We start from the raw sequence: 56,376 nt of genomic DNA, 5'->3' as shown, positions 1-56,376 counted from the left end.
ATCGGAAGCGCCGTTGCCAGACGAGCAAAGGCATCGGGGATGAACATCGTTTACCACAACCGAAGCCGCAAGCATGAAGCAGAAAAAGAGCTTGATGCCGTATACCTTTCGTTTGAAGAACTGCTTCACACAGCTGACTGTATCGTATGCCTAGTGCCGCTTTCAAATGAAAGCAAAGGCATGTTCGGAGAAGAGGAATTTAAAGCAATGAAAAGCAGCGCGTATTTTGTAAACGCAGCGCGCGGAGGATTAGTGAACACTGAAGCACTTTACGAAGCGCTGAAAAATGAAGAAATTGCATATGCTGCACTGGACGTAACAGACCCAGAGCCGCTTCCGGCAGATCATAAGCTGCTGCAGCTTTCAAACGTGCTAGTGACACCGCATATTGGAAGTGCTACGTACGAAACGCGCAATCGCATGGCAGATTTAGCCGTCCAGAACCTGCTTTTAGGTCTTGAAAAAAAGCCTTTAGTGACGTGTGTGAATGAAGAAGTGAATTACAAGTAAGGAGAGATTTTTTGTTAAAAGCATTACAGCTTATTCTTTCAATTATTACTGTTGGACTGGCTCTTTATATCATGCTCACTCACAGTTACCAGTTCCTTTCGTTTTTAAATATACTGCTCGGGTTTACCATGCTAGTTTTAGGAGCAATCGAGTGGCAAAAAAGAAAGAAAACCAGCGCGTGGCTGTTGCTGTTAGTTGCGCTGTTTAGCTGGTTTGTCGGTATTTACCGCATGACCATTTAAAAACGCTTGGCAAATGCCAAGCGTTTTTTTTAATGTGCTTTCAGCTGTGCTTCTAACACTTTTTCAATAACGGAAGCTACTCCGTTTTCATCGTTGGTTAATGTAACATCATCAGCTAAAGCTTTAATTTCCGCGTGCGCATTTGCCATAGCGATTCCTTTTCCAGCCGTTTGCAGCATCGATACGTCGTTAAAGCTGTCTCCAATGGCAATGGTATCATGAAGAGAGCCGCCAAGCTCTTTTACCACGTATGTTAATGCGTTTCCTTTTGACGCGTCTTTATGTTCCAGTTCAAAGTTATGATCAGCGGAAGAGACAAGTGTCATATTATGCTGCTTGCTAAAGTAATCCCAGCCTTTTTTTCGCTTTTCATCATCAAATGAAAAAGCTAACACGTTATAAAGCTCAGCGTTTGTATTTAAAATATCTTCATAGGATGCAACAAAGGCAAATCCCGTTTGGCTGTACTGCTTAGCAGCAGCGTGATGAAGTCTTTCTTCGTCCACGTTTTTATTGGCGCTTTTTACCCGGTCAATTTCAATGGCCAGCAGCTCACGACCCGAGTTTGGTGTATAAATCGCATGTTCGGCAAACACTTCATAATAAAATTCGTTTGCATCCAGCCACTGAAGCGCTTCTTTTACGTGATGTGCATCAATCGGAACCGAATGTCTTAGCTGTCCGTTCGGGTCATGAATAGTCGCTCCGTTTGCGGCAATCACCCAAAGGTTTGAAAGCTCAGCTTTTTTTAAAATTTCCTGCACGTCGAAATAAGCGCGCCCTGTAGCAACCACGACTTCAACTCCGTGTGTTTGCGCTTTTTTAATTGTTTCTGCATTAATTGTGCTAATTTCACTGCTGCTATTTAAAAGAGTTCCATCTAAGTCTGTAAAAATCATCTTCATAAACTATCTCTCCCTTTGACTATTATTACTTGTTTTTGCGTGTTTTATCTTGTTTATCCTACAATAAACGAAAAAACACTGATAATCAAGCGTTTTTACATTGTTTTTACAAAAGAAACAAGTATAATAAAGTAAAAAGCAGAAAGAAAACAGGTGAACAAGCGATGTTAAAACAAGAAAGACGCAAACAAATTATGAATTTGCTTGAAAAAGAAGGGCGAATTGTGGCCACCACGCTTAGTCAAACGCTGAATGTTTCAGAAGATACAATCCGCAGAGACCTGCGGGAAATGGACGCGCTTGGTCTGCTGCAGCGTGTACACGGAGGAGCGCTTCCGCGTTCCACGTCTGCCGTTGATTACAAAGAGCGAAAACGTGAATTGATGGATGTTAAGCATTCACTTGCAGTTGCGGCGCTTCCGTTAATTAAAGACGGGCAGGTGCTCTTGATGGACGGAAGTACAACAAATATTCAGCTCGTCAAAGCTTTTCCAAAGAATTTAAACGTTACGGTTATTACAAACAGTCCGTTAATTACCGTTGCACTAGCGGAACATGAATTTGTAGAAGTTGTTTCTCTTGGAGGAACGTTTCGAAAAGAATCGATGGTCACGGTAGGACAAAGCGTGGTTGATACGCTTAAGCAAATTCGAGCGGATCTTTGTTTTTTAGGCGTATACGCAATCGATCCTAAAATCGGTATGAGCATTCCTTTGCTTGAAGAAATGCACATTAAAAGCCAAATGATTAAAAGTGCGAGTGAAGTAGCGGCTATTGTAACAGCTAAAAAACTCAATACATCGTCAACGTACACGTTCAGCTCAGCCAACTCGCTAGATTGGCTCATTACAGAAGAGCATGTGAACGAAAACGTGTTAAATGCTTACCGCGAAATCGGCATTGAAGTAATCACAAATAAATAGTAGTTTTAGTAAGGAAGTATATGGTAATGTAGAGTAAAAAGGAGCTTGAGCGATGAGCGAACAAATAGATGTTACGCAGGAATTAGCGAAGCTTCAGCAAAGAGTCGAACACCTAGAGGAAAGAATGGAAAAAGCAGAGTCTAAGCAAAGTCCTTTGCGGTCATTATGGGAAGCCATACGATCGATTTTAATTGGACTATTCATTGTAGGACCTGCAGCGGCAATCATTCTTGGCGTTTTAGCGGCACTAGCGGGAAAATGAAAAAGGTTGAGACATAACTAACTAAATCAATATAACCTAAAGGCGAACAAATTGGATAAATGATCTAGTATGTTCGCTTGTTACAGCGCTGTTGATTTCGGTGCAAGACTTCGCTTTCCGCAGGAGTCTTCGTCTTGCCCTCCAATCAACAGCTAGAAGCCGCTACATATATGAACGTTCACTATACTAATGAAAATCCGAACAAATTTGATTCTCAATCAAGAATCAAACTCGTTCGGATTTTCCTTTGACTAAAATACTTTTGTCCCAGCCTTGTTTATTATTTTTCTGAATCAGAACGAAACTTCGTGCTGACAAAAATAATGATGGCTAACAAAATAACAATGGGCAGCCAAATAATTTCAAATTTATAAGCAGGCTCTGCAAGTGCGGCGATAACAGCGCCAAAGCAGTAAAGTACAAGAGACAGCGCGCGAAGAATGGCATCGGTTGTAAACGTTTTGCGGTAGCGAGGGCTGCGCAAACGTGCCGTTACGTCTTCAAAGAAATTAGCAAGCGTTCCCGTTAATACGGTTGTTGAAATTCCGGCTACGCCAAGCTTTCGAGCAGCCGTTGTTTGAAGTCCCATTGCTGAGCTTAGTAAGAAAATAAACAAGTAAGTTAAGTGTAAAGAAGGAGAAAACGAAGATAAAAGTGCAAAAACAAGTAAAATTAATCCTTCTATTCCAAGCGCGATCGTTACGGCTTTAGGCCAAAACGTTTTTTCTTTGTTTCCAACAAGGATTGCAGCGCCTACAACTCCTACAATAAAACCTCCTAAAGCTGTCAGGGAGTGAAAAACAGTTGTTTCAAGAGAGTTTCCGATTGCTAGCCCAAGCAGCACGATGTTTCCGGTCATGTTTGCCGTAAAGATATGGCCAAGGCTTAAGTAGCCAATCACATCGACGATACCCGCTGTGACACAAAGAACCAGCAAAATAATGTTTCGATAAGTAGAATTCGTCACGGTAAGTCATCCTTTCTTTTTATACCAACTAAACAGTTTACCGTGAAGAAAAAAATCTGTCCAGATAGTTGTCTTACAAATTTTTAAGCGTGTCCCACCAAAAAGCCACTTCAGATAGAGATGTACCCTCAATAACAACCTCAGCACGATCGATTCTTTTTCCGCCAAGCGCTTCGTAAAATTGACAGGCGCCGTTTTGTTCAAAAGCCCATGTGAGCATCGTATGTATATGTTGGTTTACCAGCTCTTGCGCTATTTTATGCATAAGCGCTTTTCCAATCCCTTTTCGCTGATGCTCTGCGAGTAAATACATTGCATATAGTTCTCCGGTATAGGAAGGGTGCTTATTGGTTCTTTCTTTGCCATAAGAAGCGAAGCCGACGATTTGACCGTTTTCTTCTGCAACAAAAACAGAATTTGACTCCAGCTGCTTTTTCCAAAGAGGTTTTCGCTTTTCAGCGCTCAAAGAATCTAAAAAAGAATCGGGAACAAGTCCTTTATAAGTTGATTTCCAGCTTTCTACATGTACATTTGCGATGCCCGCTTCATCGCCAATTCTGCCTTGACGTATCATATGCTCACCTCATTTTTTCTATATTTTAACATAATTTTAAAGCGGGCATCCCCGTTTTTCCGTTTTCTTTGTATATATATAGTAGCTATTTTACATAACAAAGGAGATGATATAATGAGTAAATTATTATTAAAAGATCAGCCGTTAATTGTACTGCCGGCGCTTGCAGTTAAAGTAGGAGTGAACGGAGCGCTGTTTCTTCAGCAGCTTCACTACTGGCTTGAAAAAAGCGTAAATGTACAGGACGGATATACGTGGGTATATAATACAAATCAGCAGTGGCTGCAGCAGTTTCCGTTTTGGTCGCTTTCAACGATTCAACGCATCATTTCAAAGCTTGAAAAAGAAGGACTGATTATAAAAGGAAAGTACAACCGCTCTAAATTTAACAACACGGTCTGGTACCGGATTGATTATAAGAAACTAGAAGAGCTTATGCCAAGCGATGAATTTGAAGAGCTCGAAGATGTCAATTTGACAGAAGGGGAAAGTCAAATTGAAGCAGCGGAGCCGGTCACAGTGAAGGCGTCATTAACAGAGACTACAGCAGAAAATACAAATCAAATAAAAAGAGAAGAAGACGCGCATGACGCTTACGTACAAACGTTAGAAGCCGCTTTTATTGCTAGAAGAAACCGAGGAGTGTATCCTTCAGCCAGCGATTTAAAGCATATGTACGAAGTCGCAAAAAGCGAAATACCCGTAGAAGAAGCGCTATCTGGACTGCAGGAAGCATTTGATCACTACGTGCCTAAATACAGCGGCGATACCATTCGAGCATTTGCCTATATTAAACAGCATCTTTTTCATAAGCATTATGTAACGTCACAGCGTACGCTAGCAAGTCAACAGACTGAAAAGCGGCTTTCCTACGCTAATAAAAAGCGCGTCATTCGCAAGGAAATGACGCCGGATTGGCTAAAAGAAAATGAAGAGCTAGAACCTCCAGCTCCTGCTTTTAAAGACGATGCTCACTTTGAAGAAGAAAAGAAAAAGCTTGCTGAAAGTCTTCGTGAGCTGGAGCAGGAATTAAAAAATAATTGAAAATACCACTGGACTTTTATAAGATAAAAGATAGTAAACCTTTTGAATACGAAAGGTTTACTAGGTAAAAGAAAAGCGGCTCTTAAAGAAGGTGCGCCATAAACGTGATAAAATTTTTGTTTTTGCTGTTCATGCCTACAATCTTTGTTTTTTTCGGTTTGTGGCTTATCCAAAATGTGTTGGTAACATTTGTGTGCTTTTACGGCTGGATGTTTATGATTTTATATGCGAATAATAAAATTAACTTGAAGGTAGCGCTTACAAAAAAATCTCTGTATGTGGGAACTCTGAGCGGAGTTCTATGTGCCGCTGTGATAATTGGAAGCAGCCTGCTTTTTTCTGGTAAAATCTTTCATATAGAAGATATGCAAGCGGTTTTGCAAATATGGGGATTTAGCGGATGGAAAGTTATCATTTTAGCCGTCGTTTTGATTTTTATTAACCCTTATTTAGAAGAAATGTATTGGCGAGTCTATATACAGAATAAAGTGGAGAAGCATCTGTCCTTACCTGCTTCAACCATTGTTACATCAAGCTTTTATACGCTTTATCACCTGTTTATTATTCTGCCCGTTTTTGCGTTTCCTTTTAATTGGATCTCGGCTGCAGGCATTTTTTTAGCAGGTATAATGTGGGCGTGTATAAGGGAGCGATACGGTGCCGAAGCGGCAATTATTAGTCATGCGTTAGCGGACGCGGCGATCATGATCGTATACGGATTATATGTAAGATAGTGGTATTATGTCAAAAAACCATGAATCGTTATTCATTTATAACTTGTTTTCATGGTATAATAACAATAATAGTAAAATTTTATCAACACATTTGAATTGAAATAATGTATACTTGTAATACAAAGATTGAAGCGTTTACATAAATCGGAATACACATAGTTAATCTGGGTCCGATGAAAACTAAAAAAAAGAGAGAGATAATTACTTGGAGGAGGAATAGAAGTATGTTTGTACCTATTGAGCGTAAAAAAGTATCTAGTCAAGTGCTTGATCAATTAAAAAAGATGATTAAAGAGAAAACGTTCCCACCAGAGTCTCGTTTGCCGTCGGAACATGAGTTATCCAAAATGTTTGGAGTGAGCCGTGCACCAATTCGTGAAGCGCTAAGCGTTCTTTCTGCCAGCGGCTTGATTGAATCAAGACAAGGCGGAGGAAGCTACGTAAAGCGTGTAAACTTAGTGGGCATGCTTGATCCAATGACGTTTGAAATGGTTGAAGCAGATCAAGTTCTTGAATTAATTGAAATGCGTATTATCATCGAGTCGCAAGCAGCAAGCTTAGCCGCGCTGCGCCGTACGGATGAAGAACTGATTGAAATTAAAGAATCGTTAGAAGCGTTTAAAAAGACGGTTCATAACAGTGAAGAAATTGGACATGAAGCGGACTATCGTTTCCATCATGATATTGTAAAAGCTGCTCATAACTCATTCCTTCTTCATGCTGTAGAAGATTTAGGTCATTTGTATCGAAAAGCGCTTGCTTATTCGTTAAATAAAAGCCAAAAAGAAAATCGTAAGCAAACGGATGCCGACCATGAGCGTATTTTTGAAGCAATTAAAAATGGAGAGCCAGAAGAAGCAGCAGAAGCGGTTCGTGATCACTTAGAGCACGTTCGCCAAAAAGTAATGGTATCTCAATGATAAAAAAAACGACAACCCAAGGGGTTGTCGTTTTTTTTATTAGTAAGACCATTCATTCATGTGAGGAAATAACACACGTTGAAAACGAAAATTCATGCTTAGACCGGTGCGGATGTGCCGGCTTTTTTTGTTTGCATAAGGGGAAAGTATCTAATTATACTCTTTAATAATCAGAAAATACAGTATTGTTAATAATTTTACGGCGTGGTATTTTATTAACAAATGTTACTTTTATTTACATATTAATGTCAGTAAATCTAACATTAAGAGGAAGAGGAGGGATAAGATGCTTTCATCAAGCGTCGGGTATTTGATTTTACTGATTTTTGGAGGAGGCTTTACGGCCGTTACAATTATGATGCAGCGCCGTCAAGGAAAGGAAATGACGGCTGAGCAGTTTAGTACAGCCGGAAGAAATGTAGGCGTTGGGCTGGCGAGTGCATCCATTATTGCTGCATGGACATGGGCCGCTACGTTAATGATGTCTTCTTCCACAGGCTATCAGTACGGCATTAGCGGACCGTATTGGTACGCAGCGGGAGCAAGCATTCAAATTTTGCTGTTTGCCATTGTCGCGATTAACCTGAAGAAAAAAGCGCCGAACGCTCATACGTTTTTAGAATTTATTGCACAGCGTTTCGACGTGAAAAATCATCGTTTAATGCTTGGCTTTGCTCTTATGACAAATATTATTGTGACCGCCATGGTTATTTTAGGAGGAGCCATTGCTTTAAACTCTCTTACCGGGATGAATATTTTTGTTGCCGCTTTTTTAATTCCTCTTACGTTTACCATCTACACCATGATTGGCGGTTTAAAAGCCTCATTTGTTGCTGATTATTTTAACACCGTTTTTATTTTCATTATTTTATTTATTTTTGCTGCTGCCGTCTATTATAAGTTCGGCGTAACAAGCGTGTACGAAGGGCTGAAAAATCTGCCTTCGTCACAGCATATGCTTACGATGGCATCGGTGCCGGGCCTTTTGTTTGGGATGATTAATATTATCGGGAACTTCGGTACGGTCTTTGTAGATCAAGCTTACTGGCAGCGTGCCATTGCAAGTAAAAACAGCGCTGCTTCAAAAGCGTATATTTACGGCGGAATTGCCTGGTTTTCGATTCCGTTTGCCGTTGCCACTTTCCTAGGTGTAAGTGCGGCTGGGCTTGGAATTGCTGTAGATTCACCGGATTCTATCGCGCCCGTTATGGCGTCACACGTGCTTGGAAATCTAGGTTCTATTTTGTTTTTAACGATGCTGTTTATGGCGGTAATGTCGACAGGAGCGGCTGAATTAACGGCGATCACAAATATTATCGTAACGGACATTTACTTGCGATCTATCAATCCAAAAGCAAGCAGTAAAAAAATCTTAAGCACGTCGCGAAAAGTGACGCTTGGCTTTGGGCTGGTGATGGGTGTGTTTTCCATTTTACTGTTTTACTTAGGAATTAGTCTTGGGTTTGTATATATGGCCATGGGTATTTTCGTCAGCGGAGCCGTTATTCCCGTTACGCTTGGACTGATGTGGAAAAAAGCGACGAATACAGGTGCATTTTACGGCGCGCTTTTAGGGATGATTGGCGGCGTTGTCGCATGGAACACATCTGCTTACTTAATTAACGGTCACATTGATGTAGAAGCCCTTGGCGGACTGTATCCAATGCTTATTGGAAATTCTACCGTTTTTATTATCAGCGGAGTTATATCAATCGGACACGGTCTGCTTGCCAAAAAAGAATTTGACTTTGATGAACTAAAAGACAAATTCAAAAGCTTTGATGAACATGGAGATGAACCATTAAGGGAGGAAGTGGCGTATGGATCCACAACAACAGTTAAATAAAGATGCAAAGCTTTGTACGCGCTGGGCGCTGGGACTTACATTTTTGTTTGTCCTCTTGTTTCCAGGCGTGATGTTTTTAACGGGCTATCAATACACGCTGTCCTTTTTTAAAGGCTGGACGTATCTTGCGTTTGGCTGGCTGATTATCGCAGGGATTTGTATTATTGTGGGGCCTGTGGTTGAGTTTGTGAGGGAGAAGAAGGAGAGAGATACAGTTTAATTTGTCAAAACAATATGAATTTCAAATGTGTTAGTTATAAAAAAAATCACAAATCATATTCTAGTGAATATGGTTTGTGATTTTTTTGTGAAGATATTTAAAATTATGTTAATTTTTGGTAAAATAGACTTAGTTCCATAAAACTACATTATGGTTTTAAATGGATTTTACTATTTTATCTGATTGTCTTTTGACATAAATGAAAGGGGGTGAAGTGATTGCACATCGTCTCTTTAGAAAAAGCATGTTATGCAGAACTTCAAGCAGTAGGTTCAAAAGCTTACAATCTCTCAAAAATGATTCAGCACGTTTCTCATATCCCTACAGGATTTGTTTTAACATCTCACGCGTTACATTCCTTTTTAACGTTTAACCAAATAGAAATAAAAGCAGAAGATAGCAGCGTCATAGAAAAGAAGATTCAAAGCGGCACGTTTCCTTTAGGTCTGCAAAAAGAAATTGTTTCTTCGTATGCCAATATTCAAGGTGCTGGTGTGAAAGCCGTAGCCGTAAGATCTTCTTCCGCACTTGAAGATTTGGAGAATGCGTCTTTTGCCGGACAGTATGAAACGATATTAAACGTAAGAAACAGAGAAGAACTTTTGACAAGTATAAAAAAATGCTGGGCTTCTTATTTTTCATCCGTGGTTCAAGCGTACGCCGAAGATAAAGAAATTTCGCTTTCTAATCCCCAGATGGGTGTCCTTGTACAAGGAATGGTTGAAGCCGATGTATCCGGAGTGATTTTTAGCGTAAATCCTATTACAGAAAGTGAAGATGAAGTAGTCATTAACGTGGCGTACGGCTTAGGAGAGGGAATCGTATCAGGTGGTGTTACGCCGGATTTATTTATTATTCATAAACAGACAAAAAGTATAATGAAAGAACTAGGATTAAAAGAGTATAAGCTAGTGTCAGGTTTTACAGGAATAACAAAAGCTGTGACAACGGATAAAGAAAAAAATGAATTTTCTATATCAGATGAAACAGCACTACAGCTGCTTCGTTTAACGAATCAAGTAGAGCAGTATTGTCAGTACGCTGTAGACATTGAATTTGCCATAAAAAATAAACATATTTATTTGCTTCAAGTGAGACCTGTTACTACATAATGAAAAGGAAAGGGGAAATCAAATGAACGTATTATCTGCATTTCAAAACGACCTATTTTTAAGTGAGGAAGAAAAACAAACGGGATTTTGGGTACAAGACAACCTACATATCGCACATGCGCTAAGTCCTTTATACGCTTCCTTTCAGCTTCCGGCAATGACTTATGGGACAAAGCAAGGTTTTGAAACGTTAAAACTGCCTATCTATCAATTTGTAGTGAAATTAGCTGATGGAAAAATGTATCAGCAAAATATCCCGTTTCCCGGTGACGCAAATGATCGCTTAAAGGAGCACCAAGAAGCAGTGAAGCCGCTGTTACCTCGACTTAAACCTAGATTATACGAGTACGTTAATAAGGTGTTTTTACCTTTTTATACGGAAGTTAAAAGAAATGCAGAACGTCCTTTATCTTTAAAAGAAGCAGAAGAAAAAGTAAAAGAACTGCATGATTTTTATAAAAAAGCTTGGCAGCTTCACTTTGAAATTGTCATGCCAAGAAGTGATTTAGGAATGATGTTAGAAGAGCTATATGGAGCCTTGACCGGAGATGAGAATACCGCTTACGTATATGATCTGCTGGAAGGCGTAATGAACAAGTCACTTGAAACGGATCAAGCACTGTGGGAACTAACTGACAAAGTCAAAGATTCTAATCAATTAAAACAAGCTTTTACGGAGCAGAAGTCAGAAGACATAGAAGCAAATCTATTAGGCACAGCTGAAGGCAGAGAATTTTTAAAGAATCTGCAAAGCTTTTTGAATGAGTATGGCTATCGTTCTGCAAATTCGCATGAGTTTATTGATGAGACGTGGGTAGAGAATCCTTTACATGCGCTATCGATTATTGCTGGCTATGTGCGTAAAGATTACGACTTCAAGAAAAATTATGAAGATGTCGTAAAAAAGAGAGAAGAAAGCTATCGTGATGTACTCGCAAAAATGCCGGAGTGCGAAGAAAAAGAGCAGTTTAAGCTGTTTTATGGCTGGGCTTTGGACGCATGGGGGTTGGATGAAGACCATCATTTTTATATCGATGCGATGCTGCCTGCTACGGCAAGACTGTTTTTGCTGAATGTAGGAACTCTTTTAGCTGATCACCAAGTGATTCATCAGCCTCAAGATATTTTTCATTTTTATTACGATGAATTGCTGGAAGTATTAAAAACGCCCGTGGCGTCTCATGAACTGATCATCAATAGAAAGCAGGAGTTTGAAGAAAATCGTCATAAAAAAACGCCGCCTGCTTATGGAACGCCTCCTCAAACAGGAGAAGATCCTTTATTGGAGCGGGTATTCGGAAAAATGGGGCCTCCAGAAGTAGATGAAACGCAAAAAATCTTTAAAGGAAGTGCCGCTTCAAGAGGTGTTTATACGGGAGTGGTAAAAATCATTTCAGACCCAAGTCAATTTTCTAAACTTAAACAAGGAGATATTCTTGTGTGTGAAACAACAGCACCGGCTTGGACCACGTTATTTTCGCTTGCTGGCGCAATTGTAACCAATGCAGGAGGAATTTTATCTCATGCAGGAACAGTGGCCCGTGAATATAAACTTCCAGCGGTTCTTGGCACAAAAGTAGCCGTGGATCTACTAAAAGACGGAGATGTTGTTACCGTAGACGGAACTAACGGAGTGGTGACGATTGAACAGCAGTAAGCCGTCTTTGATTATCTTTTCTATTTTAACAGGAACTTTTTTAATTCCCGTTAATTCCACTATGATTGCGGTAGGCTTACCGTCTATTGCCAAAGCGCTTCATCTTTCCATCGTACATGTATCAGTAGTGGTAACGATCTATTTAATTGTGATGGCAGTTGCTCAGCCTATTGCGGGGAAACTTGGGGATCTATATGGAAATAAAACGATGTTTGTAGCTGGAATGAGTATTTTTCTAGTGGGGTCTGCCGCCTGTGTGTTTTCATATAACTTACTTTCACTCACGGTCTTTCGAACGCTGCAAGCATTAGGAGGCGCACTAGCTACGCCTAACGCAACAGCCATTATGAGACACAGTTTGCCAAAAGAAAAGCTTGGAAGAACGCTTGGGTTATTTGGATTATCAATGGGGCTAGGAGCAGCTGTAGGGCCTGTATTAGGTGCCTTTTTAATTAAGTATCTTGGGTGGACGTCGATTTTTTGGTTTAACGTTCCTTTTGCTGTTCTGTCGTTGATTTGTTCATTTATATACGTGCCGTCTAACGTAAAACAAAAAGCAAAAATGCTGGATATAGGGGGCGCTTTTTTACTTGGAGTAAGCATGACGAGCTTTACGCTAATGCTGACGCACCGTGATTTGTTTAATGCTTGGACTATTTTCATATGCATAGCGTCTATCGTTCTTTTCATTGTGCAAGAACGCAAGGTCCAAGAGCCGCTGATTGATTTTAAGCTTTTTAAGGTTCGGCCCTTTTTTTCTTCAAATCTTTCCATTCTATGCAGTAATTTTATGATGTATAGTACCATTTTGTTTGTTCCGCTTTTGCTAGAGAAGCAGTATGATATTCGTTTAATTGGTTTGCTTCTTTTCTTTTTTTCATTAGCCATGTCTATTTCTTCTTGGCTGGGAGGATTGTTAGCAGAAAAGGTAGGGAAAGAACATCCGATACGATTATCGTTTCTTATTTCACTGCTTGCGGCGATGCTTTATTTTCACTTAGCGAATGCCTCCATTTCTTATACAATTGTATCTTTATTAGTAGGAGGAGTGGGAGCAGGGATCGGTGTTTCATCTATGCAGGCTATGAATATTCAATCTGTCAAAAAAGAGCAATCAGGCACTGCATCGGGCATTTATTCCACTTTTCGTTATGTTGGAGGAATGTTAGCTTCAGCTGCGGTGAGCTTGTTAGTAGGTACTACTGGTCTATTGGTGGTTCTATGTATAGCTGGAATAGCAGGATTCCTTGTGTCGTTAGTTGGAAAAGAAAAAGAAAAGCAAGTTTCCTTGTCCAAAGACGTTTTTAAATAAAAAAGAATAGCCAGCCGAGAAGCAGACATTCATTTTATTGCAGGTCCTGAAAATGATGATGTGCTGGTCCAAAGGCTATTCTATTTTTTAGTTATCGCTCTTTTTTCAATTTTACACACCCACCGGTAATACTGCACCACCATCCAAAACAACAGCGGGTTTAAGAAAAGCGAATACCACCACGTCCACCATCCATAGTGAAAATACCCCCAAGGAGCAGGGAGAAGGGCCACTACTTCATAAAGTAAAACAGCAACCGACCAAAGTAAAATATAAGCGGCTTTTTTTGTGAGCTTCCCGGCAAAAGGATAGTAAGTAAGAAAAAGCATGTTTACAGGCGGAATGAGAACGGTATAGGCAAAAATACCTTGCCAGTCTGTCTCTTGTGTAAAATACCAGTAGCCGTGAAATTTGAAATTAATGAAGACGTCAAAGATATGCTGAGCAGCAATGGTGAACATCCAAATGTGAACAATTTGATTTGCCGTTAAGCGCTTATTTGTTTTGAAGGCAAGAATGTTAAATATTAAAACAGAAAGAATTAATCCAATCATAGTACTTCTCCTTTTGGCTTCTTGACTACATTGTATAATTTTAGGAGATTAAAACCAATAGAGAAATGAAAATATTATGAATTTTATGCAGTATTTTCCGCGTTGATAGATTGTACATTTTTTCAATTTCTTAAAAAGGCAATCACAAGCAAAAGAGCCGGTATGACGATTTGAAACGAAAGATGTAAAGTAAATGGACCGATTTTTAATCCTTGATGGACATGTTTAAAATAGTTTTGAGCAAGAGACAATGAATAAAACAAAACGACTAAGCCGATTGGAGATACAAGCGGTGACGGGTTTTTAAGCTTAAACACATGAGAAAGGCCCAGCACAGTAGCATAGAACAATAGACCGATTTTAAAGAACGTTCCAGTGATTAAAGTGAAAGCGTTTGTAAATAAACAGGGATATTTTGTTAAAAATTAAGTATGTTAGCCGAAGATATAAGAGAGAAGTACGTAAAAGGAGAGAACGCGTTGGATTTATTTGAAGTTATATTAAGTATACATATTGGACTCGGTATAATTTGTTTGCTTTCAGGAATGGTGTCTATGCTAGCGGCTAAGAAAAAAGGACGGCATACCAAATGGGGAGAAGTGTATCACGGTTCTTATGCAGCACTAGCTGCCACAGCTATCATTTTAGCGATTTGGAAATGGAATGAAATTGCTTATTTATTTTATATTGCCGTGTTTTCATACGGATTAGCGATCTACGGCTATGTAGCACGCAAGCAAAAATGGAAGAGCTGGCTTCAACACCATATTCGCGGTATGCTGGGGTCTTATATCGGCGCCGTTACCGCGCTGCTTGTGAATATTGGAGACAGTATTCCGCTGTTAAACAAGCTTCCCGACCTTTCATATTGGTTTTTGCCGACGATTATTGGCAGTCCGCTTATTTACATAGTCGCAAGACTCTATAGAAAAACTCCTTCCGTTTCTAAAAAAATATCATACTAACCAAAAAAGCCTTTTACCGCAAAAGGCTTTTTTCTGTTGCGAACATTTGTGCTATGATAGAGAAGCAAGGAGGCTGCAGCATGAAAGAAAATCATCAGTTTACCATACATACGGATAAAGAAAAGCTTGATATAGATGTCATCTACTCGTACCTTCATCATGAATCATACTGGGCAAAAGGAATTCCGCTTCACCTTGTTCAAACGTCTATTGAACATTCCATTTGTTTTGGCGTGTATGATGAGTGCGATAAACAAGTAGGGTTTGGACGGATTATTTCAGATTTTGCGACGTTTGCTTATTTGGCGGATGTGTTTATTCTGCCGCACGCCCGAGGCAACGGGCTTGGAAAAGCGCTGGTACAAGAAATGATTCGCTATCAGCCGATTCAACACGTACGAAAAATTTTATTGGCAACAAAAGATGCTCACGGTTTGTACAGTCAGTACGGATTTAAAGAAGTTAAAAATAAGCAGCTGTTTATGCAAATTTTTAAAAAAGGCATGTACGAGCGGGCGCTTTATTCAAAAGAAAATAAAATACTGCCTGGAAAAGAGGGATAAGTATGGCTGAAGAGTTACGTAAAAGCGTATTTAATGAAGAATTGATTACGCACTTAAGCGACGCTTTTTCACGTGAAATGAGTTCATTTGATAAAAAAGGATTTCATGAACTGGTTTTTCAACAGGACTGGGAAGACTTAGCGCTGAAAGAGCGCATGAGAAGAATTACGCTTTCCATGCATGAAGTGCTGCCAGCGGATTATGAAGAAGCGCTTCATATTCTATATAAAGTAGCTCCAACGGTAGGAGGACTTCAAGGCACGATTTTTCCAGATTATGTTGAACTTTACGGATTGAACGCTTGGGAAGTTTCAATAAAAGCACTCGCTTTTTTTACACCGTTTTCCACATCAGAATTTGCGGTGCGTCCGTTTTTAATTCAAGATCAAAAACGGATGCTTGAGCAAATGATTGAATGGGCAGGAGATGAAAACCATCATATTCGCAGATTAGCAAGCGAAGGGAGCCGGCCTAGACTTCCATGGGGACAATCGGTACCTGCGTTAAAGCAAGATCCGAAGCAAACGCTGCCGATTTTAGAGCAGTTAAAATGCGATGAATCGCTCTATGTCCGAAAAAGCGTAGCCAACCATTTAAATGATATTTCTTACATAGAAAAAGATTGGATGCTTGACGTGATGAAAAGATGGTACGGAAAAGACGTTAAAACCGATTGGATCGTTAAACATGCGTGCCGTTCACTTTTGAAAAAAGGAGACCCTGAAGCTCTGTCTCTTTTTGGCTATGGAGATGACCCAGGAGTAAATGTCACAGGGCTTAGCTTACAGCCGCATGTCATTACGATTGGTGATAGCATTAACTTTTCCTTTGACTTATCGGTAGAAAAAAACATGCCGCTTCGCATAGAGTATGGAATTCATTACGTAAAAGCAAAAGGAAACCGCACTCAAAAAGTGTTTATGCTAAAAAATGTTCAAGCAAAAGCAGGCCAAACGCTGACAGTCACAAAAAAGCATGCGTTTAAAGATTTAAGTACACGAAAACATTACAGCGGTACGCATACGCTTTCTGTTATTGTAAACGGAGTGATAAAAGCAGAAGCGGACTTTGTGATAGAGTAGAGACTGAAAAAATTAGTTTAGGTGAATTTAAACACGAACTATCTATCGAAAATTGATTAATAGTTCGTGTTTTTTTATTAAGATGGTGAACGTAGGTCTCATGTATGTAGCTGCTTCTAGCTGTTGATTGGAGGGTAAGGCGAAGACTCCCGCGGAAAGCGAAGTCTTGCATGGAAATCAACTGCGGTGGGAAAAGCGGTTTAGATCATTTATCCTGATTGGTCGTCTTCATATGGAGTTGGGTTTGTTATGTCCCAATCTCTTTGTTATAAAATCGTACTCCTCTCTTACATTAAAATAGTCAAAAAGGTTCAGCTCCCTTATCTTGAAGTTATTTCCTTAAACGGTATAATTATTTATGTAACATTTTAAATATTTTAAAAATTTAAAATGTCTAACCAAGGGGATGGGGAGGAGTAAATGAATGAAAAAAAATGTAAAACGAACAGCCGTGCCGGCTCTTTTGTCGATTGGATTATTGCTGTCGCCGCTTGCGGTACAAGCTGAGATGCCTTATTACGGAAAAGACTATAGTCAGCCGGAAAAAATTAAAGCGCTTTATCCAGAAATAAAGGTGAATGAAGCAACGCCGGCATTTATGAAAGGACAAGACGCATTTACGACTCAAGAAGAAATGATGAGCTATGTTCAAAAGCTTGCTCATAAAAGTCCGTACGTAAAGCTGAAGATTATCGGTAAATCACAGCAAGGACGAGACATTCCGGCTCTGTATTTTTCAAAGGAAAAGAAATTTGCGGATGGAAAAACATCCAAAAAGCCAACGATTTGGCTTCAAAGTCAAATTCATGGTAATGAACCGGCAAGCGGTGAATCCGTACTCGCCGTTGCGACGCGTTTGACAGAAGACTTTGGAAAAGATGTGCTAAATAAAGTGAACATCGTCATTGTGCCGCGCATTAATCCAGACGGATCTTATGCATTTAAACGTCAGCTAGCAAATAATTTAGATGGAAACCGCGACTACATAAAGCTTGAAAGCCCGGAAGTGCAGAGCGTACGAGCTGAATTTAACCGTTTTTCACCGGAAGTCGTCATTGATGCTCATGAATATACGCCTTACAGCAGCGGATTTAAAAATATCGGTAAAGAAGGCGTGTGGAAGTATCACGACATTTTACTGCAGTCCGGTCGAAACTTAAATATTCCGCAGCGCATTCGAGACGTGTCTGATGAGCTGTTTGTGAACAGTACGCTTACAGCCATTGAAAAGCAAGGATATTCAGGAGAAGTATACTATACGTCTCAAGTGAATAAACAAGGGCAGCTTGAAGTGGAAGAAGGCTCAGTTGAACCGCGAATTGGCCGAAACTCACTAGGCTTGTATCCTTCGTTTTCGTTTTTAGTTGAAAGCAGAGGGATCGGTATTGGACGAGAAGATTTTCCGCGGCGAGTGAGTGCACAAATTGCTACGCAAGAAAAGCTGATTACCCAAACAGCTGATCACGCCAAACAAATTAAGGCGCTGATTGCAAAAGAAAAAGCGGCGCTTGTTAAAAAAGGAAAAAATGCAAATGATCATGACCCAATTGTTGTAAACAGTGAAAATGAAAAAATACCAAACTCCACGTTAGAAATGGTCGATGTGGAAAGTGCGTCTGTTAAAGAAGTTCCCGTGACGTACTACAGTGCAAAAGAAGCAACGCCGACGCTTGTCCGCGAACGTCCGACTGCTTATCTTTTAAAACCAGGACACGAAGATGTAGCAGCAAAACTGCAGGGACAAGGCGTAAAAGGCTTCAAATTAACGAAAGAAACGGTTCTTTCAGTAGAAGCGTATAACGTCAGCAGCCGCATAGAAAATGAAGCCTACGAAAACAAGCCAAATGTAGATGTGCAAACAATCGTCAAGTCAAAAACAGTAACGTTTCCAAAAGGAAGCTACGTCTTTTTAACCTCTCAGCCGCAAAACAATTTATTGTCTCTATCGCTTGAACCGGAATCGGTGGACAGTTTCACGACGTTTGGGTATTTGCCTTCAGAAGTAGGACAAGAGCTTGATGTTTACCGATTTACGCGTTCAATTGAAAAATCGCCTTTGCAAAAAGAATCCCGTAAATAATGAAAAAGCATGGAGCTTGGCTTCATGCTTTTTTTTATTGATGTCTAAGAAGAAACCCACTCTCCGCCGTTTACATGCAGCGTTTGTCCCGTGACAAACCGTGAGTCGTCGCTTGCGAGATACACGTAGGTTGGAGCAAGTTCAAACGGCTGCCCTTGGCGCTCCATCGGATTGTCCACTTGCGTTACTTGATCAGCTGAAAAGCTTGCTGGAATGAGCGGCGTCCAAATGCGCCCCGGCGCTACGGCGTTTACGCGAATGCCGTCTTTAATCAGGCTATTGGAAAGTGCACGAGTGAAACCGACAATGGCTCCTTTAGTTGCCGTATAGTCAATTAACTGTTCATAGCCTTTATACGTCACAATTGAAGCAGTATTAATAATCGAGCTGCCGGCTTTTAAATGAGGCAGAGCGGCACGCGTCGTGTAAAAGTGCGAGTAGATATTCACTTTAAATGTATGATCAAACTGCTCATCGGTGATGTCTAAAAGACTCATCTGCTGAAACTGAACGCCTACGTTATTGCACAAAATATCAAGCTGACCGAACGTTTCTACCGTTTTTTCGACGATGTCTTTACAGTGCTGTTTGTCCCGCACGTCGCCGGGAAGCAGCACACATTTTTGACTCAGTTCTTCAATCCTTGCCTTCGTTCGATTTGCATCTTCATGTTCATCTAAATAAGCAATCGCAACGTTTGCTCCTTCTTTAGCGAAGGCAATGGCAGCGGCTGCTCCGATTCCGCTGTCACCGCCTGTAATGAGAGCAATTTTTCCTTTTAGCTTGCCGCTTCCTTTGTAATGCGGATTTTCGATAATGGGACGCGGAACCATCAAACTTTCTAACCCGGGCTGGCGAAGCTGCCGCTGTTCAGGAACCGTAATCGGAACGTCTTCATAGCGCGTAATTTTTCCGTAATTCGGCTGCATCGGATACCCTTGCTTGTCCTGATAAAATTCATTGTTTGGACACATAAAACAACCTCCTCAAAAAGCATCACTCTTTCACTCTATGACATAGATCGATCTCTCATGCATACGTATAAAGAGTGTAGAATGCGAGAAAGAAGGGGAGTTCATGCGATATTACTACAGTGAAGAAGTGAAGCTATTGCTAATGGACGGGTCAAATCAGACGGTGGAAGTAATCTATAACTCTGATTCTCGGCCTTTTCTGCTACCGCTTTTAGGACCTCGTCCGCCTTTTTATGTAAACCCTCGCTATGAGAAGTATCTGCCTGTTTTATAGTACAAAGAGCCCTTCTGCATGAAGGGCTTTTAAATTGACCTTCTCTTTTATTTTCCTCGTGAGTGCTCACGTGATTCCTGGCGGTTTTTTCTTCTTCTAGATAGGAAATAAATAAAAAAGCCGATTAATACAAGAAACGTGATAAGCAAAATACTAGTAGGAAAGTAAAGAGAGCCTATCTGAATTCCCAAATAGTTTAACATCGTTAATAACTTCCTTTCTTGATAGAAATGGTTTATTTTACTAAATACCCTTATATGCTATTAAAAAACGTTTCCGCTGTTTTAGTAGGGAATCGACTGACTCTGTGCGCCAATCACCACGATATGTCCTTGTTTCATCTCTTCTTTATACCGGTTTGCTTCTTGATTAGATAAGCCGAGAGAAGCCATTTTTGAAAGTAGCTCATCTTCTCTTGAGAGAAGCATGTTTACCGCTGTTTCAAAAATACCTTGCTCTGCCATTCTGTACTTTTTTGTATGTGTTGCCTCCGTTAAATTCTGAGCCCATTCTTTATCGTAGGCCAGCAGGTAAATATCTTTGCTTGTAAATCCTTTTTTTAAAAAAGAATGGATGATGCAGGTTGCCTCCTCTTGGTTTTCTGCTATTTCAATGTGTTTCATATACCAACCAAACCTCCTAATAAAAGATATTTCTGAAATACATCTTCTACTCATTCTGTAGCCTTTGTTTCCAACTTTAAACTTGTTTTCTATGAATTTTCTAAGATAGTAAAAGAGAATAGAAACATCATAAATTTTTAAAAAAAGATGTTTGAACTTCAAAACAGAAGGCTAAACGTAGACTATACTAAAAAGTTCCATCAAAAATAGGAGGAGATTAAAATGAATTTACAAGATCAACAAACACAAGGTCAGCCCCAGCAAACGCAAGACCGCCAGCCGGGTATCGAAAGCGAGATGAATCCTCTCCCTATTTATGAGGATGACAATTACATTGGTACAGGAAAATTAAAAGGAAAAGTAGCGCTAGTTACCGGAGGAGACAGCGGAATTGGACGAGCTGTATCCATTGCTTATGCGAAAGAAGGAGCGGACGTAGCCATCGTTTACTTAAACGAACATAGCGACGCCGAGGAAACAAAAGCCCGCATTGAAGAAGAAGGTGTAAGATGTCTGCTGATTGCAGGAGACGTAGGAGACGAATCGTTCTGTAACGAAGCGGTAGAAAAAACAGTAAGTGAGCTTGGAAAGCTTGATATTCTTGTGAACAATGCAGGAGAGCAGCATCCAAAAGAAAGCATTAAAGAAATTACAAGTGAACAGCTTGAACGAACGTTCAAAACGAACTTTTATTCATACTTTTATTTTACGAAAAAAGCGCTTGATTACTTAGGAAAAGGCAGTGCGATCATTAATACAACGTCAATTAATCCTTACCGCGGAAATCCTCAGCTGATCGATTATACGGCGACAAAAGGTGCAATCAACGGCTTTACGCGCAGCATGGCGCAAGCGCTTGTCAAAGATGGCATTCGCGTTAATGCTGTAGCGCCGGGACCAATCTGGACACCGCTTATTCCGTCTACTTTCTCAGGTGATAAAGTAGGAGAATTCGGTACCGATACGCCGATGGGCAGACCTGGGCATCCTGTGGAGCACGTAGGCTGCTATGTACTGCTAGCTTCAAATGATTCATCTTATATGACCGGTCAAACGCTTCATGTCAACGGCGGAGATTTCATGAACACATAATTGCACCACCTATAGTAAAGGAGGAGAAAAGATGGGAGAACGCCAGAAAAGATCTATATCAAATGCACCTAAAAAAAGAGATGAAACGGAACAGCGTGTAACAGATCAAGACGAAACGTTATTTGAACGTTTCAAAGAAGAAGAAACGGTGGATCCTATGCCAATGGAAGACATAAGACTTGAACAAAAAGAAGAGAAAAATAAAACGAAAACGAAAGATGAATCAGGTTCTGAAAACATTCATCATAGAAAATAAAAAACAGCCTTCTCGGGCTGTTTTTTTGTTTGTCTCCCTATATTAATGAGTGCTAGAAGCAATTACAATTTTTGAATCATCTTCTAATGCCTGAGCAAGATTCGATTTAATTCGTATATGATCAAATTTCAGTCCAAGCTGCATCGCAGTAGTAGCTAATTCAGGGCGAATGCCCGATAAAATTGATTTAACGCCGATTAAATCAAGCGCATTTATCAGCTGAAACAGCTCGTGTGCGACCATTGTATCAATCATCACAACTCCTGACAAATCAATATACAAATGAGCGATTTGCTTCTCTGCACACTGTTTTAACGTGCTTTCTAGGATCATTTTGGCTCTTGCCGTATCAATATCGCCGACTAACGGTAAAAGAGCAACGTCTTTTTTAATCACAATAACAGGTGAACTTAATTCATGAATCATTTCCTGCTGCGAGCGGAGGCGGTTTGATGCGTACTCCTGCGCTTCTGTGATGAATTTCAAAATAATAATATCAAATACCCTTACTACTTTTTCATTCCACACATCAATATGCTGCTGAGTGATGTCATCGTTAAGTTCTGCAAACCGTCGAATATACTCACAGTATTGTTTGCGGACGTTCATAAATTCTTTAATAATACTTTGAATGGGTGTTCTGATATGTTCTTGGTCTTTGGCAACTTTATTTAGCCACGTGTTAAAAGATTCAAAAAAGCTTTTTTCATCTTCTATAAAGACGTTGCTAATATATAAATGAAATTCATAGTTTTGCGCTTTTAAGCGTTGAATGACATCGGGGTTACTAGAGGTATATACGCCTTCAGAAGACTTTTTGTCCAAAGATTCATACCATTCTTCCGTCATATTTGGTGCATTTTCTAGCAGATAAGAACGTAAAGCGATATCTTTCTTCACTGTTATTCTCCTCTCAAACTGATAAAGCATTGCGCATGTGAGCAACGTATTTATTATAGCACCTTTTTTATAAAGATGGATATGAAATGTATGTTTATTTTGCGTGATAGGTTTTAAATGATTGTATATAGGGAAAAATTCTAATAAAAGGGGAAAGAGGGAAAGTATGAATACCGTGACGAACGATCAATGGAAATGGTATCAGTTTGATTTAGAAGAAGCAGATGGAATAGCTGATATAATCAAAGACTATCAGTATCCAAGAGATGAATGGTTTTGCCAGCAGCTGCAAAAGAAAAATTCTAATCATATTCAAGTAGATGTCGTAGGGGGAAGTGAGCTCATTTATGGTTCACTAATTTATCATAAGAAGTCGTTTGATCAAAAAAATTACGATTCGTTTCATTTTTATATCACCGAGGAGTTTATTATAACGGCAGGAATTGATTTGGAAATCCTACAAGACACCCATCATGAACGAATGATTGACCGCATGAAGCAGTCTGCTAACACGGCAGAAAGCTTTTTTATTCTTTTAGGCGAAATTATGAAAAAGCACTTAAACGGGTTTGATCAGTTTGAAAGTCATTTCAGAGAGCTTCTGTGGGAAGTGCGCCATAATAATAACATTGACGTGTTAGATGACATTCATAAAGCCCGGTATGACCTGCTTATATGGACAAATTTAATTAGCTCTGTTCGAGAAGTCACAATGGGAATAGAAGAAGCATTTCATAAAAAAATTAACCAAACGGTCGAATATCAGCGGATGTGTAAAAAAATCGAAATCGGCTTAACGCTAATTGAACAATATCAAAAAGAATTTGACGCGTTAATTAAATTAGAAGAAGTTGTGTCTACTCATCGAGGAAATGAGATTATGAAAGCTTTAACGCTGCTGACAGCAATCAGTACGCCTTTAACGGCTTTTGGAGCTCTTTGGGGAATGAACTTTAAAGGGATGCCGGAGCTTGACTGGAAGTTTGGCTATGTCTACGCACTCATTTTAATTGTTCTTTCAACCGTGGCCATTTATCTCTATTTACGAATGAAAGGGTGGACGGGCGATCTGTTAAAAGGAAGAAAAAAGAATTCATTTTTTAAATAAGCTTCAAGAAAAAGCAGCCGCTTAATAAGCGGCTGCTTTGTTGTCTGTTATCCTCGCCTCCACGTCGTAGGCTCACCTGAACGAAGGCATCTTGGAAATAAATCGTTTTCTTTTAGCTTTACTTGATTGCCGTTTTCGTCGGTATAGCGACCGGTTTGCGGAACCAATTCTCCGGTTGAAAAGGCGTCATCTACAGGCTTCCACGTCGTTGATTCACGTGTATGTGGGCAAGGTGTAAAAAGATCATCTTTTTGAAAGAGTTTAATTTCACCTTCCGCACAAACGTAAGCGCCCGATTCTGGTACAGCTTCACTCGTTCGATAAATGTTCTGTACGGTCTTCACACGCATCCAACCTTTCTTTTTGGTTAGTTGTATTTTAGTGTTCCGGTCGTGGCGTCCATGTACGTACGGTCTTCTATAATATCCGAGTCGTCTAGCTTTCTAAAAGGAGCGCAGTAGCATACAACACCCGTCTCGATTTCAATTTCTTGAAATCCGTACGCACGGCAAAGGTATTCACCGACAGCGCTTGGAGCTGGATGCGTATCCAACTCATCTAATGCTTCATTAAACATCTCTAAAAATTCTTTTTTCGAAAATTTCTTCTCATGATGCAGTGTTACTGGATCTCCAGAATCTGTTCCTTGTGCTAACGCGTAAAAATACATCGTCCTCACTCCTTGCATATATATAGTCGAGCTTTTTCTGAATTGTAGAAACATTGATTGTTAGTAAGTAAATTCCCTTAAATAAAAGAAATAAACGCATTTGCTAGAAAACGGTTTCTTCATGAGCATTATCTCAAAGAGAATTCAGTGCTATCAGCGTTTGATAGCAAGCTGCCACAGGGTGATAATCGGCTTTAGGAGCGGGGCTTTTTTTCGAGCTGTAGCGTTCGTTTTGCTGATTTAACAGCTGATACCACCCTCCATATGTGTGATCGATAAAGTGTTTCTGACAGTAGGAGAACAGGGCGTCGTATGCTTTCCAATATCCGCTGTCTCCGGTTTTTACCCCAAGCAGTGAAGCCGCAGAAATGGCTTCGGCCATCACCCAGTAGTTTTTATCCCAATCAATGACCTCTTCTTGAGGAGACAGCGCAAAGTAAAGACCTCCGTACCTAGCATCCCAGCCTCGGTTCCAGCCCTTATCAAATAAATCTTTTGCACGTTCTGTCATCCAGTTTTCCGAACGGTGCCGATCAAGCCATAAAAGCAGCTTGCTCCATTCAAACTGATGTCCTGGTATAAAGCCGTACGGACGAAATTCATCCTTTGTATTGTTTTTATTGTATTCCCAATCTGGCTGCCAGTCTGTATCATAATGCTCCCAGATCATGCCGCCAGATCGTTCAGCAAGCTGCTGAGTAACGCCTTTTGCAAGCGTGTACGCTCGGTCTAAGTATTTTTTATCTCTTGTTGCTTCAAAGGCAGAAAGCATCGCTTCACATATATGCATATTTGCATTTTGGCCGCGATATAAAGAAGAGGCTGACCACGATGCGTCCCATTCATCTCGGTAAAAGCCGTGCGTTTCTTCCCAAAAGTACTTTTCCATCACGTCATATACCTGTTCAATTGTTTCTTTTGCTTCTTGAATGCCGGCTTGATACGCGATGGAAGAAGCTAAAAGAGCAAAAGCGTGGCCATATGCTTGTTTAGAATCATCTTTTACTTCTCCGTCATCGGCTATTTCAAAAAAATACCCGTCGTGCTCTCTATCATAATGGTTGTTTTGTAGAAAACGAATGCCGTGCTGAGCTGCTTCTTTGCACCAATCCGGTCCGTTTAAAAGAGCCCCTACACTGAAGATATAAATAAAGCGCGCCGTACTTACCAAGTGTTTTGAATGCGTGTTGTTGACGGTGCCGTCGTCGTAGTATTCATGGATATACCCGCCGTTTTTCTTGTCAATACAAGCGGGGTAGTAGAAACGAAGCGTATCAAAAATATGCTGTTTTAATGTGGGGGGTTCTCGAAACGCAGTTGAGGAAAAATCCGTTGCCGTGTTCATTTTATCACCATCTCAATCTTTGTTTTTAGTTATTTTTTACCCTAAGAATTTGGGAGTAAACGTAAGGGTTTTTTTGCTGTTTCTGCTCTATTATTCTATTTTTGTTGAAAATGTATCAGTTTGGAAACAAGTTTGAAATATTTTGATATACTTTTGACACGATTATCCGGTATTCTAAAAGTACGTGCTAGCTGGAACGAAGTAATGGTAAGCCTCTAGACGTCGAATAATTTTACTTAATGTTGTTTAGTTAAGGTTGAGCTTAAACATCGGATCCTGTTTTCACTTAACCTATTAAACTAGCAGCATGTATTTCTATTATATTTTGCAAATGAGGTATAAAAAATGACAGAAGTGAACAAACAAAGATTTTACAAAAAATTAGCGGTAACAGGTCTTGCTTTTACACTTGTAGGGGCAGGAACTCTAGGTCTTCATTCTTTAAATTTTACGGGTGAGCCAACTGTCGCAAGCGCAGCGGCGGAAACATATACAACAACGGCGAATTTAAATATTCGAAGCGGTCCATCGACGTCCAACGCGATTATTGCAACGGTCAAACAAGGCACGCAGCTAACGGTAGTTGGACAAGCAGCAAGCGGCTGGCTGAAAGTAAGCTATCAAGGCAAAACGGGCTACGTAAGCAGTGAGTATGTTAAAAAGTCTGCGAGTTCAACGACCAAAACCTATGTAACAACGGCAAATTTAAATATTCGAAGCGGTCCATCGACTTCAAGCGCGATTGTTGTAACGGTCAAACAAGGCACGCAGCTAACGTCGACAGAACAAGCAGCGAACGGCTGGCTAAAAGTAAGCTATCAAGGCAAAACGGGCTATGTGAGCACGCAATACGTAAAGGAATCAACGGGTTCTTCTGAACCGGCTCCAGCTCCAGCTCCGGCGGCTTCTGTCTATGTGGCAACGGCGAATTTAAATGTTCGAACAACTGCTTCAACTTCTGGTGCTGTCATGGCAACACTTAAAGCCGGCACACAGCTAGACGTAACGGCTAAAGCAGCAAACGGCTGGCTGAAAATTACGTATCAAGGTAAGGCTGGTTATGTAAGCGGTCAATACGTACGAGCATTAGCTGGTATGAAAGTGGTTTCGAACCCTGAAAGCATACAAGTTGTTGTGAATAAACAAAACAAGCTTCCGGAAAACTACGTTCCGAAAGATTTAGTATATACAACGATTCCATTTACATTCAAAGAACAAACGGAAAAGAAAAAAATGCGCAGTGAAGCAGCCGCTGCTATTGCACAGTTATTTGCGGGTGCGAAAAAACAAGGCGTTACGCTTCTTGGCGTATCAGCTTACCGTTCACATGCAACGCAAAGCGCGCTTTTTAGTTCGTATGTTCAAAGAGATGGTTATGATAAAGCGGCAACTTATAGTGCACTGCCAGGCACGAGTGAACATGAAACGGGTCTTGGAATTGATGTAACAAAAGGAGACGGTACATGTGCTGCTCAAGACTGCTTTGGCGGAACAAAAGAAGCAACTTGGCTCGACGCCCACGCAGCAGAATATGGATTTATTATTCGTTATCCAAAAGGAAAAGAAGCGGTAACCGGCTATAAATATGAACCGTGGCATTTGCGATATGTAGGCAAACCAGTGGCGCAGGCGATTAAAAGTAAAGGCATTACGCTTGAAGAATATTACGGAATTAAGTAGTTTAAAAAAGAGGCTAGAATAAAAGTAGCTTAGTTGAAGGAAGATCCGAACGCGTTTGATTCTCTATCAAGAGTCAAACGCGTTCGGATTTTTTAATTGTTTTGGTGAAAGTAGGTTTCATGTATGCAGGTGCTTCTAGCGGTTGAGTGGAGGGCAAGGTGAAGGATCCTGGGGAAAGCAAAGTTTTGCACGGAAATCAACCGCGGTGTAACCAATAACCCCTACGAGCTTCTTTGTCCCATTTGTTCGTCTTTGATTTAGCCATGCCTCACTCTCTTTTATTTTTGTTCATCATGTTTACCCTTCTTGTGAAGGAGGGTAGGTAATGATACAAAAGAACTACTATTTGTACATTAAAAGTTGTGTTTGTGTGCGAAAAGATCTAGTGTATATTTCATACAGAAGTGTAAAGTACAGGGGGCGTTCATCTGTGAAAAAACGAAGGAGATGCATCCTACCATGTTGAAAGATCATATGTTTGAATTTTATTTTGATCAAATGAATGAGCTGGTTTTTTTAGCGGAAGTAAAGAACCAACATCTTTATTATAAAAAAATGAATAAGGCGGCTGCTAAGCTTGTACGGTGCCAAGGAGAAGCGGATATGCGGCTAGAAAGCGTACTCCCTGAGCGGGTGTATCACTCCCTTTACCCTTACTAGCGGAAAATGTTTTTAATCGAATCGCCGACGCATCTGCCTACGTTCACGAGCAAATTCAGCAAACGGCTGCTTCCGCACAGCAAATAGCAGCCGGATCTACGCAGGTGCTCCATGCCGTCAGCGATATGACCGTTTTTGCCAGCCAATCGGCTGCAAGCAGCAGCAGCATTTCTTCTGCTTCCGTGCGTCAGCAGCATTTCTTCTGCTTCCGTGCGTCAGCTGCAATCGCTGCAGATCATTGACCAGACGGCGGAATTTTTAGGTGGGTTAGTTGAAGAACTCGGCAGCGTAACGGAAAAGTTAGCGAAGCAAGCGTGAGTGAGGCAGCAGACTACATAGAAGTACATGATTTTATACACTGGATTAATGCTATAAATCTACTAAAAAATTATGTACATACAAACGCTTAAAAAGTTTCTACAGACCTTTAGACCACTAATGTTTATATAAATCCCCTCCTTTAGAAAAATGAAGCGATCTAAAAAGAGGGGATTGATGCTTTTGTCTAAAAGCTAGTGTTAGTTATTTGTTGGAGAAGGAAATCTCGCTGCTTCAAAATGTGAGCCATCTTCGGATGTGACGATTGTACCAGCTATGCTGCTTTGAACAAAAACTTCAAGGCGATCTCCAGCTTCTAAATTGTAAATAGTGGACACGGATACCGCATTAACAAACGGTGTGTTACCGCCAAAGAAATCGTTATCGATAGCGATAGCTGAGGTCCCATTTACCCGTATTTCTATACGAGTTCTATAATCTAGCATCTGGTCGTTAGGAGAGAATCCAATTGTAGCAATGATGGAATATACGCCATCTTTTTTGGGGCGGAAGGTAGAAGTAATCGGGTTATATTCATTTGCTAAATCAAATTGTTCAGTTGGGAAAACTGCTTTTACAAACGTATTTGCAGAAACATTTTGAGGCATCGTTAAATTGAGCGCTCTAAATGCTGACTCCCGCATGCTTCCTTTTTTGTCTTTATCTTCTTTATATCTAGAAGCCCAATCATGTGATTCTTCATAGAAATCTTCATCGCGTCCATAAGTCCAAACTTGTGATTCTTCAGAGCTACCTTCTTCACGTCCATAAGCCCAGCCGCGTGCTTCCTCAGGGGCATCTTCTTGAAACTGCTCTTTCTTATTGTTAAGGGAAGCTTTCTTCTTGTAAGGATAAGATTTTTCTACATAATATTTATCATCTTTATCATTGTAATGGAAATAATACTTTTTTATAATAATCACCCTTTCTTTGCAGTATTCTATACGGTATTCACTCATAGAGGAAATGTTTGGATACTTGTCCGACAACTTTAGAGCTGTTTTTTAAAATGAATACTATTAACCAATTTCAGTAAATTGATGTGCGTGATCGAAAAACACCTCTTTCGAATAAAAGTCGAAGAGGTGTTTTAGGATTCGAATAGTATTTGATTCGACAGTCTACCCATAACCTGTATGTAAATGTCACTCTATCAGTCAACTGGGTGTACTTTTATAGCGCTGGGTCCTTTAGCTCCTTCTTGAATTTCAAACTCTACTTTTTGACCTTCTGACAGGTTTTTATATTCCTCATGGTCGATCGCATTGGAGTGAACGAACACTTCTTTTGATCCGTCTTCGGGTGTGATAAATCCAGATCCTTTTGATTCGTTGAATGATTTAACGGTCCCTTTATGTTTGCTCATTGAAAAATCCTCCTTATAAGTATAGAAATAAATTCATAGTAGTTTTTTACCCAAACGCTGAAATTTCAATCATTTTATGGCAGGTATACCGATTAGAAGAGTAGGGATAAAAGTAAATAGGGAGGGCTTAACAATTTTTTCATTTCGGTTATATTTTTATATTGTATGTGATATAACTATTGTTATAAAATGTAATCGTTAATTCTGCTACCTAAAGGAGATAAAGAAAAAAATGAGGGATGAGTTGTTATATATAGGGAAGAAAATTATCGATAATAAACAGGAATTAGCGATACAATTTTCTGATCTGATGGACTCTGAATATAAGCGGAAGCTTGTTTACCACGAAGAAAGCGAAGTTTTAAAATGGAGAGCAGAACTCATTGAGTATTTAGGCGAGTCGTTATTCGAAGAGCGCTCGGTCGTTTTAAAGAAAATCGTTCAGTGGGGTACAGATATAGGAAAAGTGGCTGTGGAAAACGGACTTTCTTTGAGTCAAACGTTAAAATCACTCGCGCTGTTTCGAACAGTGATATGGGGCGTTTTTACAGAAGAACTGCAGCAGAAGCAGTTTGCTCCTATTACGATGCTTGATGTAAGTAAAAAAATTGATCCGATGCTTAATCAGCTTAATCATATATTTGTCGAAATCTATGAAGAACATAATACGGAAACCATAAAACGCGCTTATGCAGCGCTAGAAGAATTATCAGTTCCCATCGTTCCTCTTTCTGAAGGAATCGCTGTGATGCCAATCGTTGGACAAATTGATACGCATCGTTCGCAGCTTATTATGGAAACGGCTTTAGAAAAAAGCGCTCAGCTGCAGCTGAGTTATTTAATATTTGATATTTCAGGGGTTCTTATCGTCGATACGATGGTAGCGGACAATATTTTTCAAATTGTAAAAGCCTTACAGCTTATCGGCACTAAAACGATGATTACCGGAATACGTCCGGAAATCGCGCAAACCGTTGTGGATTTAGGCGTCGATTTTGGAACAATTAAAACAAGAGCGACGTTAGAAAAAGGTCTTGAAGAAATAGGCTTTAGTAAACTGCCAGAAAACCCGCAAAGAAAAAAAGACAAATGGCGTTATTAATAAATTAAAAAACCCAGAGGCTGGGACAAAAATATTTTAGTTGAAGTTAAATCCGAACTATTAATCTGATTGATGGTTCGGGTTTTTTTGTTGTTATGGTGAACGTAGGTTTCATGTATGTGGCTGCTTCTAGCTGGTGATTGAAGGGCTTATATTGCAAAAAAATTAAGAGGAACTCACAGCGTGACATGTTACATTCTTTGTAAAAATGGGTACTGGTAAAAAGAAGCATTTCAAGTGCTTTTCAATTACATTAGACGTCTAAAATTAATTAATTTTCAATTTCGAATAACATAAATTATTTAAATACTTAGACAAACAAATGAGGAAAATATATACTTATTAGTGTTGTCACGAAAAGATAAAGGGGAGAAACAAGGATGGATATCAAACGTCAAAACGTTGATTTTGGTAACTCAATTTTTCAAACGCTAGTGGATGGTTATTACTATGAAATTCCTACAAACGTAGTAGAAATCACAAAAGATCAGGCAGAGGGTCATTTTCCTTCAAGTGTAAATGAACCGGAATTACTTCTTCAAAATTTACTGATTTCTACAACAATTGAAGGAGTAGAAAAGTATTATTTAGTAGGAGACGCAGCAGAGAAACACGTGCTAGGCAATATCCATATTAATAAGTTACATAATAAAACTGAATCTGATATTCCTTATGTGACGTTTTTAGCTTCAGTTGCTTATTACAACATACTTAAAGGAAAAGACAAAGAGGATAATCATGTGACGATTAATTATTTCTCGACTATGCTTCCGATTTGGCTGCTTAAGAAAACAAATAAATTCAGTGAAATGCAGCAGAAGATGGCCGAACGTTTTCAAGGAGAGCACACGGTTACGGTATTGACTCCTGGATTAGAAAAAACGGTCACTGTGAACATTGAAACGAGCAAATGCCGTATTGAAAGCGAAGTTGCTCGCTGGGCGATCAAAAAAGATTTTGAATTACAAGATAGAGAAGAAGCAAATGCATTCAAACATTTTGAAACACTAATTGTAGATTTGGGCGGAGGCACGGTTGACCTTGCGCTGCTTCCTGCAGGGCTTCAAGCTCCTAAAAGCAGAAATTCGCTGAAGTGTCTTACGGATATTTCATATTTGAAGCATATTGAAAAGCTAAGAAATGAAAAACTGCTTGAGTATTTTGACGATGTTCGTTCATTAGAAGAATTTATTATTGCCAATATCCATAAAGCAAAAATGGAGCAAAGAGACGGCAATAGCGGGAAAAAAGTAGATCTCACGGAGCCTATTCACGCTTCGCTTAGAGAATACACGCAAATTTTATTAACGAAAGTTGAAAATCTATTTCCATCGCCAAAAGATAAAGTCTATAAATATATTTATATTGGAGGACTGGCTCCTATCCTTCAACAGTTTATTGCAGAGCAGATTGATAACATGTACGGGGAAGAAATCAGAGAAGAAAATCATCTTTTCTTGCCGGAGACGCGCAAATTAAATTTATACGGTCTTGAAATTTTAAGCAGACATGAAACAAACGCAGTTCATGTTTAAAAAGGGGGGAGCATATATGAGTCATCAAAACACTCGCCTTAAGGAAGCACTAGATGATTGGTACGGTCAGCTAAGCTCCCAAATGGCTGCACCATTTTATTTACTATCAAATGCGTTTCTGACAGCTGGCAATCTATCAGCAGATATGATGGGAGCAAGGGAAAAGACCGTAAGTAATGGAGATGAACGTGCAAATTTCACAATCGAAACTGCTGACATTCCGTTAGAAGTGTCTTCATTTCTGAAAGAAAAACAGCAGGCAAACGAGCTGCAGGACTATGTAGTAAGACTCATACAGCAAGACTTGCAAAAAATGAGCAAAGAAAATGAAGTGGAGACGTTAGTTCATTCACTTCGAAAAGAGCTGTTGGGCGAAATTGACTTACTAAAAAAAGAAATGAATTCACGTCTTGCTGCAAATCGTGAGAAGTATGAGGCCTCGCAGGCAAAGGAACTTCAGGATTATGTAGCGAAGCTTGTGGAACAAAACGGGCAGAAAGACAGCCGGGAAGAAGATTTTCAATCGTTAGTTCATTCATTAAGAGCCGAGCTGTTAGGCGAAATTCATTTGCTCAAAAAAGAGCTGGGCTCTGCGTCAGCTCCTTCTTATAAGCAGCTGAAACCCGTTAAAAATGAGGAAGAAGAAACATTTAAAGAAGGTCAATTAATTAAAAGTGAAAAAGTGACCGGAACCATTCAAGAAGATATCGATGTAGATTTCTAAACAGAAAGTAGAGGCGTAATATGCCTCTACTTTTATTATTTTTCTATTAAAAATGAGGCCGGGACAAAAGTATTTTAGGTGAAGGAAGGTCCGAACGATGAATCTAGATTCTTGATGGGAAAACCAATGGACCAATGTAAAAGCTTTAGCTTATGAATTATAAAACTCTTTTGTTTCTTTTTAGCTTTTTTCGAAAGTATAAGCAAAGATCAAATGTAACGATGGTACAAATACTGCACTTTATCATAAACCAAAATAATGATTCGTTTATGCCAAATCCGCCAATCGAAGCTTTTAGTTCATTTAGCTGCCTGAGAATTAAATTTGTGTCGTTTTCATAGGCCACAGTAAAAGATTTAATTACAAGCATGGTCATAATGACTGCTTCTACAGATATATATAGAACTTTTCTTGCTAGTTTAAGAGAAGGATTTACGTTTGATTTGGGAATTTTATAAAATATTTTCATCGCCTGTTTGCCTTTCAGTTATTTTGAGCTGTTTAAAAAGATTAGTTTATTCTATAATTCTTTCCTTGGCTATAAAATCCTGTATGTATAGCAAGTTTAAAAAAAGCCCGCTAGAAAAGGTCATACACCGATTTTCTAGCGAGCTTCTTTAGTCAACATCCGTCTATTCACTTAGTATTGATCCTGAAAAAGCTTTCCAATCCTGCATAACGCTCTGCTTATCTTTAATGTTCTTCAGCCAGGGCGTTTGCTTTTGTCACATGAACTGTGCCAAACGGATGGTTTGGAGGAGCGTATATGGAGTAAAGCTTTAGCGGAGTGGTACCCGTATTGGTGACATCATGCCACGTTCCGGCAGGGATAAATATCGCATCATCATCGTAGACTTTTCGTTTAAAGGTTAGATTGTTTTTACTTTTGCCCATTTGAACAACGCCTTGCCCTTGTTCAATGCGCAGGAATTGATCAACGTTAGGGTGGATTTCTAAGCCGATATCTTCACCGGGTTTAAGACTCATTAACGTCACTTGTAAATGTGTTCCCGTCCATAAAGCAGTGCGGTACGTATTATTTTGCTTTGACGCTTCATTAATGTTAATAACAAATGGCCTTGGTCCGTAGTCCTTTAATTTACCGTTTCTTTGCTGAAACTGTTCGCTGGTGTGATAGTGATTCGGCACATAATAACTATATGGCTGCCAGCCGTAGTACACTGGGGTCTGCCACTGATGATAATAAGGTGTATAGTGCATACTCATTCTCCTTTTCTCGTTTAATTTTTCTTTTCATCCTATGCTTTTGTCAAAACGGTTGATACCATTTGCCTTTTTGTCCGCGGTCTTTATCCACTTCTTTTTTGCTGAAATCATGTGATTAATGATTTATCGGAGCCTTTCGACTGTTTTGCGGTAGTTAAAAAATACTTTCATCACTTTAATACGATAATTCATTAAAAAAATATATCGTATGAAAACGTTTTATTTGATATAATTTTAGGAGATGAAAATTATTTTAAAGGGTGACGTTCATTGAAAGAAAAAAAACTTCAAGAATTAACTGAACATCTTAATAATTTATTCAACAATTTAATTCATGGATCTATCACAGAAGGTGAATTTAATGAGCTGTCCGAAGAGCTTTACAGAAAGCAAACGAGGCTGCGCTATGAGATAGAGTGTGAGAAAGGTTCGTATTATAGAGAATATTTTAGAGGCTAAGGCTTTGTATTAGACTGCTTTATAAGAAATAAGAAAAGGCCTCCTAAATGGAGGCCTTTTCTTAACTTCTAACAGAAAGTGGAGTGATACTTTCTATTTCAATAAGTATATTAGTATATTGGCTTTATAAAAAATAAAACTGTTGAAGCTATAAAGCTCGCTATTCACCCCCAAAAACCTGTATGATAGGTTTAAGATTACCGCATATGAGATATATGTATAGTAAAAAGGGGTGATGAGCTGTGAAGTGGTATAAAGGAGTTGTCATGCAAGTCTTAATGACAGAAATCGAAACAGAAAGAGAGCATATGGTTATGTTAGGACTTACAGAAGGTTTTACAAGCCGTAATACAGTTCGAATCAGTCAAACCCTTGATTATTTATTAAATGAACTAAGGAAAGTGATGGCCGCAGATTAATCGTATTTTATATAAAAATGAAAAGAGCTGCTGACTTCACGGCAGCTCTTTATAAGTTGCCTTAACGTTTACTTTAATGTTTATGATACTATTTATACAGTTACCTTATAGCAAAGAAAATAGCGGAATCTATTATATATATCGTATAGTAGAAATCTAAAAGATGAGTTGAAAGCACCCGTGAAAAGGGAAGCTTAGATACATAAAGCAAACGCCGTACTAAGAATGGCGATGGAGGGTATAGTGAAATGGAATATCATATTAAAGAGGCCGCTGCAAAGGTAGGGCTGCCTACGCATACGCTTCGATACTACGAACAGCAGGGGCTTTTACCTTTTATAAAAAGAGATGAAAACGGAAATCGTATTTTTAGCGAGTCCGATATCGAGTGGCTAGAATTTATTATTTGCTTACGAAAAACGGATATTGCTCTTTTAGAATTACGTAAAATTGTTGAATTAACACAAGAAGGCGATGATACAATCGGTTTGCGCAAGCAGATATTTGAAAAGCATAGAGAGAAAATGATGGAAAAACAAAGAGAGCTGGACGCAGCTTTTAGAAAAGTTGAAACGAAAATTGATTATTATGATAAATTAGAGCAAAAGTATCAGGAAGAGCTTTCATTTAAAGCCTAATTTATCGTTTGTTTTTCTTATTTTATAAAGAATAAAAAGCGGGCAGCTAATTCAATTAGCTGCCCGCTTTTCTTCTAAACTTACAGTGTAGAGATATCAATAACAAATCGATAGCGAACATCGCTGCGAAGAACGCGTTCGTACGCTTCATCTACTTGATTCGCATCGATAACTTCAATCATAGGGGCAACGCCGTGTTCAGCCGCAAAATCAAGCATTTCTTGTGTTTCACGAATGCCGCCTACAAGTGAACCAGCAATGCTGCGACGTCCCATGATAAGTGAGAATACGCTGTATTGATCTGGGTTAGCCGGTGCGCCAACATTAACAAGCGTTCCATCTACGCGAAGTAAAGATAAGTATTGATCCACGTTCAGGTTAGCCGATACCGTGTTTAAGATAAGGTCAAAGCGACCTGCTAATTCAGTGAATGTCGTCTCATCACTTGTCGCAAAATAATGGTCTGCGCCAAAGCTTAGAGCTTCTTCTTTTTTATTGTTAGAACGGCTCAGTACGGTTACTTCAGCACCCATTGCATGTGCAAATTGAATCGCTACATGTCCAAGACCGCCCATTCCCACGATCGCAACTTTCTTGCCAGGACCGGCATTCCAGTGCTTTAACGGAGAAAATGTTGTAATCCCTGCACATAGAAGCGGACTTGCTGCATCCATACTTAAATTATCAGGAATACGAACAACGAATCCTTCTTTTACGACGATTTTTTGGCTGTAGCCCCCGTATGTACGGTTTCCGTCATAATCCAATGAATTATACGTTTGAACAACGCCTTTTGTACAGTATTGCTCATCACCGTTCACACAGTACTCGCACTCTCCGCAAGAGTCAACGAAACATCCAACGCCAACGCGATCGCCAACCTTGTATTTTGTTACGTTTTCTCCAACCGCTTCAACTACTCCTGCGATTTCATGACCAGGAACCATCGGGAACATTCCGCCGCCCCACTCATCAAATGCACTATGAATATCAGAGTGACAGATACCGCTAAACTTAATATCAATTAAAACGTCGTCTGCTCGCAGTTCTCTGCGTTCAATTGTCGTGTTCTCGAATTTTGCCTTTGCATGCGGCGCACTTAGAACACGTGATGTTGTTGTATGTTGATGATTATTACACATAAGTAAAAACACAATCCTTTCGTATTAAACATAACCAGTTGCTAGCACAATGGCATTCACTGACTACGCTTGATGTATTTAAAAGCTACAACACTAGCTTAAACGTTAAAGTCGACTTTAAAGCAAGAGTTTTTTTAAAAAATTTTGCTTTCTATGATTTTATGAAAAAAGGAGAGTAAGGAATAGTGTAGCAGCTTTTTATCTATGTTTAGTTAAAAGAAATTCTTCAAGGGTGCGAACGGCGGCGTGTTCATCGATTCCACCTGTCAGTAAGGTAATTTCATCTCCTTCTTTAACAGCTAGCTCCATAACCTTCATTATGCATTTGGCATTCGCAGATTTTCCGTCTTTCGCAAGAAGAATGTTACTTTTAAAAAAGAAAGCTTTATGTACAAATAAAGCTGTATGTCTAGCCTGAAGTCCGCCGGGGAGTTGCACCATAATCCTTTTAATCAGCATAGTATTTCTCCTTTTTTGTTTTTTAAAGCTATAAAACTAGCTTAAACGTTAAAGTCTACTTTAAGGCAAGAGGTAATTTGGATAAAAAGAGGAAAGGGAAGAAAAGGTAAGCCTAATGTTAATGCACATAGTGATCCTGCTGTTAGTATGAGGGAATGCGAGCGAAGCGCACTGCCGCTTTTAAAGGAAAGTTCTCATAAATCCTTTTGTTGGATAAGCAAAAAACGTAAGAAGAAACCCTAAAAAAGAAAGAAAAATGATGAAATACTAAGCAAATGAGAAGATTTGCTTCTTTTAACAGGTATGTGTACGTTTTCATGTGGAATGTTTCCGTTTCCACTGACTTTGTCAAACAGCAGACAATTGTTGATAATAGAGCTATATAAGAGGCAAAGGGGACGATGAAATGAAAAAATCTATTTCAAAAATAGAACAGTTCATAACTGAATTTAAAACGTCAATGACAAGCTACGGAGAAGCTATTATAAAAGTAAAAGGAAACTGATTATAAAAAGGATGCAGGTCATTTTTTATAAATCTATTCCATAAATTCATACTAAATAATCATACTATTAAAATAAGAAATATAACTTTGCTCATAAAAGCTTTATCTATTGTTGAAATAACAGTAGATAAAGCTTTTTTTTGTGGTTATATAAGTGAATACGATATCTTTTATAAGTAGCATTTTTAGAAGGAATAAGCTTTTAGGCAGATGCAGTGTATAAAAAATTCTGAAATTTTATTATTGACTGAAAGCGTTTTTAATATTAGTATTAATTCAAACTTAACCAATATTTAACCAACACATAACAAAAGAGTTTTTTTATCTACAAATGAAATCGATTTCATTTGTAGAGTTATAGGATTGGTAAGTTTTTCACTATCTATTGCTAGTGAGGCAGCATTACACAATAAGGGGAAAAGAGGAATCAAAATGGGAAACGAAAATATTCTGTGGGGAATTGCTCCAATCGGCTGGAGAAATGATGATATTCCTGAAATTGGTGCAGAAAACACATTGCAGCATCTGTTAAGCGATATCGTCGTAGCGGGCTTTCAAGGAACAGAAGTGGGAGGTTTTTTTCCTGAACCAAGCATATTAAACAAAGAGCTTGAGCTTCGAAATTTAAGAATTGCGGGTCAATGGTTTAGCAGTTTTATCATTCGTGATGGGATAGAGGAGACGTTAAGTTTATTTCACAAACATTGTCAGTATCTACAGGAAGTGCATGCTGACGTGGCGGTCGTATCTGAGCAAACTTACAGTGTTCAAGGGATTGAAAGGAATGTTTTTGCTGAAAAACCTTATTTCAGTGATCAAGAATGGGAAGCTTTATGTGCAGGATTAAATGAGCTGGGAAAAATCGCAGCAGAATACGGTTTACGTCTTGTCTATCATCACCATATGGGAACAGGTGTACAGACATTAGCTGAAATTGATCGGTTAATGGAAGGAACGGACGCAAATCATGTTCATCTTTTATATGATACGGGACATATTTATGTTTCTGACGGAGACTATATGGAGCTATTACATAAACATATAGATCGTATTAAACACGTTCATTTTAAAGATGCAAGAAGAAACGTACTGGAGCAGTGCAAGCGAGAAGGAAAGTCATTTTTGCAGTCGTTTCTAGCCGGTATGTTTACCGTGCCGGGTGATGGATGTGTAGATTTTACAAACGTGTATAAAGCGTTAGTTGACTATAATTACAAAGGATGGATTGTGGTTGAAGCGGAACAGGACCCTTCCATTGCGCATCCATTGGAATATGCTTTAATGGCCCGAAAGTACATTAACGAAAAGTTAGTTATTCATTCTTAAAATAAGACGGGGGAATTAGCATGGGTAAACAGGGAAATCAACATTCATTTTTACGTACGATCATTTTAGTTTCTACGTTTGGTGGACTGCTTTTTGGATATGACACGGGAGTTATTAACGGGGCACTGCCTTATATGTCTGAATCTGATCAATTGAATCTCAACTCTTTTACTCAAGGTCTTGTAACGAGCGCTCTGTTATTTGGTGCTGCATTTGGTGCAGTGATAGGCGGCAGGCTAGCAGATTATAACGGGCGGCGTAAAACGATTCTGTATCTCGCCATTCTATTTTTTGTTTCCACAATTGGATGTACAATTTCGCCAAACGCAGCCGTTATGATTCTTTGCCGTTTCCTATTAGGACTTGCTGTAGGGGGCGCATCTGTTACCGTACCGACATATTTAGCTGAAATGTCACCAGCTGAAAGCAGAGGGAAAATGGTAACTCAAAATGAACTTATGATTGTTACTGGTCAACTTCTTGCCTTTACGTTTAACGCAATTATCGGAAATATGCTAGGAGAAAACCCTCACGTTTGGCGATATATGCTGCCAATCGCTGCCATTCCAGCTGTCTTTTTATTCTTTGGCATGCTTAGAGTACCAGAAAGTCCGCGCTGGCTTGTGTCAAAAGGGAAAAATAACGAAGCGCTAACAGTTCTTCAAAAGATACGAGAAAGTAAGAGAGCCAAATCAGAGCTGCAGGAGATTGAGAGCGCTTACGAGCAAGAAGCAAAAATGGAAAAAGCAACGTTTAAAGACTTAACAACTCCGTGGGTTCGAAGAGTCGTTTTCCTTGGTATTGGAATTGCTGTCGTACAGCAAATTACCGGCGTAAATTCCATCATGTATTACGGCACTGAAATTTTAAAAGACGCAGGTTTTCAAACAGAAGCTGCTCTTATTGGAAATATCGGAAATGGAGTCATATCTGTTTTAGCCACATTTGTAGGGATTTGGCTGCTAGGTAAAGTTGGACGCAGACCAATGCTTATAACGGGATTGGTGGGAACGACTACTGCCCTGCTGCTGATTGGTATATTTTCTCTTGTATTTGAAGGATCTGCGGCACTTCCATATATCGTATTAGCACTAACGATTACGTTCCTCGCGTTTCAGCAGGGAGCTATATCCCCGGTAACGTGGCTAATGCTTTCGGAAATTTTCCCTTTACGATTAAGAGGCTTAGGGATGGGTGTTACCGTATTTTGTCTGTGGGGAATTAACTTCCTTGTAGGATTAACGTTTCCTGTTTTACTGGCAAGCATTGGCTTATCCACTACGTTTTTTGTTTTTGTTGTACTCGGAATCGGAGCGATTTTATTTGTTAAAAAGTTTTTACCAGAAACGAAAGGGCTTACACTTGAAGAACTGGAGCAAAGGTTCCGCAGCTATGATAATGAAGACGCTGACGTCATGAATGACAATAAAATTATTTAAGTAAAGAATGGAGAGAATGATTATGAAACTATGTTTTAACGAAGCAACAACATTAGAAAATTCAAATCTTGTAAAGGACCTTGAGTATTGCAACAAGCACGGATATGATTATATCGAAATTCGTACAATGGATAAGCTGCCTGAGTATTTAGAAAGCCACTCAATGGATGATTTAGCACAGTTTTTTAATGAAAATCATATTAAACCGCTAGCGCTGAATGCTTTAGTCTTCTTTAATAACCGCAGTGAAAAAGAGTACAAGGAAGTGATAGAAGAGTTTAAAAGTATGCTAGAAACCGCTCAAAAGATAGGTGCTCCCTATATTGTAGCCGTTCCTTTAGTAACGGAACAAAAAATAGTAAAAGCAGAGATTAAGAATAGCTGCGTACAAGTGCTGAATGAATTATCGGAATTGGCTGAACCTTACGGAGTTAAAATCGCCGTTGAGTTTGTAGGACACCCTCAGTGCACGGTTAATACATTTGATCAAGCTTATGATATTGTTCAAGCTGTAAACCGCGATAACGTAGGCTTAGTACTTGACTGCTTCCACTTCCATGCAATGGGATCAAAACTAGAAGACTTAAAACAAGCGGATATTTCTAAAATATTTATCGTTCATATTGATGACACGGAAGATTTTCCTATTGGCTTCTTAACAGATGAAGACCGAGTATGGCCAGGTCTAGGAGCAATTGATTTAGCTGCTATTTTCTCAGCATTAAAGGAAAAAGGCTATAATGATGCGGTATCTGTAGAGCTATTTCGACCTGAATATTATCAATTAAGCGCAGAAGAAGCAATTAAGACGGCTAAAGAGACAACCATTAAGGCTATCTCGGAATACTACAGCTTTCAAACAACAAAATCATATTCATGATAAGGAGTGTCAGTCGGTGACGTTAGTATCTTCAAAACTAGTATCAATGAAAGATATGCTTCATGCCGCTAAAAAAGGAAACTATGCGGTTGGTCAGTATAATATTAACAGCCTGCAGTGGGCACAGGCCATTTTACAAGCTGCCGAAGAGGAAAAAGCGCCTGTCATTGCAGCCGTTTCAGACAGGCTTGTGGACTATTTAGGCGGATTTAAAACGATTGTAGGCATGATTGAAGGCTTGTTAGACGAAATGAACATTACAGTTCCTGTCGCGCTTCACTTAGATCACGGTATGAGTGTAGAAAGATGTAAAAAAGCTATCGACGCTGGGTTTAGCTCGGTCATGTTTGACGGTTCTCACTATCCAATTGATGAAAATATTGCCATGACTAAGCAAGTAGTAGACTATGCTGCTGCTCAGTATGTCTCCGTTGAAGCCGAAGTCGGAACAGTCGGAGGCATGGAAGACGGGCTTGTTGGCAACATCGTGTACGCTGACCCTGCCGAATGTCTGCGTCTTGTAAAAGAAACAGGAGTCGATGCTTTGGCGGCTGCTTTAGGTTCAGTTCACGGACAGTACCAAGGCGAACCGCAGCTAGGCTTTGATGAAATGAAAGAAATAGCTGACTTAACAGATGTACCGCTGGTTTTACACGGCGGTTCGGGTATACCAAACTATCAAATTCAAAAAGCAATAGCTCTTGGACATGCGAAAATCAATGTGAACACAGAGTGCCTTCAGGCCTGGACGCGCGCTGTCCGTCAAACATTGGAAAGCGACAGTGCAGTGTATGATCCGCGAACCATTCTTACACCGGGAAAAGAAGCGGTTATGGCGACTGTAAAAGAGAAAATGAGAGAGTTTCATACAAGTCATAAGGCTTAATAAAAAAGAGGCTGGGACAAAAGCATTATAGTTGAAGCAAGATCCGAACGATGAATGGAGATTCTTGATGGAGAATCAAACTCGTTCGGATTTTTTCATGGTGATGATGAGCGTAGGTTTCAGGTATGTAGTTGCTTCTAGCTGTTGATTGGAGGGGAAGACGAAGACTCCTGCGGGAAAAGCGGAAGAGGTGAGAGCCCGCAGGAAGCGAAGCCTTGCACGAAAATCACCAGCGGTGCAACAAACGATTTATACTAGCTTATGCATCTAACTTGTTTGTCTTTAGCTGGAATTGATGTAGTTATGTCTCAATCTCTCTTTGTTTTAGCAGGTACTCTTCTAGAAAATGCCTTTTGTAAAGGTTATAATAGTAAGTAACAAAAAAGCGAAAAGAAAGATAAACGGGAGAGGTAGAAATGTTAAAAACGAAGCGAATTCAACAAATTCAAGAGTATGTTTTTGAACATGAATCTGTCTCATTAGATGATTTGGTTTCGGTGTTTGAAGTCTCCAAAAACACGATTCGACGCGACGTTCAAAATTTAGTGGATGAAGGGCATATTAAAAAAGTATATGGCGGAGTAGCCGTTAATCATGTGAAGCTTGAATCATTTAATGAAAGACAAACAAGAAATCAGTTTCAAAAGCGTTTAATTGCCAAAACGGCAGCTCAGTACGTAGAAGACGGAGACGTCATCTTTATTGATTCAGGAACCACCACGTTAGAAATGATTGAATTTCTAAAAGACAAATCAATAACGATTGTTACCAATAGTTTAGATGTTATAGTAAAAGCCTTGCCTTTTGATGCGTTAAAAGTAATTTCTACGGGCGGCTATCTTGAGCGTGAAACTCAATCATTTTCAAGCTTTAACCATGCCAATCCTGTAAAGAACTACAACTTTGATAAAGTATTTATGGCTTCTACGGGTATTTCCATATCAAATGGGGTTACCAATTCATCGCCCGTTGAAAGTGAAATCAAAGAAACGGTCATAAAAAGAAGTACAAAAGTGTTTTTATTAGCAGATCATACAAAATTTGATAAGTATGCAATGATTACGTATTGTCAGCTGCATGAAGTGGATTATTTAATTACAGATAAAGTGGACGTCAGCTATCAGCACTATGCAAAAGAAAATGAGATTACACTTATCCTTGCGGAAGAATAAGTGTTTTTGAGTTATTATACATATGCTTAGATCTAGAGCCAGTAGGCATACATAGAAGTATGCCTTTTCTTTTTTCTTCACATCGTGCTCCTCTATAAAGCGGTTACAGTGAATAAAAAGATAAACTAACAAAATTTTTAAAAAAGTGTTTACAAAGTAAACTGAATATTATAAACTAGGTTCATAGATAAGAAAGCGCTTTTAAAATTAGATGAAATCGATTTCATTGAACGAAGCTAAATGTATAATAAGATTGGTTTTACAGGTAAGACAGAACATGAAAAATTGATGGGGAAGTTAAGGATGGAGTTTGAAAAATATTTTTTTAACACCAAATGAAATCGATTTCATTAGAAAGTGGAATTTATGATGAATTTTCGAGCTTTTCTCCATCTTCAAGTATTAAAAAGTACAGGGATTGAAAGTATTTGTCTCATCGCTAAATAGTAGCTGAAACAAAGGAAAGAGCTAGGAAGTAAGAGGATAGAACCTCATTTATCACATGTAATGAAATCGATTTCATTTAAAAAAGAGAAAAAAGGGTAGAAAAATCAATCTGATGGTGATTAATTTCAGAAGATAAGGTAGGAAGGTATATGAAAACGATAAGGTTAACAACTAGTCAAGCTTTAGTAAAATTTCTAAATCAGCAATATGTAGAGTTTGATGGAAAAAAAGAGCGTTTCATCAAAGGAGTATTCACCATTTTTGGACATGGAAATGTGGTGGGGATCGGGCAAGCGCTGCAGGAAAACCCAGGGGAGCTTGAAGTGTATCAAGGCAGAAACGAGCAGGGAATGGCTCATGCTGCAGTAGCTTTTGCAAAACAAAAACATCGAAAGCAAATCATGGCCTGCTCTTCTTCCGTTGGTCCAGGCTCAGCGAATATGGTTACATCGGCTGCGACGGCTACTGCAAACAATATTCCGGTGCTGCTTTTGCCAAGCGATGTGTTTGCAACTCGCCAGCCGGATCCGGTTCTTCAACAAATTGAACAAACGCATGATTTATCTCTTTCTACAAATGATGCCTTCCGGTCCGTCAGCAAGTACTGGGATCGAGTCAGCCGTCCAGAACAGCTGATGTCGGCTATGATCAATGCGATGCGTGTATTAACAGATCCGGCAGATACAGGAGCCGTTACAATCGCGCTGCCGCAGGATGTACAAGGGGAAGCGTGGGATTTTCCAGAAAGTTTCTTCCGTGAGCGTACCCACCTAATTGAACGCCGCGAGCCTTCGCAAGAAAGTATTAGAAATGCGGTGGAGCTGATTAAATCAAAGAAAAAGCCTCTTCTTATTTTAGGAGGCGGCGTTCGTTATTCAGAGGCTGCGGATACATTTGCTGCATTTGCTGAAAAGTTTCATATTCCGTTTAGCGAAACGCAAGCTGGAAAAAGCGGTCTTGAAAGCAATCACCCTTTAAATCTAGGAGGAGTTGGCGTAACGGGTAACAGCGCTGCTAATAAAATAGCACAATCCGCGGATTTAATTATTGGTGTTGGGACACGTTTCACAGATTTTACGACTTCTTCAAAGCTGTTTTACGCTGAGACGGATGTGTTAACCATTAATATTTCTGAATTTCACGCGTCAAAACTGGAGGCTACCAAAATTGTCGCGGATGCCAAAGTGGGTCTTGAAGCTCTTTCGTCTGCGTTAGAAGGCTACAAATCAGGCTATGAAACTGAAATTGAAGAAGCTAAATCAGAGTGGAATGAAGAGCTGACTCGTCTAAAAAACATTGCATACACAGGCGAAGAATTTGTTCCGGAAATCAAAGGGCATTTTGATCAAAGCCTGTCGGAATATAAAGATAGCCTGAGCACAGAACTTGTCCAAACGACTGTGCTTGGTAAAGTAAACGAACTAATTGCACCTGATTCTATTATTACATGTGCAGCGGGAAGCCTCCCGGGTGACCTTCAGCGCATGTGGATCTCAAATGAACGTAATACGTATCACCTTGAATACGGATATTCATGTATGGGCTATGAAATTGCTTCTGCCTTGGGCGCTAAGATGGCTGAGCCGGATAAAGAAGTTTATGCGATGGTAGGAGACGGAAGCTACTTAATGCTTCATAGTGAGCTGGTAACGAGCATTCAAGAAGGAATTAAAATAAATATTGTTCTTTTTGATAATTCAGGCTTTGGCTGCATCAACAACTTGCAAATGGATAATGGAATTGAAAGCTTCGGCACAGAATTCCGCGTTCGTAATCCACGGACGGGGCAGCTTGATGGAGATATTATGCGCATCAACTTTGCTCAATCTGGAGCTGCGTACGGAGCAAAAACATATGAAGTGTATACGATGGAAGAGCTTGAATGTGCCATTGAAGATTCAAAAAAGCAAAGTGTTAGTACACTGATTGACATTAAAGTTCTTCCAAAAACAATGACGGACGGCTACGATTCTTGGTGGCATGTAGGAGTAGCAGCCGTATCTGAAAGCTCAGACGTTCAAACGGCGTTTGAAGGCAAAGAAAGCCAGTTGCAAAAAGCAAGAAAATATTAAGCTCTTAAAAAACTAGAAGCTTTAGCAAAGAGTGTCCCTAGCATAAACACGTTAAAAAATAAGAAATAGAAAGGTGTGGAAAGCAATGGCTGATTTAATCGTACCAACAAAAACAGCTGACAGTGATGGAAACGTGCTAAGCATCACCCCACAATCTGCAGGATGGGAGTACATTGGCTTTGACGTTTACTCATTAAAAAAAGGTCAAAAACTTAAAAAGAACACGGAAAATCAAGAGATTTGTATTGTGATTTTAACCGGTAAGTCCAACGTTTCTACAAAAGAAGAGAAATGGGAAAATATCGGACAGCGAATGGATATCTTTGAAAAAATCCCTCCGTACTCCGTATATGTATCGAATGATGATCACTATGAAGTAGAAGCTGTAACCGACTTGGAAATTGCGGTGTGCGCAGCACCTGGAAAAGGTACATACCCTGCTCGTTTAATTACGCCGCAGGATGTGGGCGTAGAGCATCGCGGAGCAGGAAATATCGCGAGACAAGTCCATAACATTCTTCCAGAACAAAAGCCGGCTGATAGTTTGCTAGTAGTCGAAGTGTTTACGCCGGAAGGAAACTGGTCAAGCTATCCTCCTCATAAGCATGATCAAGATAACTTGCCGCATGAATCGTATTTAGAGGAGACGTACTATCATAAAGTTAACCCAGGACATGGATTTGCGATTCAACGGGTATATACGGACGATCAATCTCTAGATGAAACAATGATCATTAAAGATGGAGATGCAGTCTTGGTTCCTAAAGGGTATCACCCGGTATCTGCTCCTCCGGGTTATGAAGTTTATTATTTAAACGTCATGGCTGGTCCTGTTCGAACATGGAAATTTAATAATAGCAAAGATCATGAATGGATTATGGAAGAAAAATTAGCATTAAAGTAAGGAGAAGACGTGACTATGAGTTATTTAACATTCGATTCGCAAAAGCGATTTGACCTTCTTGCAGTAGGAAGGCTTTGCATCGACTTAAATGCAAATGAATTTAATCGCCCGATGGAAGACACGATGACGTTTACAAAATACGTAGGAGGATCTCCTGCTAATATCGCCATTGGTCTTTCTAGACTTGGAATGAAGACAGGCTTTATTGGAAAAGTGTCAGATGACCAAATGGGCCGCTTCAGCACCAGATATTTAAATCAACATAACATCAACACAGAAGGCATTGTAGTTGATCAAACAGGAGCCGTAACGGGACTGGCCTTTACTGAAATTAAAAGTCCTGAAGAATGCAGCATCCTTATGTACCGTGATAACGTGGCAGATTTAAAGCTTGATCCGACGGAAGTTTCTGAAGAGTACATCAAGCAATCAAAAGCGCTGCTCATCTCTGGAACGGCTCTTGCTAAAAGTCCTTCAAGAGAAGCAGTGTTTCTTGCTCTTGAATATGCGAGAAAACATAGCGTGGTTGTATTCTTTGACGTTGACTACCGCCCATACACGTGGGAGTCAGAAGCTGAAACGGCAGTCTATTATAATTTAGCAGCAGAGAAATCAGACGTGATTATCGGTACGCGAGAAGAATTCGATATGATGGAAAAGCTTTTAAATTATGAAGAATCAAATGATCAAGTTACAGCTGAACGATGGTTTTCTTATCATGCTAAGATTGTCGTCATCAAGCACGGGGGAGAAGGGTCGATTGCTTATACGAAAGACGGCCAGTCTCATCGAGGCGGCATCTTTAAAACAAAAGTGCTCAAAACATTTGGAGCTGGCGACTCCTACGCATCTGCTTTTATTTACGGGTTAATGCAAGGGTTTACAATTCCTGAAGCTATGAGGTTTGGCGGTGCTTCTGCTTCCATCGTTATTTCAAAACACAGCTCTTCCGATGCAATGCCAACTGTAGAAGAAATTAAGCAGTTTATGGAAACAGCTGAAGAAGTTCTGCAACAAGCGTAATCAAAAATTGAGAGGAGAATGAACATGACACAAACAACAGTAAAAACAGTAAAAAACTATATTGGCGGCGAATGGGTGGATTCATCTACAAGTCTTACAGAACCAGTTTATAACCCTGCAACGGGTGAAGTTATTGCAGAGGTGCCTCTTTCAACAAAAGCAGATGTAGATCAAGCGGTGCAAGCTGCGAATGAAGCCTTCAAAGGATGGTCAAAAACTGCGGTGCCAAAACGTGCGCGTATCTTATTTAAATATCAGCAGCTATTAGTAGATAACTGGGACGAATTAGCAAAACTTGTGACGCTTGAAAACGGAAAAAGCTTTAATGAAGCGCGCGGAGAAGTACAGCGCGGAATTGAATGCGTAGAATTTGCAGCAGGTGCTCCTACGTTAATGATGGGAAAACAGCTTCCTGACATTGCAACTGGCATTGAGTCTGGCATGTATCGTTATCCAATCGGCGTTATTGGCGGGATCACGCCGTTCAACTTCCCAATGATGGTTCCTTGCTGGATGTTCCCTCTTGCGATTGCTTGCGGTAATACATTTGTATTAAAGCCGTCTGAGCGCACGCCGCTTTTAGCAGCAAGATTAGTAGAATTATTTGAAGAAGCTGGATTGCCAAAAGGCGTATTAAACATTGTAAACGGCGCGCATGATGTGGTAAATGGCCTTCTTGAACATAAATTAGTGAAAGCTATTTCGTTTGTAGGTTCGCAGCCAGTAGCTGAATATGTGTATAAAAAAGGTACAGAAAACTTAAAGCGTGTTCAAGCATTAGCGGGTGCTAAAAACCACTCAATCGTATTAAACGATGCTGACTTAAACGTAGCAACAAAACAAATTATCGGAGCTGCTTTCGGATCAGCAGGTGAACGCTGCATGGCAGCATCTGTCGTAACGGTGCAAGAAGACGTGGCAGATGAATTAATTTCACGACTTGTTCAAGAGTCAAACAACATCGTAATTGGAAACGGATTAGAAAAAGATGTTTTCTTAGGACCGGTTATTCGTGAAAACCATAAAGAACGTACGCTTAGCTATATTGAATCTGGCGTAGAAGAAGGAGCTCGCTTAGTTCGTGACGGCCGCGAAGATCATGCAGTAAAAGAGAACGGCTATTTTGTTGGACCAACTATTTTTGATAACGTTACACAAGAAATGAAAATCTGGCAAGATGAAATCTTTGCACCGGTGCTTTCTATCGTGCGTGTAAAAACGTTAGAAGAAGCAATTGACGTTGCCAATAACTCTCGATTCGCAAACGGAGCTTGTATCTATACAGACAGCGGCGCAAGCGTACGCGAGTTCCGTGAAAATATTGAGTCGGGCATGCTAGGAGTGAATGTAGGGGTGCCGGCACCTATGGCGTTCTTCCCATTCTCAGGCTGGAAAGACTCTTTCTACGGCGATCTTCATGCCAACGGTACGGACGGCGTAGAGTTCTATACAAGAAAGAAAATGGTTACGGCACGCTACTAAGAATTTACTTATCGTACTATGGGATACTAGCGACATTTGCTGGTACCCTGTAGTACAATCTAATAAAAAATAAAAGTCGGTTTTTTCGCAGTAACAAAATGGAAGTGATTAGTTGAGTGCTATAAGTACCGTCAAAGATAAGTATCTTTTTGCAGCTGTTTCGTTTATCTTTTGGTTCTCGCAGTTTATTTACGTACCTATTTTGTCTCCTTATATGGAAGAGCTAGGAGGCAAGTATGCCTTTATTGGTTTAGTGTTAAGCAGCTATGGACTCATGCAGCTGTTATGTCGCCTTCCGCTCGGGATCTTTTCAGACTTTGTGAAAATGAGAAAACCGTTTGTTATCTTCGGCATGGTAGCCAGCATGTCCAGCTGCCTGCTATTTTCGTTGACCGATAGCTTAATAGGCGTGTTTATATCACGGTGTTTAGCTGGATTGGCAGCGGCAACGTGGGTTGCCTTTACGATTTTATATTCATGCTACTTTGAACGTGAAAAAACTACTCGTGCTATGAATATCATCTCATTTATAGTGGTTTTGGCTCAGCTTTTGGGTATGAGTTTAAGCGGTTACATCGTGAGTAAGTGGGGATGGCACGCTCCGTTTTGGATAGGGACGATCTTGAGTGTAATAGGCGCCGTTCTTTCTCTTTTCATTCACGAGCCTAAACAGAACATAAAGAGATCACCTATAAAGCTTAAGGAATTAATGGGCGTAATAAAAGAGCCTTCGCTATTAAAAATTTCGCTGCTGTCTATTTTAGCACACAGCATTATTTTCACGACTATGTTTGGTTTTACTCCTGCGTACGCATTAAGCGCAGGATTTAGAGAGAGAGAGCTGAGTTTGATTGTCTTTTCCTTTATGATCCCTCATGCAGCTGCTCCTCTTATTATGGAAAAGCTATTTGTTTGGCGCTTTGGAAAATGGAGCATCTTGAAGGCCGCATTTTTTCTGGCCGCATTCTTTACCTGTATGATTCCTATGACGGAAAATAAACTTTTGCTTTGTATCATTCAAAGTGTGAACGGTTTTTCATTAGGATTAGTGTTTCCTCTTATGTTAGGAATGTCTATTGAAAGAATAGCTGTAGAAAAAAGAGCTACGGCGATGGGAGTCTACCAAGCGCTGTATGCGTTAGGAATATTCGGAGGTCCTTTTGCTGCAGGAATATTAAATTCTTGGATGGGACTTAAAGCAGGCTTCTTTTTTGCAGCAGCCTTAGGGTTAACTGCTACTGTTTTTGCAGCGGCATGGGATAAGAAAGAAGCGTCATATAAAGTTTTTAAAGCAAAATAAAAAGTATGGCAGCAAGCATCTATTTCTATTTTTAAGCACTATTATTTAAGTTCACATATTAAAGGAGGCCATTGATTATGGTATTAAAAATTGGCGTTATTGGAACAGGAGCAATTGGACAAGATCATATTAGAAGAATTACCAATACATTATCAGGCGGCAAAATTGTTGCGGTTACGGATGTAAATCAAGAACAAGCAAAAGCTGTTGTAAAAAATCAAAACTTGGATGCCGTTATTTATGATGACGGACATGAGCTGATTAAGTCAGAAGATGTAGATGCAGTTGTTGTTACGTCTTGGGGACCGACGCACGAGGAGTTTGTGCTGGCAGCGATTCAAGCTGGAAAACCTGTATTTTGCGAAAAGCCGCTTGCTACAACAGCAGAGGGCTGCAAAAGAATCGTTGACGCTGAAATTACACACGGCAAGCCATTGGTGCAAGTCGGCTATATGCGCCGCTATGATACAGGGTATCGCGCTTTAAAGAAAGTGATTGAAAGCGGGCAAATTGGTGAAGCATTAATGGTTCACTGCGCACACAGAAATCCTACGGTACCTGATACATACACGGGCGATATGTCAATTGTTGATACATTCATCCACGAAATTGACGTGTTGCGCTGGTTATTAAATGACGATTATGTATCTGTTCAAATCGTGGCACCGCGAAAAACGAGCAAGGCGCTTGAACATCTGCAAGATCCAATCATGGTACTGCTTGAAACAAAGCAAGGCGTCCGAATTGATGCTGAGGTTTTTGTAAACTGCCAGTACGGCTATGATATTCAATGTCAAGTAGTAGGAGAAACAGGAATTGCCAACTTACCTGAACCTTCAAGCGTCGTGTTACGCAGTGAAGCAAAAAAATCTACTGAAATTTTAGTAGATTGGAAAGATCGATTCATTGACTCTTATGATACAGAGCTGCAAGACTGGATTAATTCAACGCTTAAAGGCGAAGTGAATGGACCAACTGCTTGGGATGGTTATGTTGCGGCCGTTACTTCAGATGCTTGCTTAGAAGCAAAAAAATCAGGAAACATTGTTCCTATTTCGTTAGGTGAACGTCCGGATTTTTATTATAAAACGTTAACCGCAGCCGGCAAACTGTAAGCGTAAAAACGTTTTGCTTACGAAACAGCTTAATTAAAACTTAGGGGATGGACACGTCTAGTGTGCATAAAAGAAAGGGGAGTTTTACATTGCGTTTAGCATATGATCCGTCACATTACCGTGATAATACAAGTTTAAAAGATACGATTGATACAGTTGCAAGATTAGGTTATGAATACGTAGAGTTATCTCCGCGTAAAGATTTTATTTGGTTTTATGAATACCCAAAAGTTGATAAACAGCGTATAAAAGACTTAAAAAGATACTGTGCCGATGCTGGTGTGAAAATTTCTTCTGTGCTTCCGGTGCAGCAGTGGTCTTCACCAAATGAGCAGGAACGCGAAGCGGCAGTAAGGAACTGGAAGCGTACAATTGAAATTACTTCTGAGCTGGAAGTAGATTTAATGAACAGTGAATTCAGCGGCGACAAGAGCCGGCCTGTTGAAAGCGAAGCGGCTTTTGTTAAATCGATGGAAGAGCTGATGCCGATTTTTGAAAAAGAAGGAATTAAGCTTAACCTCCAATCGCATCCAAATGATTTTATTGAGTTAAATACAGAAGCTATTGCAATGATTCGTGCGCTGGATAAAGACTGGATTAAATTAGTTTATTCTGTTCCTCATGCTTTCTTTTATGACGATGGCATTGGCGATGTAGCAAAGCATATTGATGAAGCAGGTGATTTGCTTGCACACGTTCTGATTGCTGATACGCTTAACCATAAAGCAGCGTTTGGACTGCGCTATATTGTAAATCCGCCTGATGCGAAGGTAACGATTCACCAGCATTTAAATCCTGGTGAAGGAGAAATTGATTTTGACGCACTGTATCGCAAATTGAGAGAAATTAAATTTGACGGCATCGTAACAAACTCTGTATTTGCCTACCCTGATCGACCAGAATGGTCAAACGAAGTAACGTTAAAGTCAATTAGAGAAGGATTAAATATTAAAGAAGGCCTAAACATTTAACGTGATTGACTGAAGTGATGCGAAGCATAAAAAGATATGTTTTGCATCACTTTTCATGGTTTATGCTTGAAAGAAGATCAGAACTTGTGGGCATAGCTAGTTTAAAATAGTCTTAATTGTTCTATTCGGCCCCCATCATGATGATAAAGAGAGGCTTTATTATGCTAGTAATGTATAATAAAGATAGATGCAAAGCGGATAGAACTTTTTATTATAAAATGTTAATTACTACAGATAAAGGTGAGTGAACGTATGTCAGTTAAAATGAGTGATGTGGCCAAACTAGCTAATGTAGCTCCAGCTACTGTCTCGCGAGTTCTTAGTCAGCCCCACCTAGTAAGCAAAGAAACGCAGGAAAAAGTTTTAAAAGCCATTGAAGAATTAAATTATCAGCCCCATATCATCGCAAGACAGTTCAGAAAAAAAGAAACAAAAACCATTTTAGTAGTTGTTCCTGATATTACCCACCCGTTTTTTTCTGAAGTTCTTAAAGGAATTCAGCATACGGCCATTAAAAGCGGCTACCGAGTGATTTTAGGAGATACAGAAAATGACATTGAGCGAGAAGGAGAGTTTGTTGATTTATTATTCCAAAAGCAAGCGGACGGCATGATCCTTCTAACAGCCCGCATGGATAAAGACAGAATTGAACAAGTCTCCAGACAGTTCCCTACGGTTCTTGCGTGCGAGTATATAGATGGCTTAGATATCTCTACCGTATCTATTGATAATATTAGCGGCGCGCGAAAAATAACGGAGCATTTAATAAGCCTTGGGCATACGAAAATCGCGCACATCACGGGCCCTATGAATGTTATCTTAAGCCGTGACCGATTAAAAGGGTACCGCCAGGCGATGATTAGTCACGATTTACCCGTGGATTCCGCTTTTATTCAAGAAGGAGATTTTAGCTTAGAGTCCGGTTATCATCAAATGATCAGGCTATTATCGTTAGAGCAACGACCAACTTCTGTATTTGTTTTTAACGATGAAATGGCGATAGGAGCGATAAAAGCGGCAAAAGACAGCGGTTTAAAAGTGCCTGAAGATATAGCTGTAGTAGGGTTTGATAACTCAAAAATGTCGGATATCATTGAACCTCATATTACAACGATTGAACAGCCTAAATATGAAATTGGAAAAAAAGCGATGGAATTATTGCTTGGGTTAATGAGCGGAAAAGCGTTAGAACAAAAAAAGTTTGTATTAAAAGATGAACTAATCGTACGCGAGTCTTGCGGAAGTAAATCTACAGTGAAAAATTTTATCCAGCTTGAAGGCTCAGCTAAGAAAATTAACTAGTGCTGTTTAAATGCTATGCTATGATGTTTTTTGCTGAGAAGTAAACAAGAGAGACTATCGTCTTTGTCTTCTCTTGTTTACAGCAAAGCGGAATTGATAATTTGATAAAAAATAGAAGGTGACTTTAGTGAGGATTACGGGAACAGTATTTAAAAAAAGAACATATCCAAAGCATCACTATAAAAAAATGGATCACCTTTCTTTTTTAGAGGTGAAAGATAACATCTCCTTTGATGGCGATGTGCTGAAAATCATTCCTGTTCTTAGTCAAAAATCAATGGAATGCTGGAATATCGGAGATGAAATTGATGTGGAAGGTGAAATGAAGTACATTCGCATCATTACTTCATTAGGAAAACTCAGTCTTCTGCCTGTCCCTGTGTTTATCGTCAAAACAATTAAAGAAATAAAACCTTCTCCGATAACTAGTTAGTTGTCAGCCATAAAACTGCTATTCATTATCATACACCATGTGTACATTTTAATGTGAATTGAATTCTGAAATTTCTTATAAATCACATATTTATTCAAATCTATTTTTTAAAGGAATTTCCGCGTTCAACCAGAAAAATAATATATATCATTTTCTGGAGGAATACGATGAAAGAGCTAAAAAGGTTAGAACCGCTGCAAGCAGCTACACAATTCATTTTTAAACATTACCCTCATTGCCAAGGTGCATTACTCGCCGGAAGCGTAGTGAGAGGCGAAGCTACACATACGTCCGACCTTGATATTGTTATTTTTGATGAGAATTTCACCTCTTCTTTTAGGGAGTCACTCATTGAATTTGGATGGGCAATTGAAGTTTTTGCTCATAGTCTGACTTCATACCAAGCCTTTTTTAAAAGCGACTGTAAGAGGGCTAGACCGTCACTCCCAAGAATGATTTCCGAGGGAATTATTTTAGTGGATAATGGGATTGTTCAGTCTATAAAAAAAGAAGCTGCACAATTACTTGAAAAAGGTCCGGAAAAATGGCCAGAAGAGACGATTAGATTAAAAAGGTATTTTATAAGCGATGCCTTAGATGATTTAATCGGTTCTTCAAATACAGGTGAATCACTTTTTATTGCTAACACGCTCGCTTACATAACGCATGAATTTGTATTAAGAACGAACGGTCATTGGATCGGGGATTCTAAATGGATTGTACGATCTTTGAATGACTATAATAAAAGCTTTAGTAAAGAGTTTGTGGAGGCATTCGATACCTTTTATAAAACAGGGAGTAAAGATACAGTGATTCAACTAGTCGATAAAGTGTTAGCACCCCATGGAGGTCGGCTGTTTGAAGGGTTTTCCTTGGGGAAAGAATGATAAAATCAGTAGCAGAGAGCTTGTTATAACCCCACTACTATTTCTTGCTAGTAGTGGAGTTGTTTTTTAGAAATATTTACGTATGCTTAAAGAGTTTGTCCGTTATCGATCGTAAACACTTGGCCGGTCACGGACTCTTGTTTTAACTGAAACAGAATAGCATCTGCGATATCTTCGGGAGAAGAAATGCGCTGAAGAGGTAAATTTCCCGCAAGCTGATACATTTTGTCTTCGTTGCCAGACCACCACCTTGTGTCGACTGCACCAGGAGAGATGCAGTTTACTCGAATATGTGGTGCCAGTGCAATCGCTAACGATTTCGTCATCGTATGAATTGCTGCTTTTGTCGCTGCATAGGGAATAGACGAGCCGATTCCAGTTGTACCCGCAACGCTTCCTACATTAACAATCGCCCCTGACTTTTGCTTTTTCATATGTGGAACGGCTGCTTTTACACAGTGAAACATACCTTTTACGTTTACATCATATAAGGAGTCCCATACGTCATCAGTTGCAGACTCTAAGTCATTCATGGGGATTTGAGCTGTAATACTAGCGTTATTCACTAATCCATCTAACCGTTCGAATTGTGCAATGGTTTGATCAATCATATTATTAACTTCGTGCTCACTGGCTACGTTCGCTTTAAAAGCAAACGCAATGCCTCCTTTTTCAGCAATCTCCTCCACAACTTTTTTCGCTTCTGTTTCTGAGGAACTGTAGTTTATCACAAGTTTTGCCTCTCTATCTGCTAACTTTAAAGCCGTTGCTTTGCCTATACCAGTGCCG

The 56,376-nt window shown here is 39.6% G+C and carries 60 protein-coding genes and 1 pseudogene (2 of these 61 running past the window's edge); 44 read left to right on the top strand and 17 right to left on the bottom strand.

Annotated features, from left to right (window positions below):
- On the top strand, window positions 1–510 hold the 3' portion of the coding sequence (locus tag ACFX4N_RS12210; protein WP_013058220.1) for a 2-hydroxyacid dehydrogenase. The gene continues 456 nt to the left of window position 1, outside the view; only the last 510 of its 966 coding nucleotides appear in the window; its start codon lies off the left edge, out of view; its stop codon occupies window positions 508–510.
- A gap of 11 nt (window positions 511–521) precedes the next feature.
- Window positions 522–752 (top strand): YczI family protein, encoded by a 231-nt coding sequence (locus tag ACFX4N_RS12205; RefSeq protein WP_029323305.1) that lies wholly within the window; start codon window positions 522–524, stop codon window positions 750–752.
- 29 nt (window positions 753–781) lie between these two features.
- Here ACFX4N_RS12205 and ACFX4N_RS12200 read toward each other — a convergent pair whose 3' ends face one another.
- Complete coding sequence (locus ACFX4N_RS12200; protein WP_274589104.1) at window positions 782–1,657, bottom strand: Cof-type HAD-IIB family hydrolase; 876 nt, start codon at window positions 1,655–1,657, stop codon at window positions 782–784.
- Window positions 1,658–1,821: 164 nt separating this feature from the next.
- Between ACFX4N_RS12200 and ACFX4N_RS12195 the strand changes: the two genes are divergently transcribed.
- Window positions 1,822–2,580, top strand: a complete 759-nt coding sequence (locus ACFX4N_RS12195; protein WP_274589105.1) for a DeoR/GlpR family DNA-binding transcription regulator — start codon at window positions 1,822–1,824, stop codon at window positions 2,578–2,580.
- 52 nt (window positions 2,581–2,632) lie between these two features.
- A complete protein-coding gene (locus ACFX4N_RS12190) occupies window positions 2,633–2,842 on the top strand; it encodes a hypothetical protein (RefSeq protein ID WP_057273680.1) in 210 nt (69 codons plus the stop codon).
- Window positions 2,843–3,122: 280 nt separating this feature from the next.
- Here the strand turns inward: ACFX4N_RS12190 and ACFX4N_RS12185 are convergent, their stop codons facing one another.
- Window positions 3,123–3,809, bottom strand: a complete 687-nt coding sequence (locus tag ACFX4N_RS12185; RefSeq protein ID WP_013058215.1) for a YoaK family protein — start codon at window positions 3,807–3,809, stop codon at window positions 3,123–3,125.
- Window positions 3,810–3,882: 73 nt separating this feature from the next.
- Entirely contained in the window at window positions 3,883–4,383 is a 501-nt protein-coding gene (locus ACFX4N_RS12180; RefSeq protein ID WP_057273679.1) for a GNAT family N-acetyltransferase, read from the bottom strand.
- A gap of 114 nt (window positions 4,384–4,497) precedes the next feature.
- On the opposite strand from ACFX4N_RS12180, the gene ACFX4N_RS12175 reads away from it, so the two are divergent.
- The 8 genes from ACFX4N_RS12175 (at window position 4,498) to ACFX4N_RS12140 (ending at window position 13,228) form a co-directional block, all read left to right on the top strand.
- Window positions 4,498–5,427, top strand: a complete 930-nt coding sequence (locus ACFX4N_RS12175; RefSeq protein ID WP_057273678.1) for a hypothetical protein — start codon at window positions 4,498–4,500, stop codon at window positions 5,425–5,427.
- 104 nt (window positions 5,428–5,531) lie between these two features.
- Window positions 5,532–6,161 carry a CPBP family intramembrane glutamic endopeptidase gene (locus ACFX4N_RS12170; RefSeq protein ID WP_098314718.1) on the top strand — a complete coding sequence of 210 codons (630 nt, stop codon included), beginning with the start codon at window positions 5,532–5,534 and terminating at the stop codon, window positions 6,159–6,161.
- A gap of 224 nt (window positions 6,162–6,385) precedes the next feature.
- Window positions 6,386–7,081, top strand: coding sequence for a FadR/GntR family transcriptional regulator (locus ACFX4N_RS12165; protein WP_013058211.1), 696 nt, complete (start codon window positions 6,386–6,388; stop codon window positions 7,079–7,081).
- 286 nt (window positions 7,082–7,367) lie between these two features.
- On the top strand, window positions 7,368–8,927 hold the full coding sequence (locus tag ACFX4N_RS12160) for a sodium:solute symporter family protein (protein WP_377261488.1): 1,560 nt from the start codon (window positions 7,368–7,370) through the stop codon (window positions 8,925–8,927).
- Window positions 8,902–9,147: a hypothetical protein gene (locus tag ACFX4N_RS12155; RefSeq protein ID WP_029323294.1), complete on the top strand. Its 246-nt coding sequence runs from the start codon at window positions 8,902–8,904 to the stop codon at window positions 9,145–9,147. The genes ACFX4N_RS12160 and ACFX4N_RS12155 overlap by 26 nt, the downstream gene beginning before the upstream one ends.
- 218 nt (window positions 9,148–9,365) lie before the next feature.
- The gene (locus ACFX4N_RS12150; RefSeq protein ID WP_097812285.1) at window positions 9,366–10,259 is read left to right on the top strand and encodes a PEP/pyruvate-binding domain-containing protein; all 894 of its coding nucleotides are present in this window, start codon (window positions 9,366–9,368) and stop codon (window positions 10,257–10,259) included.
- A 22-nt stretch (window positions 10,260–10,281) separates the two neighbouring features.
- Window positions 10,282–11,916: a PEP-utilizing enzyme gene (locus tag ACFX4N_RS12145; RefSeq protein ID WP_377261485.1), complete on the top strand. Its 1,635-nt coding sequence runs from the start codon at window positions 10,282–10,284 to the stop codon at window positions 11,914–11,916.
- A complete protein-coding gene (locus ACFX4N_RS12140; RefSeq protein WP_235567329.1) occupies window positions 11,903–13,228 on the top strand; it encodes an MFS transporter in 1,326 nt (441 codons plus the stop codon). The genes ACFX4N_RS12145 and ACFX4N_RS12140 overlap by 14 nt, the downstream gene beginning before the upstream one ends.
- Before the next feature lie 80 nt (window positions 13,229–13,308).
- On the opposite strand, the gene ACFX4N_RS12135 is transcribed toward ACFX4N_RS12140, so the two are convergent.
- The gene (locus ACFX4N_RS12135) at window positions 13,309–13,782 is read right to left on the bottom strand and encodes a hypothetical protein (RefSeq protein WP_013058206.1); all 474 of its coding nucleotides are present in this window, start codon (window positions 13,780–13,782) and stop codon (window positions 13,309–13,311) included.
- A gap of 122 nt (window positions 13,783–13,904) precedes the next feature.
- Entirely contained in the window at window positions 13,905–14,162 is a 258-nt protein-coding gene (locus ACFX4N_RS12130; protein ID WP_223269008.1) for a GerAB/ArcD/ProY family transporter, read from the bottom strand.
- A 99-nt stretch (window positions 14,163–14,261) separates the two neighbouring features.
- Here ACFX4N_RS12130 and ACFX4N_RS12125 point away from each other — a divergent pair, with 99 nt between their 5' ends.
- The 4 genes from ACFX4N_RS12125 (at window position 14,262) to ACFX4N_RS12110 (ending at window position 18,472) form a co-directional block, all read left to right on the top strand.
- Entirely contained in the window at window positions 14,262–14,747 is a 486-nt protein-coding gene (locus tag ACFX4N_RS12125; RefSeq protein WP_274589109.1) for a DUF2306 domain-containing protein, read from the top strand.
- Window positions 14,748–14,827: 80 nt separating this feature from the next.
- Complete coding sequence (locus ACFX4N_RS12120; RefSeq protein WP_025750834.1) at window positions 14,828–15,310, top strand: GNAT family N-acetyltransferase; 483 nt, start codon at window positions 14,828–14,830, stop codon at window positions 15,308–15,310.
- 2 nt (window positions 15,311–15,312) lie between these two features.
- The gene (locus ACFX4N_RS12115; protein ID WP_057273673.1) at window positions 15,313–16,392 is read left to right on the top strand and encodes a DNA alkylation repair protein; all 1,080 of its coding nucleotides are present in this window, start codon (window positions 15,313–15,315) and stop codon (window positions 16,390–16,392) included.
- A 424-nt stretch (window positions 16,393–16,816) separates the two neighbouring features.
- Window positions 16,817–18,472 (top strand): M14 family metallopeptidase, encoded by a 1,656-nt coding sequence (locus ACFX4N_RS12110; RefSeq protein ID WP_057273672.1) that lies wholly within the window; start codon window positions 16,817–16,819, stop codon window positions 18,470–18,472.
- Window positions 18,473–18,516: 44 nt separating this feature from the next.
- On the opposite strand, the gene ACFX4N_RS12105 is transcribed toward ACFX4N_RS12110, so the two are convergent.
- Window positions 18,517–19,446: an SDR family oxidoreductase gene (locus ACFX4N_RS12105; protein ID WP_013058198.1), complete on the bottom strand. Its 930-nt coding sequence runs from the start codon at window positions 19,444–19,446 to the stop codon at window positions 18,517–18,519.
- A 103-nt stretch (window positions 19,447–19,549) separates the two neighbouring features.
- Here ACFX4N_RS12105 and ACFX4N_RS12100 point away from each other — a divergent pair, with 103 nt between their 5' ends.
- Window positions 19,550–19,720 (top strand): hypothetical protein, encoded by a 171-nt coding sequence (locus ACFX4N_RS12100; RefSeq protein WP_171843225.1) that lies wholly within the window; start codon window positions 19,550–19,552, stop codon window positions 19,718–19,720.
- Window positions 19,721–20,004: 284 nt separating this feature from the next.
- On the opposite strand, the gene ACFX4N_RS12095 is transcribed toward ACFX4N_RS12100, so the two are convergent.
- Window positions 20,005–20,343 (bottom strand): YflT domain-containing protein, encoded by a 339-nt coding sequence (locus ACFX4N_RS12095; RefSeq protein ID WP_057273671.1) that lies wholly within the window; start codon window positions 20,341–20,343, stop codon window positions 20,005–20,007.
- 222 nt (window positions 20,344–20,565) lie between these two features.
- On the opposite strand from ACFX4N_RS12095, the gene ACFX4N_RS12090 reads away from it, so the two are divergent.
- Both ACFX4N_RS12090 and ACFX4N_RS12085 read left to right on the top strand, forming a co-directional pair.
- Window positions 20,566–21,435 carry an SDR family oxidoreductase gene (locus ACFX4N_RS12090; protein ID WP_013058194.1) on the top strand — a complete coding sequence of 290 codons (870 nt, stop codon included), beginning with the start codon at window positions 20,566–20,568 and terminating at the stop codon, window positions 21,433–21,435.
- Window positions 21,436–21,466: 31 nt separating this feature from the next.
- Complete coding sequence (locus ACFX4N_RS12085) at window positions 21,467–21,691, top strand: hypothetical protein (RefSeq protein ID WP_029323273.1); 225 nt, start codon at window positions 21,467–21,469, stop codon at window positions 21,689–21,691.
- A gap of 42 nt (window positions 21,692–21,733) precedes the next feature.
- On the opposite strand, the gene ACFX4N_RS12080 is transcribed toward ACFX4N_RS12085, so the two are convergent.
- Window positions 21,734–22,591 carry an STAS domain-containing protein gene (locus tag ACFX4N_RS12080; RefSeq protein WP_013058192.1) on the bottom strand — a complete coding sequence of 286 codons (858 nt, stop codon included), beginning with the start codon at window positions 22,589–22,591 and terminating at the stop codon, window positions 21,734–21,736.
- A gap of 166 nt (window positions 22,592–22,757) precedes the next feature.
- On the opposite strand from ACFX4N_RS12080, the gene ACFX4N_RS12075 reads away from it, so the two are divergent.
- Window positions 22,758–23,699, top strand: a complete 942-nt coding sequence (locus ACFX4N_RS12075) for a magnesium transporter CorA family protein (RefSeq protein ID WP_377261480.1) — start codon at window positions 22,758–22,760, stop codon at window positions 23,697–23,699.
- Between the two features lie 47 nt (window positions 23,700–23,746).
- On the opposite strand, the gene ACFX4N_RS12070 is transcribed toward ACFX4N_RS12075, so the two are convergent.
- The 3 genes from ACFX4N_RS12070 to ACFX4N_RS12060 form a co-directional block, all read right to left on the bottom strand.
- Complete coding sequence (locus ACFX4N_RS12070) at window positions 23,747–24,049, bottom strand: hypothetical protein (protein ID WP_155660409.1); 303 nt, start codon at window positions 24,047–24,049, stop codon at window positions 23,747–23,749.
- A 17-nt stretch (window positions 24,050–24,066) separates the two neighbouring features.
- Window positions 24,067–24,369, bottom strand: a complete 303-nt coding sequence (locus ACFX4N_RS12065; protein WP_013058189.1) for a hypothetical protein — start codon at window positions 24,367–24,369, stop codon at window positions 24,067–24,069.
- Between the two features lie 133 nt (window positions 24,370–24,502).
- Entirely contained in the window at window positions 24,503–25,714 is a 1,212-nt protein-coding gene (locus ACFX4N_RS12060; RefSeq protein ID WP_192100212.1) for an AGE family epimerase/isomerase, read from the bottom strand.
- Window positions 25,715–26,059: 345 nt separating this feature from the next.
- Here ACFX4N_RS12060 and ACFX4N_RS12055 point away from each other — a divergent pair, with 345 nt between their 5' ends.
- From ACFX4N_RS12055 to ACFX4N_RS12045, 3 genes are all read left to right on the top strand, one after another.
- Window positions 26,060–27,394: an SH3 domain-containing protein gene (locus ACFX4N_RS12055; protein ID WP_053487552.1), complete on the top strand. Its 1,335-nt coding sequence runs from the start codon at window positions 26,060–26,062 to the stop codon at window positions 27,392–27,394.
- Window positions 27,395–27,853: 459 nt separating this feature from the next.
- Complete coding sequence (locus ACFX4N_RS12050; RefSeq protein ID WP_377261477.1) at window positions 27,854–28,054, top strand: hypothetical protein; 201 nt, start codon at window positions 27,854–27,856, stop codon at window positions 28,052–28,054.
- A gap of 135 nt (window positions 28,055–28,189) precedes the next feature.
- Window positions 28,190–28,372 carry a hypothetical protein gene (locus ACFX4N_RS12045; RefSeq protein ID WP_377261475.1) on the top strand — a complete coding sequence of 61 codons (183 nt, stop codon included), beginning with the start codon at window positions 28,190–28,192 and terminating at the stop codon, window positions 28,370–28,372.
- Between the two features lie 200 nt (window positions 28,373–28,572).
- Here ACFX4N_RS12045 and ACFX4N_RS12040 read toward each other — a convergent pair.
- Both ACFX4N_RS12040 and ACFX4N_RS12035 read right to left on the bottom strand, forming a co-directional pair.
- Window positions 28,573–29,013 (bottom strand): annotated as a pseudogene (locus ACFX4N_RS12040) (hypothetical protein); the annotation flags it as partial.
- Between the two features lie 512 nt (window positions 29,014–29,525).
- Window positions 29,526–29,738 (bottom strand): cold-shock protein, encoded by a 213-nt coding sequence (locus ACFX4N_RS12035; protein ID WP_013058184.1) that lies wholly within the window; start codon window positions 29,736–29,738, stop codon window positions 29,526–29,528.
- A gap of 232 nt (window positions 29,739–29,970) precedes the next feature.
- Here ACFX4N_RS12035 and ACFX4N_RS12030 point away from each other — a divergent pair, with 232 nt between their 5' ends.
- The 3 genes from ACFX4N_RS12030 to ACFX4N_RS12020 all read left to right on the top strand — a co-directional run bounded on the left by ACFX4N_RS12030 (window position 29,971) and on the right by ACFX4N_RS12020 (window position 33,099).
- On the top strand, window positions 29,971–30,840 hold the full coding sequence (locus tag ACFX4N_RS12030; protein WP_274589112.1) for an STAS domain-containing protein: 870 nt from the start codon (window positions 29,971–29,973) through the stop codon (window positions 30,838–30,840).
- Window positions 30,841–31,220: 380 nt separating this feature from the next.
- Window positions 31,221–32,375: a ParM/StbA family protein gene (locus ACFX4N_RS12025; protein WP_013058182.1), complete on the top strand. Its 1,155-nt coding sequence runs from the start codon at window positions 31,221–31,223 to the stop codon at window positions 32,373–32,375.
- 16 nt (window positions 32,376–32,391) lie between these two features.
- Window positions 32,392–33,099: a hypothetical protein gene (locus tag ACFX4N_RS12020; protein WP_029323260.1), complete on the top strand. Its 708-nt coding sequence runs from the start codon at window positions 32,392–32,394 to the stop codon at window positions 33,097–33,099.
- Between the two features lie 693 nt (window positions 33,100–33,792).
- Here ACFX4N_RS12020 and ACFX4N_RS12015 read toward each other — a convergent pair.
- Window positions 33,793–34,320 carry a cupin domain-containing protein gene (locus tag ACFX4N_RS12015; protein ID WP_016764982.1) on the bottom strand — a complete coding sequence of 176 codons (528 nt, stop codon included), beginning with the start codon at window positions 34,318–34,320 and terminating at the stop codon, window positions 33,793–33,795.
- A gap of 276 nt (window positions 34,321–34,596) precedes the next feature.
- Here ACFX4N_RS12015 and ACFX4N_RS12010 point away from each other — a divergent pair, with 276 nt between their 5' ends.
- The 3 genes from ACFX4N_RS12010 to ACFX4N_RS12000 all read left to right on the top strand — a co-directional run bounded on the left by ACFX4N_RS12010 (window position 34,597) and on the right by ACFX4N_RS12000 (window position 35,842).
- Complete coding sequence (locus ACFX4N_RS12010; protein ID WP_013058178.1) at window positions 34,597–34,785, top strand: hypothetical protein; 189 nt, start codon at window positions 34,597–34,599, stop codon at window positions 34,783–34,785.
- A 242-nt stretch (window positions 34,786–35,027) separates the two neighbouring features.
- The gene (locus ACFX4N_RS12005) at window positions 35,028–35,204 is read left to right on the top strand and encodes an aspartyl-phosphate phosphatase Spo0E family protein (protein ID WP_231101766.1); all 177 of its coding nucleotides are present in this window, start codon (window positions 35,028–35,030) and stop codon (window positions 35,202–35,204) included.
- Window positions 35,205–35,452: 248 nt separating this feature from the next.
- Complete coding sequence (locus ACFX4N_RS12000; RefSeq protein ID WP_013058176.1) at window positions 35,453–35,842, top strand: MerR family transcriptional regulator; 390 nt, start codon at window positions 35,453–35,455, stop codon at window positions 35,840–35,842.
- Window positions 35,843–35,922: 80 nt separating this feature from the next.
- On the opposite strand, the gene ACFX4N_RS11995 is transcribed toward ACFX4N_RS12000, so the two are convergent.
- Window positions 35,923–36,984, bottom strand: coding sequence for an NAD(P)-dependent alcohol dehydrogenase (locus ACFX4N_RS11995; RefSeq protein WP_013058175.1), 1,062 nt, complete (start codon window positions 36,982–36,984; stop codon window positions 35,923–35,925).
- Window positions 36,985–37,182: 198 nt separating this feature from the next.
- Window positions 37,183–37,443 (bottom strand): HPr family phosphocarrier protein, encoded by a 261-nt coding sequence (locus tag ACFX4N_RS11990; protein ID WP_098449098.1) that lies wholly within the window; start codon window positions 37,441–37,443, stop codon window positions 37,183–37,185.
- Between the two features lie 937 nt (window positions 37,444–38,380).
- Between ACFX4N_RS11990 and iolE the strand changes: the two genes are divergently transcribed.
- From iolE to ACFX4N_RS11915, 15 genes are all read left to right on the top strand, one after another.
- Entirely contained in the window at window positions 38,381–39,274 is an 894-nt protein-coding gene (gene iolE, locus ACFX4N_RS11985; RefSeq protein WP_013058173.1) for a myo-inosose-2 dehydratase, read from the top strand.
- 20 nt (window positions 39,275–39,294) lie between these two features.
- The gene (locus ACFX4N_RS11980) at window positions 39,295–40,713 is read left to right on the top strand and encodes a sugar porter family MFS transporter (RefSeq protein WP_057273667.1); all 1,419 of its coding nucleotides are present in this window, start codon (window positions 39,295–39,297) and stop codon (window positions 40,711–40,713) included.
- Between the two features lie 22 nt (window positions 40,714–40,735).
- Window positions 40,736–41,593 (top strand): 2-keto-myo-inositol isomerase, encoded by an 858-nt coding sequence (iolI, locus tag ACFX4N_RS11975; RefSeq protein ID WP_377261470.1) that lies wholly within the window; start codon window positions 40,736–40,738, stop codon window positions 41,591–41,593.
- A 46-nt stretch (window positions 41,594–41,639) separates the two neighbouring features.
- The gene (fba, locus tag ACFX4N_RS11970) at window positions 41,640–42,479 is read left to right on the top strand and encodes a class II fructose-1,6-bisphosphate aldolase (protein ID WP_041816712.1); all 840 of its coding nucleotides are present in this window, start codon (window positions 41,640–41,642) and stop codon (window positions 42,477–42,479) included.
- A gap of 416 nt (window positions 42,480–42,895) precedes the next feature.
- Window positions 42,896–43,651, top strand: a complete 756-nt coding sequence (locus tag ACFX4N_RS11965) for a DeoR/GlpR family DNA-binding transcription regulator (protein WP_192100218.1) — start codon at window positions 42,896–42,898, stop codon at window positions 43,649–43,651.
- A gap of 596 nt (window positions 43,652–44,247) precedes the next feature.
- Window positions 44,248–46,170, top strand: coding sequence for a 3D-(3,5/4)-trihydroxycyclohexane-1,2-dione acylhydrolase (decyclizing) (gene iolD / locus ACFX4N_RS11960; protein WP_053487549.1), 1,923 nt, complete (start codon window positions 44,248–44,250; stop codon window positions 46,168–46,170).
- Window positions 46,171–46,255: 85 nt separating this feature from the next.
- Window positions 46,256–47,074, top strand: a complete 819-nt coding sequence (gene iolB, locus ACFX4N_RS11955; protein WP_013058166.1) for a 5-deoxy-glucuronate isomerase — start codon at window positions 46,256–46,258, stop codon at window positions 47,072–47,074.
- Between the two features lie 15 nt (window positions 47,075–47,089).
- A complete protein-coding gene (iolC, locus tag ACFX4N_RS11950) occupies window positions 47,090–48,097 on the top strand; it encodes a 5-dehydro-2-deoxygluconokinase (RefSeq protein WP_377261466.1) in 1,008 nt (335 codons plus the stop codon).
- 24 nt (window positions 48,098–48,121) lie between these two features.
- Window positions 48,122–49,579, top strand: coding sequence for a CoA-acylating methylmalonate-semialdehyde dehydrogenase (locus tag ACFX4N_RS11945; protein ID WP_013058164.1), 1,458 nt, complete (start codon window positions 48,122–48,124; stop codon window positions 49,577–49,579).
- Window positions 49,580–49,691: 112 nt separating this feature from the next.
- Window positions 49,692–50,879: an MFS transporter gene (locus ACFX4N_RS11940; protein ID WP_013058163.1), complete on the top strand. Its 1,188-nt coding sequence runs from the start codon at window positions 49,692–49,694 to the stop codon at window positions 50,877–50,879.
- Between the two features lie 77 nt (window positions 50,880–50,956).
- Complete coding sequence (gene iolG / locus ACFX4N_RS11935) at window positions 50,957–51,994, top strand: bifunctional inositol 2-dehydrogenase/D-chiro-inositol 1-dehydrogenase (RefSeq protein WP_013058162.1); 1,038 nt, start codon at window positions 50,957–50,959, stop codon at window positions 51,992–51,994.
- An 89-nt stretch (window positions 51,995–52,083) separates the two neighbouring features.
- Window positions 52,084–52,965 carry a sugar phosphate isomerase/epimerase family protein gene (locus ACFX4N_RS11930; protein ID WP_025750868.1) on the top strand — a complete coding sequence of 294 codons (882 nt, stop codon included), beginning with the start codon at window positions 52,084–52,086 and terminating at the stop codon, window positions 52,963–52,965.
- 252 nt (window positions 52,966–53,217) lie between these two features.
- On the top strand, window positions 53,218–54,267 hold the full coding sequence (locus tag ACFX4N_RS11925; RefSeq protein WP_013058160.1) for a LacI family DNA-binding transcriptional regulator: 1,050 nt from the start codon (window positions 53,218–53,220) through the stop codon (window positions 54,265–54,267).
- Between the two features lie 127 nt (window positions 54,268–54,394).
- Window positions 54,395–54,700, top strand: coding sequence for a hypothetical protein (locus ACFX4N_RS11920; protein WP_098900976.1), 306 nt, complete (start codon window positions 54,395–54,397; stop codon window positions 54,698–54,700).
- 167 nt (window positions 54,701–54,867) lie between these two features.
- Window positions 54,868–55,587 carry a nucleotidyltransferase domain-containing protein gene (locus ACFX4N_RS11915; protein ID WP_098547348.1) on the top strand — a complete coding sequence of 240 codons (720 nt, stop codon included), beginning with the start codon at window positions 54,868–54,870 and terminating at the stop codon, window positions 55,585–55,587.
- Window positions 55,588–55,673: 86 nt separating this feature from the next.
- Here the strand turns inward: ACFX4N_RS11915 and ACFX4N_RS11910 are convergent, their stop codons facing one another.
- Window positions 55,674–56,376, bottom strand: partial view of an SDR family NAD(P)-dependent oxidoreductase gene (locus ACFX4N_RS11910; protein WP_029323246.1) — the 3' portion only. The gene runs 41 nt beyond the window's last position; 703 of the gene's 744 nt are visible here — the last part of the coding sequence; its start codon lies off the right edge, out of view — the gene reads right to left on this strand; its stop codon occupies window positions 55,674–55,676.

Source organism: Priestia sp. YIM B13551, from assembly GCF_042787905.1.
Classification (GTDB): Bacteria; Bacillota; Bacilli; order Bacillales; family Bacillaceae_H; genus Priestia.
Note: the sequence above shows the minus strand (reverse complement) of the source record. Positions and strands in the feature narration are given on the sequence as shown.

Excerpts from the sequence above, each read along its gene's own strand:
- ACFX4N_RS12200 (WP_274589104.1), bottom strand. The coding sequence starts at position 1,657 with ATGAAGATGATTTTTACAGACTTAGATGGAACTCTTTTAAATAGCAGC.
- ACFX4N_RS12195 (WP_274589105.1), top strand. The coding sequence starts at position 1,822 with ATGTTAAAACAAGAAAGACGCAAACAAATTATGAATTTGCTTGAAAAA.
- ACFX4N_RS12190 (WP_057273680.1), top strand. The coding sequence starts at position 2,633 with ATGAGCGAACAAATAGATGTTACGCAGGAATTAGCGAAGCTTCAGCAA.
- ACFX4N_RS12180 (WP_057273679.1), bottom strand. The coding sequence starts at position 4,383 with ATGATACGTCAAGGCAGAATTGGCGATGAAGCGGGCATCGCAAATGTA.
- ACFX4N_RS12175 (WP_057273678.1), top strand. The coding sequence starts at position 4,498 with ATGAGTAAATTATTATTAAAAGATCAGCCGTTAATTGTACTGCCGGCG.
- ACFX4N_RS12165 (WP_013058211.1), top strand. The coding sequence starts at position 6,386 with ATGTTTGTACCTATTGAGCGTAAAAAAGTATCTAGTCAAGTGCTTGAT.
- ACFX4N_RS12160 (WP_377261488.1), top strand. The coding sequence starts at position 7,368 with ATGCTTTCATCAAGCGTCGGGTATTTGATTTTACTGATTTTTGGAGGA.
- ACFX4N_RS12155 (WP_029323294.1), top strand. The coding sequence starts at position 8,902 with ATGGATCCACAACAACAGTTAAATAAAGATGCAAAGCTTTGTACGCGC.
- ACFX4N_RS12145 (WP_377261485.1), top strand. The coding sequence starts at position 10,282 with ATGAACGTATTATCTGCATTTCAAAACGACCTATTTTTAAGTGAGGAA.
- ACFX4N_RS12135 (WP_013058206.1), bottom strand. The coding sequence starts at position 13,782 with ATGATTGGATTAATTCTTTCTGTTTTAATATTTAACATTCTTGCCTTC.
- ACFX4N_RS12120 (WP_025750834.1), top strand. The coding sequence starts at position 14,828 with ATGAAAGAAAATCATCAGTTTACCATACATACGGATAAAGAAAAGCTT.
- ACFX4N_RS12115 (WP_057273673.1), top strand. The coding sequence starts at position 15,313 with ATGGCTGAAGAGTTACGTAAAAGCGTATTTAATGAAGAATTGATTACG.
- ACFX4N_RS12110 (WP_057273672.1), top strand. The coding sequence starts at position 16,817 with ATGAAAAAAAATGTAAAACGAACAGCCGTGCCGGCTCTTTTGTCGATT.
- ACFX4N_RS12105 (WP_013058198.1), bottom strand. The coding sequence starts at position 19,446 with ATGTGTCCAAACAATGAATTTTATCAGGACAAGCAAGGGTATCCGATG.
- ACFX4N_RS12100 (WP_171843225.1), top strand. The coding sequence starts at position 19,550 with ATGCGATATTACTACAGTGAAGAAGTGAAGCTATTGCTAATGGACGGG.
- ACFX4N_RS12095 (WP_057273671.1), bottom strand. The coding sequence starts at position 20,343 with ATGAAACACATTGAAATAGCAGAAAACCAAGAGGAGGCAACCTGCATC.
- ACFX4N_RS12090 (WP_013058194.1), top strand. The coding sequence starts at position 20,566 with ATGAATTTACAAGATCAACAAACACAAGGTCAGCCCCAGCAAACGCAA.
- ACFX4N_RS12085 (WP_029323273.1), top strand. The coding sequence starts at position 21,467 with ATGGGAGAACGCCAGAAAAGATCTATATCAAATGCACCTAAAAAAAGA.
- ACFX4N_RS12075 (WP_377261480.1), top strand. The coding sequence starts at position 22,758 with ATGAATACCGTGACGAACGATCAATGGAAATGGTATCAGTTTGATTTA.
- ACFX4N_RS12070 (WP_155660409.1), bottom strand. The coding sequence starts at position 24,049 with ATGCGTGTGAAGACCGTACAGAACATTTATCGAACGAGTGAAGCTGTA.
- ACFX4N_RS12065 (WP_013058189.1), bottom strand. The coding sequence starts at position 24,369 with ATGTATTTTTACGCGTTAGCACAAGGAACAGATTCTGGAGATCCAGTA.
- ACFX4N_RS12060 (WP_192100212.1), bottom strand. The coding sequence starts at position 25,714 with ATGAACACGGCAACGGATTTTTCCTCAACTGCGTTTCGAGAACCCCCC.
- ACFX4N_RS12055 (WP_053487552.1), top strand. The coding sequence starts at position 26,060 with ATGACAGAAGTGAACAAACAAAGATTTTACAAAAAATTAGCGGTAACA.
- ACFX4N_RS12050 (WP_377261477.1), top strand. The coding sequence starts at position 27,854 with ATGTTGAAAGATCATATGTTTGAATTTTATTTTGATCAAATGAATGAG.
- ACFX4N_RS12035 (WP_013058184.1), bottom strand. The coding sequence starts at position 29,738 with ATGAGCAAACATAAAGGGACCGTTAAATCATTCAACGAATCAAAAGGA.
- ACFX4N_RS12030 (WP_274589112.1), top strand. The coding sequence starts at position 29,971 with ATGAGGGATGAGTTGTTATATATAGGGAAGAAAATTATCGATAATAAA.
- ACFX4N_RS12025 (WP_013058182.1), top strand. The coding sequence starts at position 31,221 with ATGGATATCAAACGTCAAAACGTTGATTTTGGTAACTCAATTTTTCAA.
- ACFX4N_RS12020 (WP_029323260.1), top strand. The coding sequence starts at position 32,392 with ATGAGTCATCAAAACACTCGCCTTAAGGAAGCACTAGATGATTGGTAC.
- ACFX4N_RS12015 (WP_016764982.1), bottom strand. The coding sequence starts at position 34,320 with ATGCACTATACACCTTATTATCATCAGTGGCAGACCCCAGTGTACTAC.
- ACFX4N_RS12000 (WP_013058176.1), top strand. The coding sequence starts at position 35,453 with ATGGAATATCATATTAAAGAGGCCGCTGCAAAGGTAGGGCTGCCTACG.
- ACFX4N_RS11995 (WP_013058175.1), bottom strand. The coding sequence starts at position 36,984 with ATGTGTAATAATCATCAACATACAACAACATCACGTGTTCTAAGTGCG.
- ACFX4N_RS11990 (WP_098449098.1), bottom strand. The coding sequence starts at position 37,443 with ATGCTGATTAAAAGGATTATGGTGCAACTCCCCGGCGGACTTCAGGCT.
- iolE (WP_013058173.1), top strand. The coding sequence starts at position 38,381 with ATGGGAAACGAAAATATTCTGTGGGGAATTGCTCCAATCGGCTGGAGA.
- ACFX4N_RS11980 (WP_057273667.1), top strand. The coding sequence starts at position 39,295 with ATGGGTAAACAGGGAAATCAACATTCATTTTTACGTACGATCATTTTA.
- iolI (WP_377261470.1), top strand. The coding sequence starts at position 40,736 with ATGAAACTATGTTTTAACGAAGCAACAACATTAGAAAATTCAAATCTT.
- fba (WP_041816712.1), top strand. The coding sequence starts at position 41,640 with ATGAAAGATATGCTTCATGCCGCTAAAAAAGGAAACTATGCGGTTGGT.
- ACFX4N_RS11965 (WP_192100218.1), top strand. The coding sequence starts at position 42,896 with ATGTTAAAAACGAAGCGAATTCAACAAATTCAAGAGTATGTTTTTGAA.
- iolD (WP_053487549.1), top strand. The coding sequence starts at position 44,248 with ATGAAAACGATAAGGTTAACAACTAGTCAAGCTTTAGTAAAATTTCTA.
- iolB (WP_013058166.1), top strand. The coding sequence starts at position 46,256 with ATGGCTGATTTAATCGTACCAACAAAAACAGCTGACAGTGATGGAAAC.
- iolC (WP_377261466.1), top strand. The coding sequence starts at position 47,090 with ATGAGTTATTTAACATTCGATTCGCAAAAGCGATTTGACCTTCTTGCA.
- ACFX4N_RS11945 (WP_013058164.1), top strand. The coding sequence starts at position 48,122 with ATGACACAAACAACAGTAAAAACAGTAAAAAACTATATTGGCGGCGAA.
- iolG (WP_013058162.1), top strand. The coding sequence starts at position 50,957 with ATGGTATTAAAAATTGGCGTTATTGGAACAGGAGCAATTGGACAAGAT.
- ACFX4N_RS11925 (WP_013058160.1), top strand. The coding sequence starts at position 53,218 with ATGTCAGTTAAAATGAGTGATGTGGCCAAACTAGCTAATGTAGCTCCA.
- ACFX4N_RS11915 (WP_098547348.1), top strand. The coding sequence starts at position 54,868 with ATGAAAGAGCTAAAAAGGTTAGAACCGCTGCAAGCAGCTACACAATTC.